This is a genomic window from Paraglaciecola aquimarina, from assembly GCF_032464635.1.
Taxonomy (GTDB): Bacteria; Pseudomonadota; Gammaproteobacteria; order Enterobacterales; family Alteromonadaceae; genus Paraglaciecola; species Paraglaciecola aquimarina.
Genome location: NZ_JAWDIO010000002.1, coordinates 2,768,230 through 2,825,900 on the forward strand (window position 1 = coordinate 2,768,230; position 57,671 = coordinate 2,825,900).

Consider the following 57,671-nt stretch of genomic DNA (forward strand, 5'->3'; position numbering starts at 1 on the left):
ATTGATGTGGCTGATGAAATTATAGTTGAACGAATGAGTGGCCGTCGTGTGCATTCAGGTTCGGGGCGTGTTTATCATTTACAATACAACCCACCAAAAGTGGAAGGTAAAGATGATGTCACTGGCGAAGCGTTATCGATTCGTCCAGACGATCAAGAAGAAACGGTACGTAAACGTTTAGGTATTTACCACGAACAGACTAAACCGCTTGTTGATTATTATAACGCTGCTGCTAATGCTGGTGATTGTGCTTATCATAAATTGGATGGTACGCAACCAGTAGAAAGTGTCAGTGCTAAATTGGCTAAGCTGTTAGGTTAATAACCTAGTTGGTTAAAACTTTTAAAAAACCCACAACTTTGTGGGTTTTTTATTTTGTATAGAGGACAACGAGATGCACACACCCATTACCGCTTTTTATGCGGGCTTACTTGCTATTTTGTTTTTGTACTTATCGATTTTGGTCATTAGTGGCAGACGGTCAAAAAAATTGCCTTAGGGGATGGTGGGGATAAACACTTTGAGCAAGTGATTAGGGCTCATGGTAATTTTGGTGAGTATACACCTATTATATTAATTTTATTATTTGTTGCAGAAGTGAATGGCAGTCATTCGATCCTATTGCATTGTTCTGGTTCGGCTTTGTTATTTGGGCGGTTTATTCATGCATTTGGTTTGCGTCGGCATACTGGAATAAGCTGGCAACGTATAGTGGGCATGGTAGCTACGTTCGCTGCAATGTTGTGCTTAGCGGTGCTAAATATTCTGATTTTGTATTAAACCAAATCCAATAATTAAATAACCTCAGCTAAATGTTACTCGGTAACGAAATTTTTCGTGTATCGCAAGACGGATTATTGTACGTCATAACGCGTTATTGCTAAACAATCCAACGCTGCTAGACACAAAAAGAGCGTTATCGAGAGGTTCGGCTTATCAGGGTTCAGGTTAAATATACACTCAGCGAGAAGTTAAAAGCACATATTCAAGGTGCTAAAATAAAGAAATAGTCGTGCATGTGGCTTAATTCCCACAAAAAACGGCGCTCGTTTTAATAAAAACAAGCGCCGTTGCTAGAAACCAAAAAGGAGGTTATACGTTAAGCAAAAACTTATTCATTGTTTTCGATAAGTTTACTACCAATCTCTATTTTTCGTGGTTTCTTAGACTCAGGGACAACCCGTTCTAAGTCTACGTGCAATAAGCCATTTTCTAAGTCAGCAGATAATACTTTAACGTGGTCGCCCAATTGAAACTTACGTTCGAAGTTTCGTTCTGAAATGCCTTTATGTAAAAACTTACGTTCTTCATCTTTGCCAGGCTTGGTGCCAATCACAACTAGCGTATTTTCTTCAACTTGAATGTCTACTTCTTCTTTTGAAAAGCCTGCAACAGCCATAGTGATCCGATATTTATCTTCGGCAAGTAACTCTATGTTGTATGGAGGGTAAGAAGATTGTTTTTCATTTCTTGAAGCCGTGTCGATCATTGAAGCTAAGTGATCAAAACCAATGAAAGAACGGTAAAGTGGAGATAGATCGATGTTACGCATTTTGAATATCCTCATATATTAAGCAATATAAATGTAAAGTTGCCCCGACAATTCGGCGGCAGTTTGAGTTAAGCTATCCATGTCACTCCCCATTATTGGGATAACATGTTTAATCTATTAGTAGACTACAACATGTAGCAAAACCACATCCTGTGTTTTTGTATCAACCCTTTCGGCGTCGACCATAAAGATATGTAGATGACCTGAAATTTTTCAATATATTTATTTGAAATAATGTCAAAATAAATTATAACTCTATGTTTTTAATAAAAATTAATTTTATTATTTATTTAATGACCAATTAACCGCCGCCGCCGCATGCAGCGCTGTGGTGTCAAATAATGGTGTATTTGTGTGTGTACTGTTGATTAAGGTACCAATCTCAGTGCAGCCTAAAATAATACCCTCAGCACCTATAACGGTTAAGCTTTGGATGATATCTAAATATTGCTGTCGGGATTCAGGGGAGACTTTACCTAAACATAATTCTTGAAAGATGATGTGGTGAATGATGTCCATGGTCAGCAGCATAGGGAGTTATCACTTGCAGCTCAAAATTATCGACTAATTTATCTTTATAAAACGTCTGCTGCATAGTGAACTTAGTACCTAGTAAACCTACTTTGGTAATGTTTTCGCCAACTAATGCTTGGCCGGTGGCATCCGCTATGTGTAACAAGGGAATATCAACGGCGCGTTCCACTAGCTCGGCAACTTTATGCATAGTGTTAGTACAAATTAAAAAGAAATCGGCGCCTGCTACTTGTAGTGATTTAGCTGCTTGGCTCAATATATTTGCCATCTTCGGCCAATCGCCCGCTCTTTGGAGTTGTTCTATTTCAGCAAAATCGACAGTCACCATGATTATTTTGGCCGAGTGAAAGCCCCTAACTGTTGCTTGATTTGTTGGTTGATAAGTTGGTAATAAGTGGCTGTCGACTCCCAGCTCATCCCGCCGATTAATCCAATTATTTTCATACTCTTTACCTTTGATTACGCTCTCTTGAGTATACCCTGTGTTACTACCGTTGGAATTCGCTTGTAAAAGGTTTTTTCTTGTGTGAAAAAGTGGCTTTTTACTAGTGTGTTTACTCTATATAGATTCAAGCGCATTGGCTAATCCATTAAACGGTGAAATTAATCAATTAAGTCATAGTGAGCAAGCTTAACAGGCTGGCCAAACCAACTTAGAACCAGTGTGTGCTGCTTGTCGTAGTAAAGACTTGTGCGGCGTAACTGGATTTTACTTAACCAGAGTTCTGGATAAGAAGTATTGTTTCAGCCAAACACGAGCTTAAGCTAAGCAATATCAATATAATTCAATAACTTAATATGTTTTTATCTAAATAACCTTTTAAAATGAAAAGCAACCAGTAATAGGTAGCTTATTGAGCGCATTTTAGGTTTGTATCATAGAGCTTATCAGTCGAGAACTGTATAAGCTCTTTTATCCATTTTCAAGGGGATGATGGACTAATGGGATGTGCGACTACTTGGACTTTTTGCTAGTTTTGTGTAGATTTATTTTAGTGGCGGTTGCTTTATTGCTACGTCCATTTCTGGCGTTTCTTGCTACACTTTTTAACAGGCTGACACGATTGCTGACTTCAAAGCCAGGTTTAACGATACGCTGTATTTTGCCGTTAATTAAACGTTCAATTTTAGCTACTGTATTTTCTTCTTCTCGGCTGACAAACGAAATGGCATAGCCTTCTTTTTTAGCGCGACCTGTGCGGCCTATACGATGCACATAATCTTCTGGTAAATAAGGCAAGTTGAAGTTTACAACGTAATCCAACCCTTGAATGTCTAACCCTCTGGCAGCTACGTCGGTAGAAATAAGTATTTGCAATTCGCCTGATTTAAAGTCGGCTATGGCACGTCTTCGCGCGCCTTGGCTTTTATCTCCATGACACACAGCAGCATTCATTTTACTCTTTTTTAAGGCTGCCATTAGCATATCGGCTTGTTGTTTGGTGCTGGTAAAAACCAACACTTGATACCAATTTTGTTCTTTTAACAGTGTTTTGAACAGGTCTATCTTACGGGCTTCTTCCACAGGATACATAACATGAGACACTGTTTCCGCGGTGGTATTGATTTTAGTGACTCGAATAACTGCATGATTACGTAATACTTTATGAGAAAGTTCATTTAGCGCCGGAGACGATGTGGCTGAAAACAACAATGTTTGATGTTGTTTCGTGGCATGCTGTAAGATATTTTGTACATCTGCAATAAAGCCCATGTCTAACATACGGTCAGCTTCATCTAGCACGACAAATTCAACCTTAGCTAAATTTATGTTACTTAAGGTCATATGTTCTAATAAACGTCCAGGCGTAGAAATAACGATATCTACGCCACTTTTTAATTTGGCCGACTGGCCCCCCATTTTTACGCCACCAAATAAAGCCGTAACCGTTAGGTTGGTAAATTGCGCATAAGCGCTAATTGTATTAGCTAATTGCTCCGCTAACTCTCTGGTCGGAGTGAGGATCAATGCTCTAGGGCTTCCGCTCACTGTTGCTTGTGGGGTATCTAGCAACTTTTGTAGAATAGGTAGAGCAAAAGCCGCCGTTTTACCGGTACCCGTTTGGGCGTTAACTAATAGGTCTTTACCACGTCGAGCTGGTACTATTGCTTGCTCTTGAACCGGTGTTAAGTCTGCATATCCACAAACCTCGATAGCTTGTTGGAGTTCTTTGGCTAAACCTAAATTGGCGAATTTCATATCGAGGATCCTGTATTTGTGCTAAAACGAGGGCGGAATATACAGTATTTTGTTGAATAAAGTCAGCTAGATTGGCTTTTTTATGTACTAAATTGAGGATTAAAGATACCGCTCACCTAAGTAAGCGGTCCAGGGAATATGGCAGGTCACTACGCTGCCATACTATATAGTCGCTATTTAGCGGCAAAAAGTTCAATCTAGATCTTAAAAAAGAGAAAATAAATGAAAAAATCTATAATTTGTGCGGTTTTTATATTGTTAACCGCCTGTGACAAAAACGAAGTGGGCGATATCTCCTTAGGCGCATTTACCACCAAAGATATTAAGTTGAATACACTCGTTGATCCTATTGTTACAGGGGTAACTTGTCATGTTGCCAGTATTGAAGCTGATCTCAGTTTTTCGGATCCTTCTGATAGTTCAATTGCGTGTCGACAGACTGGCGAGATTACAGCACAAATGATCGCGCAAATTGATAAGAGTAAATCTGGTGAAATTGTGTTTAAAAAATCAAAGAGTGTATTTTTTAAGACAATGAAAATTCGCCGTATTTATGATCCTAAAAATCAAACCTTGATGTATGTGTCGTATTCTACCAAAGAGACCTCTGGTAGTTTCAAACACAGTTTGTCTACCGTGCCCTTATGGGGAACCAAAGCGTACGTGCCCCAAGTGCAAGCGAACTAGGAGATTAAATTGACCGGTGCATATTGTTGGTGCATTAACTGGTGCTATTGCACCATTTTGGGTTTTAATTACCTCTTCGCTATTGATGTTTATTGATAAGAAGCTAGTTTTGACTGCCAAATATTTTGGCTTATAGATTGCATTACCCTCGTTACTAGTCGATACATATTCGTTCGGATAATCAATTGCAAGACAAAGCTCCAGCTAATGGGCGAAAAAGTGCACGGACAAAAGGGCAGGGAAGTGCACACCAAAAAACGACCCCAAACGTATCAAAAGAACTGCGTATTCTGTTAATTGACGACAATAGTGAACGTGTCGCTTCGTTAACCGCGGCCTTGAATAACTCTCGCTATATTGTTAGTCATTTAGCTAGCCCCGAATCACATTTGCTAAAGCATGTTGATCAGATTAAGCCCGATATTATTGTGATCGACATAGAGTCTCCAAATCGAGACATTCTAGAAAGCTTGAGTACTATATCTCAATACGATCCAAAGCCTGTGGTTATGTTTGCTGAAGAAGAAGGCACAGATGCGATTAACCAGTCAATTGAGTCTGGCGTGAGTGCATATGTCGTAGGTGACTTAGACTTAAAAAGAGTAAAGCCTATTCTAGATGCCGCCGTGGCGAGGTTTACAGAATTTCAAAAACTAAAAAATGAACTGACAGAAACCAAACAAGCGCTTGCATCAAGAGATCTAGTTGATCAAGCAAAAAGATTACTAATGAAGAAAAAGAATCTCGCAGAGGATGAGGCTTATCGAGCCATGCGAAAGACAGCAATGGACACCGGACAAAAACTAGATGATGTGGCCAGAACGCTTATTTCTTTGTTAAATACCATATAAATGACAGGTTAAGAGATGATAAAACCGGAACAAACAGAATTGACACTTGGCTTTATCCCGTTAACTGATTCTGCTCCCGTTGTGGCGGCCTACGAATTGGGTTTTTTGAACAATGGGGACTAAATGTTACATTAGAAAAGCAAAATTCATGGGCAACATTACGCGATAAACTACACGCCGGTGTGCTCGACGCTGCGCAAATGTTGGCCCCTATGCCGTTGGCCAGCTCCTTAGGAATAGGGTGCAGTAAAACAGAAGTTATCACCCCATTTGTATTAAGTTTAAATGGTAATGCTATTACCTTATCGCAAAAAATGCATGAGGAAATACTGAGTGAAAATACCTTAACTCATCTTACTTTGCCACTCGCCGCATACTTGTTGCGTAGTGTGATTAGAAAGCGCAAGTTAGAAAATAAGCCTAAATTGAAATTTGCAACGGTATTTCCTTATAGTTGCCATTTTTATCAACTTCGAGATTGGTTGATGTCAGCGAAAATCGCCGCAGATGATGTAGATATTGTAGTCGTACCGCCGGTAAATATGGTTGAGCATATGGCGGCAGGACATATTGACGGGTTTTGTGTTGGCGGCCCTTGGAATGCGCAAGCCGTGCGTGCGGGCATTGGTTTAACGGGCTTAACTTCGTATGATATTTGGCAAGACTCGCCCGAGAAGGTGCTCGGTATATTAGGCTCTTTCTATGCTCAAAAACCTAATACCGTGTTGGCCTTGACTGCGGCACTACAACAAGCTTGCATATGGTTAGAAAGTACACCGAATCGATTTGAAGCCGCGATAATGCTAACGCAACCTAAGTACTTACATGCACCACTAGATATTATTGCGCCATCTTTGCTAGGCATTTGTTTAACGGGTAAATCTAGCCCATCACGATCAGTACCGTCATACAATCAGTTTTATCGTTCAGATGATGTATCTATTAACCTACCAGAGCACGTGAGAGGGGAGTGGTTGATTTCAAAAATGCGCGATGCGGGACAATTAAAAAATGTTTACGTACCCAATGACATTGCAAAAAAAGTATTTCGTTCAGACATTTATCGTCAAATGAAGTCTACTTTTGACGTTAAGCGCTAAGTTATTTCATGGATCGCTGAGGATGTGGCGTTTTCACAGTTTTGCTAAAATCATCGACAATAAAGATACGCGAGCCTATCCATAAGTGAGTGAAAAATTGACCAAGACGAGGTTTAAGCTTTGACTTATACCTCTGACACGACGTTAAAGCCACCGTAAATTAATCGTTTGCCATCGAACGGCATTGGAGATTGGTCAGGATGCATTTTGGGATCACCCATTGCTAGCTTCCATCCTGAATCACGTATTTCCTTTGATGGCCAAATTACCCATGAGAATACTACCGTTTCATCGTCTTTTTTTGCACCGCCATAGGCAATGATGTCTGTTCTCCATCAGGTACATCATCACCCCACGTATCGACTACCTTTAACGCACCATACTGCTTTAAAACAGCGGCCATTATCTTAGCGTGTTGAATAAAAAGCGTTTTATTTTCATTCGGTACAGCTGCTACAAACCCATCTATATATGACATTTTCTATCCTTAAATCAGAGTAAGTTGTTCTGGGGGGCGTACAAATGTTGCTCAAAAATTATACGCCTGCACTTACCCATTTTTCAATACCAAGCGCTTCCATTATAAATTCCACCGACAATGCAGCCAAAATCATGCCCATAATTCTGGTCAGAAGGGACGCTCCTCCCATGCCAATTAGTCTAATAATGGCACCAGAAAACAGCAGTAAAATAAGTGTGATAAGGAGAACTGCCAGTACCGTAGCAGATGTGTAAATTTGTTCTTCTATGGTATACACATGATTATCAGTTATTAGAATGACGGCCAGTATTGCACCTATAGTGAAGCCGTGGCTGGGATCGCCAAGGGAAATACTGAAATATCATGTTTGGCTTCAATCTTGTTGTCAGGTGCTCCATTTGAAAAAACCATTTGTAAGCCAAATAGGAAAAGAATAATCCCTCCAGCCACTTGAAATGAAAGCAAACTAATCCCCATAGCACCGAGTAGCAGTTGTCCAACCAGTATTGCTCCAAGCAAAATTAGCGTAGCGTACAGAACTGTTTTATATGCGGTTTTTCGTCGTTCCTTGGCTGAATAGGTGGCAGTGAGACCAGCAAAAAGCGCCATAGTGCCGATTGGATCAATAGTGGCCCATACGATTAAAAAATCATGTAATACTTTATCTATCATTAGGCGATCCTATTTGATTTGCTTAAGGTCAATGAATCATTTCGCCACTCTATTTCATCACTCTATTGAGTTGTTGAATTGAACCATAGCGACGAGTTTTTTGTTTATTGTAGGTGAAAGTAATTAGGCCATACTAACAACCCAAATGATATAGGCTTCGTTGTTATGAAACGTTAATAAGTGTGTACTAATAGATAATTTAGCTTGAAATTTAACGGCTTATCCATTGCAACAAAGAGCGCACGAATGCTGGTTTGCCGAGCATCTGTCGACTGGCAAAATAGTGTGCTGGAAAGGAACGAGCAGGCAAACAAAGTGTGCGTAATTTTTAGGATAAATTTAGTTGTCAATGTGTTTGTGCTACGACCCTATTAGGGAGCTAATTAGCACTGCATCAGTGCGTTGCTGCACTCTTATGGTGGTGAAAATGACAATGTTGATATTTGCTAACTGTCTAAGTGATTGATATTAAGTGTAAAAACGTAGTGGCATTATTTGTGCTTTATTTTGTGCAGTTCAACTCGATGTACACTGGCATTTAATTACAAACAGTTGCAAAACTCGTTCTAACATTTTTATTGAAAAAATTGGTCATAGTTAACACAACGTTGTGTTTAGTATGGACTGGCAATGTAGCCCACAAACCTTTACTTATAGGTAAATGTTTGTGGGTTTTTTTTGGCAAATATATAGGTAGGAATGGCTAGTCAGTTTAGCTTGCGCATTCTAAAAACATAAAAGGCTCTAAATATAATGAGTGTTGAAAAATTTAATTTACTCTCTTTCACTGGCAAGATGAAAACCCTGCATCTTTCTTGGATGGCATTTTTTATTACGTTTGTTGTGTGGTTCAATATGGCCCCGCTAAAAGGGGCAATTGTTGATGGTGTCGGCTTGACCTTAAGTGAATGGAAAACGCTGTTGATTATTAATGTGGCGTTAACCATCCCCGCGCGGGTCATTATTGGCGCATTGACCGATAAGTTTGGACCTAGGTTAGTGTATTCCAGCTTACTGGCTATTTGTTCTATTCCCTGTTTCGCCTTCGCGTTAGCCGACAGTTTTGGCCAATTATTGATCGCCCGTTTTGCGTTAGGGTGTATTGGAGCAGGTTTTGTTGTGGGTATCCGTATGGTAAGTGAGTGGTTTCCTCCAAAGGAACTCGGCACTGCTGAAGGTGTATACGGTGGCTGGGGTAACTTTGGCTCGGCTGCCGCCGCTTTTACTTTACCAACCATAGCATTGATGTTTGGTGGTGAAGATGGGTGGCGTTATGCTGTCGGCATTACAGGCGTAATGAGTTTAGTCTTTAGTTTTGTGTATTATAAAAATACTACCGATACGCCAAAAGGTTCGACGTATTTTCGCCCTAAGAATCTGGGCGGCATGGAAGTGACGAGTGTTGGCGATTTCTACTTATTGTTGATAATGAAAACACCCATGTATTTAGCGTTAGCATTGTTAAACTGGAAACTATCTCCGCAAGGAGTATCGCTGTTAAGTGAAACCGTGGTTCTAGGCGTGTATCTTGGTTTAGCAGCACTTTATATTTACGATTGCTACGCTACCTATAAAGTGAATAAAGACATATTTGTCACGCCGGTGGCAGAAGTACATCGATACTCGTTTAAACAAGTTGCGGTATTAAATATTTTGTATTTTGCGACATTTGGCTCAGAGCTAGCAGTTATTTCAATGTTACCTGCCTTTTTTGCAGAAACATTTGAACTAAGTATGGCAACAGCCGGTTTGTTAGCCGGCATGTACGCATTTATGAATTTAATGTCGCGCCCTGACGGTGGTTTAATATCAGACAAGTTTGGCCGTAAGAAGACCTTACTCATTTTAACGGCGGGTTTGGCAGTAGGGTATTTTTGTTTGAGTCTAATTGATTCAAGTTGGCCAATCTGGTTGGCAGTGCTAGCGGTCATGGCTTGTTCGTTCTTTGTGCAGTCAGGCGAGGGGGCTGTATTTGCGGCAGTACCTCTAATTAAACGTAGGTTGACAGGGCAAATTGCCGGAATGACCGGAGCATATGGTAACGTTGGCGCAGTTGTTTACTTAACTGTTTATTCTCTCGTTGATACCTCTACTTTTTTCTTAGTGATTGCAGGCACCGCGATTTTAGGGTTTATTGCCTTGTTATTTATGAAAGAGCCAAGTGGTACTATGACTGAAGTACGTGAAGATGGTAGTGTAGAACTCATTAACGTTACCTAGTTCTAAGCTAGTTCGGTATCAATAAGATTATGAGAAGTGAGCATTGGAAAAACTAAAGTTAGAATTCGGCGGTTTTTCCAGTCAAGGGCCGAAAGCTGAAAATCAAGACGCCTTCGCCGCTTTTTTGCCCAAAGATCATGACCTTGAATCAAAAGGCGCAGTAGCCACTATTGCCGACGGAGTCAGTGTGGCGACTCGCGCCCGAGAGGCCGCTAATACCTGCGTTACTAATTTCATTCAAGATTACTATCAAACCCCACAAACGTGGACGGTGAAACGCTCAGTAAGTCAAGTGTTACAGGGGTTAAATCGCTGGTGCCATGGTCAACATGATTACGAGCATGGCGGGCATAGCCAAATGATCACCACCTTTAGCGGTATGGTGTTTAAGTCTACCTCAGGTTTCATTGTTCATTCTGGGGATACTCGCATTAGCCGCCTGCAAGGGCACAACTTCGAGCAACTGACCATCGACCATGTTTCTCGTCAAGGAAGCAAAAATGTACTGACCCGAGCTGTGGGAATTGATTCACATTTAGACGTAGATTATCGAACTCTGGAGCTAGAGCGAGGTGATATTTATGTCTTTACGTCAGATGGTGTACATGAGTTTTTGGCGGTAAAACAATTATCGGCTTTTATTAATGAACACAATGTTAGTCTCGAGCAACGTGCTAAAAATATTGTGGATGCAGCAGTGCAAGCGGGTAGTGACGACAATGTCACTTGTTTGTTGGTAAAGGTAGTAGAGTTACCCGATGCTAGTTTAGACGAGCACTATCGTCAACTTAGTCGTTTAGCGATGCCGCCAGCCTTAGAAGTAGGCATGAAGTTAGAAGGCTATCGTGTTGTCAAAACGGTATTTAACGGAACACGTAGTAGCCTGTTTAAAGTACTAAATGAAGCCGACGGTAAAATATACGGCCTTAAGACTCCCTCTCAATATTTTGCCGATGACCCTACTTATTTGAGTGGTTTTTTGCGAGAAGAGTGGATAGGTCAGCATATTAAACATCCCAATGTCATGGCGATATACAAACGCCCCGCGGATGCTAAATTTATGTATCACATTTGCGAATACATAGAAGGGCAAACATTGCGCCAATGGATGGTTGATAATCCACATCCATCTTTGCAACAAGTGCGCAGCATTATAGGCCATTTGGTGAATGCCCTTAGAGTGTTGCAACGTAAAGATATGGTGCATCGGGATGTTAAGCCAGAAAATGTGATGATCAATGAGCACGGCGAAGTAAAGTTAATTGATTTTGGAACAGTATTAGCGAACGCCTTAGCCGAAACTAACTCGTTACCAGACGAAAACATGGCTGTGGGATCTGTACATTATATTGCACCAGAGTATCTATTGACCCATAAGAGTGATCATCAAAGTGACTTGTTTTCGGTGGCTGCGGTGATTTATGAAATGTTAGCTGGGCAACGTCCATTTAAAGCGTTTAAATATCAAGATTACATCCCAAGTTCCTATGATGAGTGGCAATACCAGAGTATTAACCGTTTTCGACCTGATTTGCCTAAGTGGTTGGATATGACACTACAAAAGGCACTGCAAGCAAACCCGAAGTTGCGGCATGAAGCATTTTCCGAATTGTTAATGGACTTATCAAAACCCAACCAGCAAATGTTAACGGCTAAAGCCAAAGAGCCCTTGATCAAACGAAACCCGTTGTTGGTTTACCAAGGGTTATGCGTGATCCAATTTTTGGTGATCGCTTTTTTACTTGCTAAGTAATCTAAACTCGGCATAGTCAATGTCGTTTCAAATTGAATTTTATAAACAATTCAAACACTTAAGAATATTCCTCCGTCCACACTCATCCAAGCCGAATCAGGTTTTTTGTACACTTACTTTGAGCTTATTCCATACATTGTCGTTGCACCAATAGCACTGAGGTAGTGCGCCTTTGCACAGATTTGGTTTTCTACTGAACTTGATTTAGCATTTCTATTTATTTAAGTGACTGATAAATAACACTTTTAAAAGTTGGCATTGATGATGCTATAACTAATTTGAGTGTTGTGTATCTATTGTTTTAATAGGTGCTTTTTAAGAACAATTTTGTTCATACTGCTTAAATTTATATTCGTAACAATCACATAGTTGTGTTGTTGCGATTAGGCAATGTAGCCCACAAAGATTTTTATCTAAAAATCTTTGTGGGTTTTTTTGGAAAAAATCGGAGTAGATGATGACTAATAATCGATTAATGAGATCTCTAAAGCATGCTGTTAAATCACTTCGTTTTGGGATGGTTTCAGTGGCAATGACCAGTTCAGTTTTTGCTGTAAATGTTAATGCTGACGAATTAGGTTGGCCTGAAAAAGAAGAATTGAAATTTGGCTTCATAAAATTAACTGATATGGCGCCTTTAGCGGTTGCCTATGAAAAAGGATACTTCGAAGAAGAAGGTTTATATGTCACATTAGAAGCGCAGGCCAATTGGAAAGTACTATTGGATCGGGTTATAGATGGACAACTTGACGGCGCGCATATGTTAGCTGGACAGCCTCTAGGAGCAACCATTGGATATGGTACCAAAGCGGACATTATCACCGCGTTTAGCATGGATTTAAATGGTAACGCCATCACTGTTTCAAACGATATTTGGAAACAAATGAAGAAGCATGTACCACATGTTGATGGTAAGCCTGTTCATCCAATTAAAGCTGATTCTCTGAAGCCAGTGGTGGATGATTTTAAGAGTAAAGGTAAACCATTCAAAATGGGAATGGTGTTTCCAGTTTCGACCCATAACTATGAGTTACGTTATTGGTTAGCAGCTGGAGGTATTCATCCAGGATATTATTCTCCTGATACAGGTGATACCAGTGGTCAAATTAGTGCAGATGCTCTGCTGTCTGTGACGCCCCCTCCACAAATGCCTGCCACTATGGAAGCTGGCACTATCTACGGATATTGCGTTGGCGAACCATGGAATCAACAAGCCGTATTTAAAGGCATTGGTGTACCTGTTGTAACCGACTATGAAATTTGGAAAGACAATCCTGAAAAAGTATTTGGGGTGAGTAAGTCATGGGCTGAAAAAAATCCGAATACGCATATTCGTGTCGTGAAAGCGATGATCCGTGCTGCAATGTGGCTAGATGCTAACGACAACGCAAACCGACCTGAAGCCGTTAAAATTTTGGCAAAAAGTCAGTACGTTGGGGCAGATTATGAAGTCATCGCTAACAGCATGACTGGCACCTTCGAATATGAAAAAGGTGATAAAAGGGACGTACCTGACTTCAATGTGTTTTTCCGCCACTACGCAACATATCCCTTTTACAGTGATGCTATTTGGTATCTAACGCAAATGCGTCGATGGGGACAAATTTCACAGCCCAAACCTGATAGTTGGTACAAAGATATCGCTAAACAAGTTTATCGCCCAGATATTTATGCGGCAGCTGCACAATCTTTGATTGCAGAAGGCAAAGCTAAGGCCGCAGATTTCCCCGAGTTCACAACAGAGACTGGCTTTAAATCGCCGCAAAAACACTTTATTGACAATATTGTTTACGACGGTAGTCAGCCTAATGCTTATTTAGAGAAATTTGCAATTGGTTTAAAAAGCGACAGCAAACTTTAACTAAAAGTACCGTGAGGCGAACGCCTCACTTTCTTTGGAGTGATTAAAAATGACTAAGCAATTAGCTGTGCCGACAATTTTACATCAAGTAAAAGGTTTAGATTTGCCAAATATTGGAAAAGTACTTGGCAATCTAGCTTTACCAATCATTGGGATAGTGCTGTTTTTAGGGTTGTGGAGCGCAATGGCTAAAAATATTGATACTTCTTTAGGTCAGTTTCCTGGTCCACTGGCTGTGTGGCAACAAACAGTCGGATTGATTAATGAGCATAACGTGCAGATGGATAAAGCTGAGAAGTTTTATGCTCGTCAAGAGGAACGAAATGCGGCCCGTGTCGCCAAGGATCCAAGCTATAGCCCTAAAATTAGAGCGTTCACAGGAGCGCCTACCTTTTTTCAGCAGATCTGGACCAGCCTTTATACGGTGATGGTAGGCTTTACCGTCGCGTCTCTACTAGCCATTCCTATTGGTATTATTTGTGGTTTGAGCAAGCAAGCGTATTCGGCTATCAACCCATTAATCCAACTGTTTAAACCTGTCTCGCCTTTAGCATGGCTTCCTTTAGTGACTATGGTAGTGAGTGCCGTTTATGTCAGTACCGATCCGATGTTCTCAAAGTCCTTTGTTACCTCAGCGGTCACTGTCGCTTTATGCTGTTTGTGGCCGACTTTAATTAATACCGCTGTTGGCGTATCAGCTATTGATAAGGATCTATTAAATGTGAGTAAAGTGCTACGCCTGAATGCCTTTGACCACGTCATAAAGATTGTTTTGCCTTCTTCGGTGCCAGCTATTTTTACAGGGTTAAGGCTATCTCTAGGGATAGGTTGGATGGTGTTGATTGCGGCAGAAATGTTGGCGCAAAATCCCGGTTTAGGCAAGTTTGTATGGGATGAGTTTCAAAATGGTAGTTCAGAGTCTTTAGCGCGCATTATGGTAGCAGTGCTAACAATTGGTGTGATTGGGTTTGTACTGGATAGATTGATGTTGTCTCTGCAGCGAAAAGTCAGTTGGGATAAGCACGCAGTACTGAGATAAACAACGGCAAATATTACACAATCCTAGGGGAATTATTATGAGTGGCACACATCACTTAGAACTAACACAAGTTGGTATTGACTTTCCAACACCTAAAGGTCCGTTTACGGCTTTACAAGGTGTTGATCTTAAAATTGAAAAAGGCGAATTTATTTCACTTATTGGCCATTCTGGTTGTGGTAAATCTACGGTACTAAATATTGTTGCCGGATTATATCAGGCAACCAAAGGCGGGGTTATTCTTGATCAAAAAGAAGTAAACGAACCAAGGCCCTGAGCGAGCCGTTGTTTTTCAGAATCATTCCTTACTGCCTTGGTTAAGTGCCTACAAAAACGTTGAACTTGCGGTCAAGCAAACGCAAAAAGGTCGCTCAAAGCAAGAGATAAAAGAATGGGTAGAGCACAATCTTGAACTAGTACACATGACCCATGCAGCGGATAAGTTACCAGCTGAAATTTCCGGCGGTATGAAGCAACGAGTCGGCATCGCACGTGCACTGGCAATGGAGCCCAAGGTGTTATTGATGGACGAACCGTTTGGTGCGCTAGACGCGTTAACACGTGCTCACTTGCAGGACTCAGTGATGGAAATTCACGCTGAGTTAGGTAATACGGTCATCATGATTACTCATGATGTCGATGAAGCGGTGTTACTTTCCGATCGAATTGTCATGATGACTAACGGTCCAGCAGCGACTATCGGTGAGATTTTGCCTATTGAATTGGCAAGGCCAAGAAACCGCATAGCTTTAGCTGATGATCCTAAATATAACCACTATCGTTCGGAAGTGTTGAAATTCTTGTATGAAAAGCAGCGCAAGGTGGAGTCGGTTTCTGAACACAAAGCCAAAAAGTATCAGCCAATAGCCAGTCTAAAAGCGACGTGGCATAAGCGTCATTTTTACACTGTAAATAGACATATCAATCAAATACTGAATATCATTAAACGTAAGAGAAAATCATGAAAATATTTAAAAAAACGCCTTTAACCCTAGCTCTGTCTGTTGCTATTGTAGGTTTGTCAGTTAGCAATGTGACTCAAGCTGAGTCAATTACTGAAGCATTGACTTCAGGAAAGGCCAGCGTCAATAATCTTCTTCGCTATGAATCTGTTGAGCAAGATAACGCTGCGAAAGATGCTAGTGCCTTAACCTTGCGTACGCTTTTAGCCTATAAAACAGGTACGATTAAAGGATTTTCTGCCACAGTAGAAATGGAAGATAGCAGAATCGTCATGGGGCAGGGTGACTACACTGTAGGTCCTACTGGTTATAATGTAGGGGAGTATTCAGTGATTGCCGATCCGGAACACACTGAATTGGACCAAGGCTTTATTCAATACACTGGCTCGGGGCTAACGGCAAAGTTGGGTCGCCAAGTGATCACTATGGACGGGCATCGCTTTATTGGTCATGTGGGATGGCGTCAAGACAGACAGACATTTGATGGTTTGAGTGTGAGATATGCTCCAAGCGAAGCATTAACCTTGAATTATGCTTATATTGACCAACGTAATCGTATTTTTGCCGAGAGTGCAGACTTAGATGCGAAAGATCATCTACTAAACGCCTCCTATATGACCCCAGTCGGAAAAATAACAGCTTATGGCTACTTGCTAGAAGTAGATAACGGTACCGAAAATAGTTTGGATACCTACGGCGTGAGCTTCACTGGTAGCACTGCTGCTGGTGATGCTAAAATTCTATACGCTGCGGAATATGCTTCGCAAAGCAATGAAACCTCAACGACTGATTTTAGCACCGACTATATGAACCTTAGCGTTGGTGTAGTAGTAAGTGGTATTACTGCAAAATTAGGTTATGAGTCATTGGGCTCAGATGAAGGGGGCGTGGGGTTTGCTACGCCTTTAGCCACGTTACATAAATTTAATGGTTGGGCTGATATGTTCTTAGGCACGCCAAATGAAGGCTTGGTAGATACTTCAGTGACCTTGGCGGGTAAAGTGCTGGGTGGCAGCTGGACCGTTATGTATCATGACTTTGAAGCCGATGAAGCCACGGCTACTGTAGATGATTTAGGCAGTGAATTGGATTTGTCGTACGTTAAAAGTTACGGCAAGCATTATTCTGCTGGAATTAAGTACGCTGCCTATTCAGGTGAGGGAACTAGAGTCGATACCGATAAACTATGGGTTTGGGTAGGCGCTAAATTCTAGGTGTTGTTTTAATCCCTCTAGTCCAGCCAAAATCATGTTAAAATGCCTGCCGAAAAGTAGGCATTTTTTATTGTATTAACCGATATTTGTTTTCTATAATTTTTAGTATAAATAACCAGTTAACCATTTTTAGGTGAGTGATATGAGCCAACATCATAAAATTAATTATATTGAGATACCTGTTAAAGCTATGGCGTCTAGCAAGGCCTTTTTTAGAAAAGCGTTTGGCTGGGATTTTGTCGATTATGGCGATGACTATGCTGCGATAAAAGGTGCAGGAATCGAAGGCGGATTGTTTGTATCAGAATACGTCGTAGACGCTGATAAAGGCAGTGTGCTGGTTGTGTTATACAGTGACGACTTAGTAAAAAGCCAAGCCGATATTGAAGGGGCTGGTGGCAAAATAAAAACTCCAACTTTTGAGTTTCCAGGAGGCCACCGATTCCATTTTTGTGACAGAAATGGCAATGAATACGCTATCTGGAGTGATAAGTAATTAGATTCTGTAGAGACTAGTCTCTACAGCGCAGATTAAGCACTAAACCCAGTATCTTCTAATTGATTTTTGCTTTCAGCTGCTTGTCTGGCTAATTGGTCGCAAGCTTCGTTTTCTGGATGACCAGAATGCCCTTTCACCCAAAACCACTGTACGTTATGACGATTGACTTGTTCGTCCAATCGTTTCCATAGATCAACGTTTTTGACCGGTTTTTTGGCTGACGTTTTCCAGCCATTTTTTTCCAACCTTTAATCCACTGATTGATACCATTTTTGACGTATTGACTATCGGTGGTGAGTTTAACTTCGCATTCTTCGTTCAAACACGCCAACGCTTCGATGGTGGCCAATAATTCCATTCGATTGTTAGTGGTGTGTTTAAAACCTTGGCTCAGCTCTTTACGATGCTTGTCAAAAATCAATACGGCACCATAGCCATCAGATCTAGGATTGCCCAAACAGGATCCATCAGTATAAATATCTATTTTTTTCATGTAATTATTTTCATATAAATGCAAATTTTTAAAATTAACGGCAGTATAATGATGTTTATACCCAAAGACACCCATTCTATCCAAATGAGTAACCAATGAGACAAATTGTATTAGATACTGAAACTACCGGCATCGACCCTAAACAGGGTCATAGAATAATTGAAATTGGTTGCGTGGAATTAATTAATCGTCGATTGACCGGCAACACTTTCCATGTGTATATCAACCCTGAACGCCTAGTTGAGCAAGAAGCCATTGATGTGCATGGTATAACCAATGAATACCTAATGGATAAACCCGTTTTCAGAAATGTTGCCCATGAGTTTATTGATTTTATCAAAGGCGGACAATTAGTTATTCACAATGCACCATTCGACGTGGGCTTTATGGATCATGAGTTTGCAAAGTTAACAGGACTTGCCCAAAACAAAACAGAAAACATGTGTACTGTGCTGGATACTCTTGACCTAGCAAGGAAAATGCACCCAGGTCAAAAGAACAACCTAGATGCATTGTGTCGACGATATGGCATAGATAATTCTCACCGAGAGAAGCACGGCGCATTATTAGATGCAGAAATTTTAGCCGATGTTTATCTGATGATGACTGGCGGCCAAACAGATTTAAATTTGAGTGGTAAAGCCAGTGGCGAAGGAGGCGTACAAACAGAAGTGATAAGAAGATTGCCCTCAGATAGAAAACCATTAAAGGTTGTGTTCGCAACAGCCGATGAATTAGAACAACATGAGTCTAGACTCGATTTAGTGGTTGAAGAAGGTGGTAGCTGTTTGTGGCGCCAATAGTTATTTTAAGGTAGGTGAGTAAGCATGATTGACAGGTTAGTATTTATAACAATAGTTATCGTGCTGATAACTTTTAGTCATTCGAATCATGCCAACAGTCTTGTTCCCCTTGTTTTGCAATCTACAGCGGCCGTTGCGAACGGCTCTGAGATTATGCCTGTTAACAAAAATGAATCACCACTTACCACTTTAGGTAGCGAATTCCATAACAGTATCGAATTATTGCAAAATCGTTTCAGGATCGATTACGAAGTAGAAGAAATCACGATGGTTTTTTTTCGTAAATATGGATCGAGTCCCATTGTTTTAGTACGACCAGATGGTTCCAAAATATTTCAGTCAACCGCTGATGGTGAGAGTATTTTTTGGTTTGACAGTACCACATACGACATGGTCAGCATCAAAAATCCGATGCTGGGTCCTTGGCAGGCTGTGGGGAATATTTCACCCGATAGCCGAGTTATGGTCATTAGTGAATTGGCGTTACACGCTGATAAGTTACCTGACGTGATATTTTCTGGAGAGATCCTGAAGCAAACGGCCTACTTGACTAATAATGGAAAGCCTATTAACTATGCTGCGTTTAGAGATGTGGTAGAGCTAACAATCTCCTTAGCGAGTACCAACAACCCCGATTACAATAATTTTGGTGCAGGCTCGCAAATTGTGGCGACTTTTCAAGACAACGGTAAGGGCACCGATGAAATTCCTCTTGATGGGGTATTTACTGGCCAGTTTAATTTATCTATTGCTGACGGTGAATGGAAGCCAACCTTTAAAGTGTCAACCCCCATGTATTCTCGAGAGCAGGTTGACCCTAATATCATGTTGTATCCTAATCCAATTAAAATTGATGTCGCTATTGACCATGGAAAAGCAGGTTACCATTATCTAGAGATAGATGCGGACCGAGAATTTATTGATATTTCAAGTTTACTGATTGATGGCAAAGTACGCTTCCCCAATGGTGATATACAAAATTTTTCAATTACAGAAATGACTGACGAGGTAAAGAAACATGACATAGTTAATTTTGGCTATGGTACGTATAGTGTGAAGTTAACCGTGTTTGGAAATACCCATAGTGGGCGGGAGTTTATTTTAGATGTACCGGAATACACTTTTTTGGTTGAAGAGCCAGTACCTGACGTTGTAGAAATTGCGCTTGATAATACTAGTAGTGAAGGTAACGCGGCTTCTACTTTGGATGGGAAAAGTACAACAGAGCACACACCGCCTCATGAGTCTAACATGTCAACTAGTGCACTGATCTCATGGATTGTGGGGCTCAATTTATTGTTAATCATTATTGGTGGCGTCGTCATTTGGTTAATAACAAGTAATCAAAAATTAAGTCTACCTTTTTTCAATCAAACAAAAGCTGCGAAAGATATTAATGATAAGGTTGAAAAGCAGCATGGTATGCTCGCTAAATTATTCAGACGGAAAGTAAAAGAACCCGCTCCAGTTGAAAAAGACAAAAAATCAAAAGCGAGCACTGCTGATACTACCGATACCGGCTTTATGGACTTATCTATGCCTAAGGAATAGCCTAATTGGTTAATACGCGAGCAATCAAACACTATTACTGACTTTTCGTGAAAAAACCTGTTGACTCAATCCTAGGTTAGCCGTATTATCTGCGCCGCGGTTGGGGAGGGGTATCAAGTTATTCCTACTTAACTGTTTGATATTATTAAAGATTGTGGAGTGGTAGTTCAGTTGGTTAGAATACCGGCCTGTCACGCCGGGGGTCGCGAGTTCGAGTCTCGTCCACTCCGCCAACTTTAATAGCGTCAATTATTCGGTTTTTATTGTTTATTTAGTAAGAACAGAATAAAAGTTTTGATTACGGCTGGAGTGGTAGTTCAGTTGGTTAGAATACCGGCCTGTCACGCCGGGGGTCGCGAGTTCGAGTCTCGTCCACTCCGCCAGCATCAAAACAAACAATATGATTTAAATGCGGGGAGTGGTAGTTCAGTTGGTTAGAATACCGGCCTGTCACGCCGGGGGTCGCGAGTTCGAGTCTCGTCCACTCCGCCATTAAATTCATATTGTGTTATCTGTGATAATCCTCATTGTTCCATCTTGCTTATCTAAAATTATTTGAGTAGCTAACCATAACCTTCGTATAGTTATCGATAATTCTATCGTTTTACTTATACACTGCCGTGTGTAATTTATCTGTTTGCTATTTCTTTGTGTTAACTGTTGCATTCTTGCTGCTTGGCAATGTATCAATTTGGATTGACATTGTGTTATGGCTGTTGGCTTCGGTGATCGTAGCGAAATAAAATCTATGCTTTTTAGTGCTACGTTATCTAGTTTGTTTTTGATATGCTTGCCAGCTACTTCAAACACTTTGTTTTGGTCAATACTGAGATAACATCTACATGTTTCTGTTATTACTTTATATCTTCATAGCCTTAGGCTTTTCTTTTATTTGTTCTATCGCCGAAGCCGTTATTTTAAGTGTATCTCCCGCTTACATATCTGTTTTGAAGAAAAATAAGCATCCGTCTGGAAAGTTATTGTCTCGTCAAGTAAAAGACATTAACCAACCTTTGTCGGCTATTTTGAGTTTGAATACTATTGCCCATACTATGGGCGCTGCAGGGGCTGGCGCACAAGCTGCGGTTGTATTTGGAGATGCTTATTTAGGCCTAGCATCAGCTATTTTGACTTTACTTATTTTGGTGTTTTCTGAAATTATCCCTAAGACATTGGGGGCCAGTTATTGGCGACAGTTAGCGCCATATACGGCTTATTTTTTGAAGTATTTGATATTAGCCTTGTATCCCTTGGTTAAACTGGCCAACAAACTCACGTCTAAGCTTCACGACGAAACACCCTTGAAAGGATTAAATAGAGAAGAGTTAGCTGCAATGGCGGCGTTGTCTTTAGAAGAAGGGCAGTTAGCTGCCCGAGAAGCAACCGTGATGCAAAATCTCCTTAATTTAAATCGTATTAAAGTTAAAGAAAGCATGACCCACAGAACGGTGGTGTTCTCGGTTTCTGAAGACATGATGTTATCTGAATTTATCCAAAAGCATATAGACGTGCCATTTTCACGTATCCCTGTGTATGAAGGTAACGAAATTGAAAACGTCAGTGGTTATGTCTTAAAAACTGATTTGTTATTGGCCTATGCGAAAAACTCACTAGACAAGCCGCTGTCGGCTTTCAGAAAAGACATGGTGACTATTTTGAGTAGCATGTCATTAACTAAAGCGTTTGAACCTTTACACTCAAAACGTGGCAATATGTTATTGATTGTCGATGAATACGGTGGTTTGGAGGGAATTTTAACTTTAGAAGATTTAGTAGAGAGTTTGTTTGGCATAGACATTATTGATGAAAGTGATCAAATCATGAGTATGCGCAAGTTAGCTAAAATATTATCAAAACGCAGAGACAAAAAGCGCTTAAGAAAATTAACTCGGTCAACAGACTTTAAACAAGACTAGGAATAGATGTTAACTATGAGTGAATTACTCAAATGCAGTGACTTGAGCAAGGAATATCACGAAGGTGAAAACTGCGTAAAGGTTTTAAAAAGTGTAAATTTTACCATTCGTCGGGCGGAACAAGTGGCGATTGTGGGGAGTTCAGGATCAGGTAAGAGTACACTACTGCATTTACTTGGAGCTTTAGATAAGCCTTCTAGTGGTGAAGTGATATTTGAGCAACAAAATATTTTTCAATATAACGAAAACCAACAGGCACAATTTCGAAATCAATCGTTAGGGTTTGTTTATCAGTTTCATCATTTATTGCCAGAATTTAGCGCATTAGAAAATGTTGCTATGCCCCTGTTTATTGCAAAAAGACCCATCAAGCAGGCTAACGCTGCAGCATTGGCCATGTTAGCAAAGGTAGGCTTGAGTCATAGAGCCAAACATAAACCGAGTGAGTTGTCTGGTGGTGAGAGGCAAAGGGTAGCCATAGCTCGCGCCCTGGTTTCTCAGCCCAAACTCATTTTAGCCGATGAGCCTACGGGTAATTTAGATCAAAAAACAGGTGAAAACATCTATCAATTATTAAATGATCTTCGCGAGCAAACTGAAACGAGTTTTGTAGTTGTCACCCATGATATTCAGTTGGCAAATCGTTTAGACCGCAGTTTACAATTAGTCGACGGTGAACTAACCGAAACGAATCTAGGTTGAATTAAATGCATTTAGTTTGGTTACTCGCTTGGCGTTTTCGTTCTGACAAACGACAGAATGGTTTTATTTCGTTTATATCAGCATCGTCAACTTTTGGCATTGGCCTAGGCTGTTTTGTGTTAATTGTTTTGCTGTCGGTGATGAACGGCTTTGAAAGAGAGTTGAAAGATAAGCTATTGTCTGTGATCCCTCATGCAGAATTTAAATCTGTTTATCCTGAAGGGATTGAAAACTGGCAGCAAGAAGTCAATTTGTTGCGAAAGCATCCCGAAGTTACATTTGTAGAACCTTACATTAAAGCCACGGGAATGTTGCAAAAAGGCAATAAAATGAAAGCGGTTGAAGTGACCGGCCTCAATATGGAATTCGCAGAATTAGGAATTCTCCCTTCTTTAGTGGAAGAAGAACAATGGCAACAATTTAAAGCCGACCACAATGCGGTATTGTTGGGCGCGGGTGTCATAGAAAAATTAGGTTTAAGGGTTGGTGATAGAGTACAAATACTCTTACCCCAGTTATCTTCTGATTTAAGCTTGAGTGCGCCCAAAACTCTAAATTTACATGTTATAGGCAGCATTGATTTGCGCGGAGAACTTAGTAACCATATTGGCTTTATTCATATGTCATTGGCGGCAGAAGCACAAAATATCGAGAATGGTGCACAAGGTATTCGGTTACGTTATCGGGATCCATTTACAGCGCCTAAATTGACCAGAGAGATTGGTTTTGAATTGCGGCCAGAAGTGTATATGTCTAATTGGACTATTAGTGATGGAAATTTATATCAAGATATTCAATTGGTTAGGGCAGTGGTTTATTTAGCATTAACCTTAGTTATTGCTGTAGCTTGTTTTAATATTGTGTCGACTTTAGTGATGGCGGTTAATGAAAAGAAAAGTGAAATTGCGATGCTAAAAAGCATGGGAGCTAAAAATGGCTTAATTGTTTTTGTCTTTATGTTGCAGGGCACATTTAATGGTTTAATTGGCACCGCTTTTGGGGTGTTACTTGGCGTGTTCATGGCTTTAAACCTAGCAAATATCGCCAGCATAATAGAACATCTACTGGGCGTACAGTTTTTATCTGGTGATATCTATTTTATAGACTTTTTGCCCTCAGAACTACGTTGGCACGAAGTATATATGACAGCGAGTATTGCTGTATTGCTCAGTATACTTGCTACTCTATATCCCGCATTTAAAGCGGCGAGAATAAACCCTGCAAAGGTACTGGGGCATTAGAAGCCGAGAAAATCATCCTCCACGAAGGTACCCGGCAATAAATAGAAGTTGGTATTATAATGCCCCTCAATTAAGATGCCCCTCAATTAAGACACCCATAATGCCCCTCAATTAAGACACCCATAAATAGCAATGGCGCTTAAGCTCTCTCAGTTACCGTTCTTCTAATCCATTCGGTTTAAATTATGCTCAAGACAACTAGATTGACGATGTTTACGGGTATGATGACGTGATTTTGTGGTGTGTAGTGAATATCAGGCGTGTCTGGCTTCAACAGTGATGTTGATGAGGTTTGTTACTTTGGAAAAAAGGCTAAGCGTGTTTAAGTAGGGTTTTGGCTTTACCTATGCCTCGTATTTTTTGATGTTGGGTGTGTAGGCTGAAGTTTCGCATTAAATGTTCACTGCCTACAGCATAACAAAAGTGCTTTTCGAATTCGGTGGTTAAGGTCAACCATTGTTCGTTGTTTAGGCCTAGCCTTTGTAGAATGGGCTGTTGCTGTGTATCGATTAATCCTGACTTATCATCTCTGATAACACGACCTGTGGTGTCGATGAGGTCGCAATAATCTTTTAGTGAAAAAGCGATGCCTCTCGGCATGTTTTGCCTGGGGTTGCCAACAAATGGCATTAAACCTTTGGGTTGCTGGTGGTGTCTCAAAGCTTGTATCCGAGTTTGAATACTGGTGTGGTCAGAGCCCTCAGGTGTGTTGGCCATATTGGCGCGAATGGGGTTTAAGTCCACGTAAGCCATGCAGGCCAGTAGGGCTGATTTATCGAGTAGTGCTTGAGACTTAAACCGTCCTTCCCAGAATCTGCCAGTGCAGGCATCTTCTTTGTTGGCTTCTCGGGCTATGTACTCATTGAGATTACGCATCAACCAACTGATGTCATACAAACGCATCCGGTAAATTTCAACGGTTTCTAGAAGGGTATGCCGCTCACTCTTGCTCAACGTGTCATCTCGCATAAACCGCTGCGACAACAAGGTGCCTTTATGCAGTTGATGCCAGCGAACGAGCACTTGTTTCACCGTCCAGCGCTCAGCCAAGGGTTTGTTCACGCACAGCACCACATGAGTGTGATTGCTCATCACCGCATAGGCGCAAATGTCGATAGCAAAGATACGGCTTAAATGAAGCAAGCGTGTTTCAACCCAAGCCCGCCTATGTTCAAAGCTCTGGCCTGTCAACGTATCTTCGCCACACAAAAATGAACGGCGAACACAGCGTGAAACACAATGATAATAAGGGGTGTCGACTAAACTGATTTGGCATTTACGAGACTGGGGCATCATGGCCATCCTTGGTTGAATCACTACCCATTAGTCTAGTTCAAATTGCGGATTCGTCGAATTTAATTATGGGTGTCTTGATTGGGGGGAGGCTGGTTTCTGTTAGTGTAACGTTGAGTTCAGATTAGTTCAGTACGGTGCAACACTATCACCACTTGATGTCTTAAGAGTCAAAGGCTCTGAGTCATCAAGTGATAATGTTCTGACTGTGAGTAAATATAACTGTTGAATTAATCTAACCTAACCAACTGGTAGCGAGTTGAGGGTTGTTGATATTCAAATAAATAGTGTCGTGCTGTGTTGGTTTTGCCTCAAATGAGAGCTTTTTGAGTTTTTTATCTCTAAGTACAATGAGTTCACTAGTTTGTCCTAATGTTAAGTTATTAATGATGTGCTTAATGCTGGCTTTGCTAACTTGCCAATTATTCATAGCGATAAGAACGTCTCCAACTTGTAAACCTGCTTCGTAGGCACTGGTAAACTCTGATACCTGTGTAATGGCAACGCCTATTTCTTTGTCTGCACAAAGTGCTCCGAAATCATATAGTAGAGGCTCTTTATTAATGTTCCCGCCTTTGTCATCGATGTTATCTTTAACTTGGTTTATGACGTCTACGCCAAATTGGGATAGTAAGTTTTCAAAATGTAACTCCTCTGTTGAATACAACGCAGCATCTAAAAAATCACTTAAATCAAGCCCTAGGCTTTCTCTTACTATGTCATGAATAACAGTGGGGTGGGTGGCCACATTGACTTTGCCGTGGTTAAACCATAAATGTCGCATAACGTCATCTAAACTATATTGCTTGTTGCTGGCTAAACGTATACTCAAATCAAGGCACATGGCGACAACGGCTCCTTTATTGTAGTAACTCACAATATTGTTAACCGCTCCTTCATCTTGTTTATAGAATTTAGTCCAAGCATCAAAGCTTGACTCAGTAATCGTTTGTTTAAACCTTCCTTTGTTGCAAAGTAACCGCGTAAGGTTTTTAGACATAATTTTAAGGTATTCATCTTGTGTGATTCGGCCGCAACGTAATAACGATAAATCATCGTAATAGCTGGTAAAACCTTCGTATATCCATAATTGCTCGGTGTACTTTTCACTATCTAAACTGGCCTCAAATAGCTCTTCTGGCTTGATGCGTTTTACATGCCAAGTATGAAAAAATTCATGACTACATAAACTTAAAAACACTTGGTAACCGTCTGTCATTTTGCCTTGTTGATAGGGGCTGGGTAAATCTTTACGACTATACATAAGTGCCGTAGAACTGATATGTTCTAGCCCTCCAAAAGCGTTATCCGTGAGTAGAGTAATAAATTGATAATGCTTAACAGGCGGTTGGTCAGAGAAAAAGTCAATTTGATGTTGGCATATGATACTTAGGTCTTGTTGAATTCTGGCCATGTCTGCTTGATGTCCTCCAGCCAGGATCAATTCAAATTGCACGCCTGAAGTGCTGAATGGAATAATATCAAATTCTCCCATTAATACTGGATGGTCAATTAATTCGTCATAGTTATTGGCCCAATATTCACCAAATTGGTGAGATAAAGGATGATGTGAAGGCATAGTCGTGGCGACTTGCCAATGAGCTAACTTTGCAGAGTCGGGCTTCACTAAACGTAATGAAGAGGGCTGCTGTGTTTGCCCTTCAACCGCTAGAAACATATTTGTGCCATTAAAAAATGCGTATTCATCATTAATGTATGCGCCTCGAACCGACAAGTCGTACGCATATATTTGGTAAGTCACATGTGCTTTTTTTGCAGTTGGCGGCAGTTTCCAGCTTTGTTTGTCGAGTTTCTCAATAGTTAGTGTGTTGCCTGCATCATCTTTAGCCGCGATGCTAATTATATTTTTGGCAAAATCTCTAATCATGTAACTACCGGGGATCCAAGCGGGAAGGGATAATACTTGACCTGAAATATTTGGTTTATCTATAGTCAACTTAACGTCGAAAGTGTGACCGGCAATAGATGATAATGTGACTTGGTAGTGGATATTGGGTTTTGCTGCTTGCATTGAATTCTCTCTACTTGGTATAACAAGTATATTAGCTGTTATTTAAGACTCTTGTGGTCTTGACGTAAATCTTAGGTTATTGTTTTTAGAATCTTTATTACCCTTAACAGGTAAATGTATTAGGAATATTGCACCCATGGCGATTTTGCAGGAAAAGTCGGAATAACCAATGAAGAACTTAAAAAAATAAGATCTATGCGCCCTGGTCGTTCTATGGATTTACAAATTACAACATTGACTGGGGTCAAAAGGGTCAGAACCGAATTTGTTGGAATGGATAATAAGCGTTGTTTAATCATTAAGTTTCCAGATGAGTCTAAATGGGGCAGATTAAAAGACGCAATATTTAAAGATAATACTATGGTTGTAAGGTATATTCTTGAAGATGATATTGGTGAAATTATTGCTTTTAAAGTGAAGGTCCTATTAGTCACCACAGCGCCTACTGATTTGATTTTCACTTCTTTCCCTACCGCTATTCAAAGCCACGACTTACGAGCAGAGCCAAGAGCACAGACAAGTATCGCAGTGAAGTTGACCGACGCTCAGACGAATGAACCACTATGTCATTGCGTTATTATTGATATTTCTAGTAATGGTTGTCGCGTATCGATTGATAAAAAGGTATTGGTAGGAACTCCAGCAATGAGGCAAGTTATTAAAATGCATTTATCCGCAGCGTCAGATAAGAGTATTGAGCTAGAAGGTACAATTATGAGCACTAAAGTAGATGAAGTGTTTCGTTACTTTGGAATTAAATTTGATACGCCGAAAAGTGAGGTCAAACAATTACTGAAGGATATGATGGTTGTTACAGCGTAACCGCTTATTTGCCCTTGTTATTTTTGGAATTTTTAATTGAAGCGCTGGCACTGAATTGTTAGATTAAAGTTAATTAAAATATCAGAGAAAGTTATGCGACAAATTGATGCGTTACTTAGAGACTATAATGAAAGTCACCAAAATAAAGCTAACAAATATTTACACGCTATTTCGGTCTCCAACCATTTATTTTGTTAGCTTGGCGTTAGTTTGGTCCATTCCTACGCCTGAGTTTTTGGATTACTTTGGTGTCACTTGGGCCCATGTCATTGTTATTCCAGCCCTTTACTATTATTTTAAGTTGTCAGGCCCTGTTGGAGCCGCTATGACTTTTTTGAGTATTTTAAGTTTTTTCTTCATTAAACTATTGGTTACGATGGAAGTATCAGTATGGCAATTTAGCCTTGGCTTATTTGTTAGTATGTGGATATTACAATTTTACGGACACCACATTGAAGGTAAAAAAATAGGTCTTTTTAAAGACATCCAATTTCTTTATATTGGCCCTGCATGGTGGTCGGTACATTGGCTAAAACGACTGAACATAAATTACTAGGTATTTAATGACCTATAGTCCGGCTGAGACCAACTACCCGTTAGTTAAGACCAAGATCACACGCCTACGTTGTTTTTTTAGTACACTTCATCTTTCACTTTTTGTATCTTTGGAAATTACGTGCCTTATTGGGGAAAATTGGTAGATAGTCGTGAACGACTATTTTGGACGTTGCATACCGCTGGCTGGGCAGGGTTTGCAATCATTTATTACATTGGCTCGTTTTTACACGATATGCGCAGTGTTTGGTTGGTAGTTATTGTATTAAATGCCTTTGCTGGTTGGCTGTTAACTATTCCCCTTCGTTATATTTATCGCAAAGCACGTACCTTGAGTCCGATCAAAATGTTGGTTTTAGTGGTTGTCAGTTTATATTTGACGGCATTATTTTGGGCCATGATAAAAACCTCCATTATTGGGAAATCTATAAAAGAGGCTACCGTCCTGAGGTGTGGTATATGTATTTTACCAACACCGTTAACTCAATCATTATGATTGGTTGTTGGACCGGTGCGTATTTTGGTATCAAAAATTACCAAATGTTACTTAAAGAAAAGCAAAACGTATTAAAAGCCTCTTCTATGGCTCATCAAGCGCATGTGAAAATGTTGCGTTATCAACTTAATCCCCATTTTTTGTTCAATACCTTAAACGCTATTTCTACCCTCATTTTAATAAAAGACAATAAAACCGCTGAAGCAATGGTTAACAGGTTAAGTGACTTTTTACGTTACTCCCTCGAGAAAGATCCCATTCATAAAGTCCCTCTCATTCAAGAAATACAGGCATTGGAGCTGTATTTACAAATTGAAAAGGTGCGTTTTGAAGAAAGGTTAACAGTAAATTGGGACATAGATGAGAGTGCCACAAAAGCCTCTGGTGCCGAGTTTGATTTTGCAGCCTCTAATAGAAAATGCAATAAAGTACGCCATATCAAAAATGGAAGGTGGGGGGATTATTAGTATTTCGGCAAAGTCGTTGGCAGGAGAACTCATTTTAGATGTGAGTGACAATGGTCCTGGCGCAAGAATGGTTAACGGCCAATTGCCAAGTAGCCAAGGTGGGGAGTTGGGTTAGCGAATATAAAAGAGCGCCTGCAAGCGCTATATATTAATAAATACACTTTCCAGATTGATAATAACCAGCCAACAGGATTGAATGTAAATATTAGAATACCGTTTGAATTGGGCGAGACGATACATGCAGATTAAAACACTCATAGTGGACGATGAGCCTTTAGCTCGCAAAGGTTTGGCCATACGTTTAGCTGAGTACAGTAATATCGAGATTATTGGTGAATGCAAAAATGGCCTTGAAGCCTTAGACAACATACCGACACTAAACCCAGACTTGGTCTTTTTAGATATTCAAATGCCAGGTTTAAATGGTTTTCAAGTGTTGAGTAAGTTAAGGGAGCAGGCGCATTCGCTGCCATTAATTGTGTTTGTCACGGCGTTTGATTCTTACGCTATTAAAGCCTTTGAGATACATGCTATCGATTACATACTCAAGCCAGTTGAAGATGAAAGGTTAAAAGCAGCCATAAATAAGGTGAGTCACTATTTAGCCGCAAAAGAACAAAATGGAAACCATGCAAAATTAGCTCAGTTAGTCGCAGATTTTACCGGAAGTGATTCGACAGATATTCTACATAAATTGGCCAGCGGTGAAACTATTGGTCCTCGAACCTTTGCGAATGTCTTGGCGATAAAAGACGGTGCTGAAATTACCCGTGTCCCCATTCAAGACGTGCAATGGATTGATGCGGCTGGCGATTATATGTGCGTACACACAACGGCTCGTACACATATTATGCGCCGTACAATGAAAGAGTTAGAAAACAATCTTGACCCTAAAGTGTTTGTTCGTGTCCATAGGTCAGTCATTGTTAATATTCAATACGTAGAAAAACTCGTTAGTCATATCAGTGGTGAGTATCATTTGATTTTATCTAATAAGGAAGAACTTAAAGTGAGTAGGAGTTATAGAGATAGAGTCAAACAAATGATAAAATCGTGAATGTCGATTAAAAGATGCTATGTCGATTTGCCTCCACCTTATCGATCGTTTGAATGATACAAAGTCTAAGTACTAGGTTCCTCGTAGTACTCATCAACTGCCATTTTTGAAGGTAACGTGAATAACACTAGTTTGTCCCCAAATGACCATTGGTATGGTTTCTTTTTGTCTTTGCTAACCGCATTTTTGTGGGGCATTCTGCCGGTATTTTTAAAGTTAAGTCTGGAAATGATGGATCCCGTTACTATTACATTGTATCGGTTCTTGGTGGCCGGCATATTTGTATTTTTAATGTTGTTCCAATCCCGTGCGCTACCCCAATTAAGAGTATTTAAAAGCCGTAAAGGGTTTAGTTTGGTTTTAGTCTCGGTACTTCTTGTGGTTAACTATGTGGCGAATGTGAAAGGGTTAGAATATATCAATCCAGAGTCGTCACAAGTGCTGATGCAATTGGCCCCTTTTCTATTAATGTTAGGGGGAATAGTGTTTTTTCTGAACGCTTTAGTCGGTTAGAATGTGTGGGGGCTATTTTATTGTTACTGGGCTTAGCTTTATTTTTTAACGACAAACTTAGCTTGTTATTTTCTTCACTAAATGAATATACCCTAGGCGTGTTGATTATTATGTTTGCTGCCGTTGCTTGGGCAGCATATGCGCTCGTACAGAAGTCATTACTAGCCTATTTTTCGGCGAAGCAAATTACCTTGTTGATTTATTCAATGGGGGTCATTATGTTGTTACCCTTTGCTGAGCCAGCACTGTTATTAACCTTAGATGTCACGCACTTGTGGGTACTCGCCTTTTGTTGTGTAAATACGATAGTAGGTTATGGAGCTTTTACCGAAGCCTTAAGTGTTTGGCAAGCGTCTAAAGTGAGCGCAGTCATTACTTTAGCACCAGTTTTTACCTTTGTTAGTATGTATTTGGCCGTCGAACTTATGCCTGACCACTTCGTAGCCAGTGAATTGGATATATGGGCCTATATTGGTGCTGGGATAGTGGTGGTAGGATCGGCAATTACCTCATTGGGTAAAGCTAGCCGCTAATTGCTGATTCGATTAGCGGGGAGTTATATATAAATAAGGAAAATACGTTGTTTGATTTTTGTGTGATTGGTGGTGGTATGGTGGGCGCTACTTTAGCCATAGGCTTGAGTGATCTCGGTTATACCGTTGCCTTAGTCGAAAGCAATAAACCTACCGACTTTGACAAAAGACAACCGCCCGATTTGCGAGTGTCCGCAATTAGTCTCACTTCAGAAAAACTGCTCACTCATCTCGGCGCTTGGCGTTTCATTCAGCGTATGCGTTTATGCCAATATAAACGTTTATCTGTGTGGGATGAGCCGCGGGCTCGAACTGATTTTGAGAGTGCCGCTATAGGTGCTAGTCACTTAGGGCACATAGTCGAAAACCGTATTGTTCAATTGGGATTACATCAGGTTATCGCCAATAAACCCGGTATTACCTGTTATTGGAATGATGCGGTTCAAGCTATCCAGAACAACGGCCAATCTGCAGTGACATTGGCCAGTGGTAATATCATCGAAAGTCGAATTTTGGTTGGGGCGGATGGGGGAACTCAATGGTTCGGCAAGTGTCGAATATTGGAGTGATAGGCTGGCAATATGCCCAACAAGCCTTGGGTATTAGTATTAAAACCAACACCGATACACAAGACATCACATGGCAACAATTTACCACTGATGGACCATTGGCTTTTTTACCTCTTTATGATGGGTTTGGCTCTTTGGTTTGGTATAACACAGCGGAGAATATTAGGTGGTTGAAAAGTCTGTCTAATGAAAAACTAAAACAAGAAATAGTACAAACTTTTCCCGCAGAATTAGTAGATTTCGAGGTGTTGGCTACGGCCAGTTTCAGATTGACGAGGATGCATGCCAATCGATATTTTAAAGGTCATGTTGTATTGGTGGGGGATGCTGCTCATACCATTAATCCTCTGGCGGGGCAGGGCGTTAATTTAGGTTTTAAAGACGTGACGGCATTGCTGCAATCACTTGATAAAAGTACGGCAAAGTTTGGTCATCAACAGGCGTTAAACGCTGTTAACCGCCAACAATGGTTAACGGCTTATCAATCAGCTCGCCGGTTAGATAATGGACTAATGATGAGCGCGATGGATAGTCTGTATGGTGTGTTTAGTAACGACTTTCCCCCTTTCTCTATCATTCGAAATCTAGGTCTTAAACTGGCTAATCGTTCAGGACCTTTGAAAAAACAAGCGTTAAAGTATGCAATGGGGATAACACAATGACGGTGCTCATTATTCTGGGAGTTTTATTTGTTGCTTTGGTGGTACTGGTGCCGCTGATCGAAAAGTCGAATTTTAATCTGAGCAATGAACAAATGAGCAAATTTAGTCGCTGGATCCTACCATTACTGGTAATTTCAGTGGTTATTCAACTGATCATGCATTACACCGGCTAAACACACAGGTATACTCTTCTGATTCAATCCTGCCATTACCCTCAACCCATTTAAAAATGACGGATTTAATATGCTTGGGGCATATAATAGTGGCAGTAATCGTACACAACTAAAGGCGAAAAAATGGCAGTTCATTGGTATCCGGGGCATATGCACAAAGCCCAAAAAGAAATAAAACAAGTATTGCCTCAAGTCGATTTATTGATTGAAGTGTTAGATGCTCGGATCCCGTACTCCAGTGAAAACCCTGCTATTGCGCAACTAAGAGGCGATAAGCCTTGTATAAAAGTGTTAAGTAAAACGGATTTAGCTGATCCGGTGGTGACCGCCACTTGGCAAGAATATTTAGAGCGTGAAAGATCGGTAAAAACGTTTGCAGCGACGACTGAGCAACCGGCACAGATGAAGAAAATTATAGAGTTGTGCCGCAAAATGTTGCCCGAAAAAGAGGCAAGTGTAAAAACTATCAATACCATGATAGTCGGTATTCCTAATGTGGGTAAATCAACACTTATTAATATTTTGGCTGACAGAATTATTGCTAAAACCGGTAACGAGGCGGCTGTAACCAAACATCAGCAACGTATTAATTTAGGCAATGGAATAACCTTGTTCGATACCCCTGGTATTTTGTGGCCAAAAGTTGAAAACCCAAATAGTGGTTATCGATTAGCTGCCACTGGCGCGATTAAAGATACGGCTATGGAATATGATGATGTGGGTTTCTACGCAGCGGATTATTTAATTAAGGCTTACCCAGAGTGTTTAAAAGAACGTTTTAAGTTAACGAGTATTGGCGCTACTGAAATAGAGTTTTTGGAAGCAGCTGCTGGCAGTCGTGGTGCATTAATGGCCGGAGGTAGAGTTAATTTACACAAAATTTGTGAAGTATTAATTAACGAACTTCGTTCAGGAAAGTTAGGGCGAATAAGCTTAGAAACACCAGAAATGGTAGAGCACGAAGAAGCCGAAATGGCTAGCGTCGCGGCTAAGAAAGCGGCGGATAAAATTAAGCGTAAACAAAGTTTTAAAACAGGCTCACTCACGCCAGATAAAAAAGATCGCAAAGAAAAAAGAGAGTCAGATCGCGCGGCACAATCAGCACGTATGAAAAAACAACACCGTGCTCGTTCAAAATAGAATGCCAACGACAAACAAAATAAAAGCATGAAGGACTGTACACAGTGCGGAAAATGCTGCATTAAATACAGTGATGGTGACCTATCCGCTTCTGACGGTGACATAGAGATGTGGCGCTTGTTTAATCCCGATATCGCAGAGTATGTTAAGGGAGGGTTGATTTGGTTTTCACCGAATAGCGGTAAACGCTTAGCTCTATGTCCTTTTTTGCGTGGCGTTACAAGTTCAGATACGGGTAAAACACTATACAGTTGTGACATATATCACGACCGTCCAGAAGACTGTCGGTTCTACCCCGTCACAGTAAAGCAAATGATGAGTGATGACTGTGAAATGCTAGAGCCGCAAGATCTGCATGAGCCTATTAAAGCTCAAGCAGATCTAGATACGTTATTAAGATATAGCCGCCCCAGTTTTGACTAGCGACATTTTCTGGTTTTACCGGTTGGCTAGGCTAACATGGCTTATCAGTTAACGCCGTAAACAAACAGCGTTTAGTGTGAACAAAACTGATAAGGCATAATATAAGCCTTTGAGAACATTATTACCTTTGTTCTATTCTTTATTGTCCCAAATGCCCGTTTCTGATTGGCCTTGTATATCGCAATCACCAGTCTGGTAAGTGATGTTTTTACCTGCTTGGCGTTTATCGAAATAATCTTTACTGATAGATACAATGGTTGGCGTCATCCAAGCCAAGGCAATAATATTAATCACAGTCATCAAACCTAACGCCATATCGGCAGCGGCCCATACTTCTGGTAATGCTGCCATTGAGCCCCACAATATCATCAGCAAATAACCCGTTGTATAACATGCTCGGCCAATTTTATTATCTAATTTGAACATATGTAGATTACTCTCTCCATAGGCGTAATTTGCCACGACAGAGGTAAAGGCAAACAAACTGATTGCCGCAGCTACAAAGTCGGCTCCGCCTGAGCCTAGGTGTGAGCCCATTGCATCTTGAGTTAATCGTATTCCTTCCATTTGATCACTATTAGAGCCGCCGGCTAACAAAATAACAACTGCAGTACAGGTACAGAGGATCATGGTGTCGATAAACACTCCCAGCATTTGCACATAACCCTGAGACACAGGATGGTTAGGATTTGGAGTGGCACTCGCTGCTGCATGAGGCACGCTGCCCGAGCCCGCTTCATTAGAATACAACCCCCGTTGCACACCATGCTTAAAGGCCGCACCTATTGCTCCGGCCCCAGCTTCTTGTAGACCAAAAGCGGAAGAAATAATATCCCATAACATAGCAGGCACTAAATTCGCGTTAAGTACGGTGATAATGACGGTAATGAGCACGTAAGACAATGCCATAAAAGGGACAACCCATTCGGCAAATTTTGCGATAGCACGCAAGCCACCAATAACAATTAAGCCCGCTAGCAGAATAATGACTAAGCCCGAATAGAGAGTAGGGATATCGTAGGCATGATTTAACGCATCGGTAATAGTATTGGCTTGCACGGCACTAAAAATAAAGCCGTAGCCTAAAAATAAAAACAGTGAAAATATTATGGCTAACCAACGCTTGTTTAAGCCTTGTTGAATATAATATGCTGGCCCGCCTCGGTATTCACCATTGGTGTCTTTTACTTTATATAACTGACCTAACACACTTTCTGCAAAACCTGTCGCCATGCCCAAAATGGCGATAACCCACATCCAAAAAATAGCGCCTGAGCCACCTAGTGATATAGCGACCGCTACACCTGCTAAGTTACCTGTGCCTACTCTAGCCGAAAGACTGGTACATAATGCTTGAAAGGAACTGATGCCCGCTTTATCGCTTTTAGTGCTCCCTTTCATTACAGAAAACATATGCTTAAAGTGGCGTAGCTGAATAAAACCTAACTTAACAGTAAACCATACACCGGCAGCCAACAGCATATAGATCAAAACTTGATAGTCACCCCATAAGATATTGTTAATGTCTTTAACTAATTGATTGAGCAAAATTTTTCCTTTTAAATTATGTGGGTGTGAGGAAATACTGCCGTCTTCGGCCATTTATGTCTAGTGCTTTGCAGCTTGATGGCGACTAATTTGCAAAAAACGTTAAGCAAGGCTTTGTCTTTATTTGGCCAGATAGTTGAACTGGCACTAATACACAGACACCAAGGATCAAAAAGCCTGCTATAAAAGCAGGCTTTTTGGTGTTTGGCTGGGGTAGCTGGACTTGAACCAACGAATGGCGGGATCAAAACCCGCTGCCTTACCACTTGGCTATACCCCAATAAAACAGGTGTACTATAAAAAAACAGCCGTTTATTTATAGTAAACTGCTAGTACAAACATTCTTATTCTAACCTCAAGAATGTCAAACTCAGCAATTTATAAAATAATGGCTGGGGTAGCTGGACTTGAACCAACGAATGGCGGGATCAAAACCCGCTGCCTTACCACTTGGCTATACCCCAACAATGGTGCGGAAGGAGAGACTCGAACTCTCACGCCGTGAAGCACTGGAACCTAAATCCAGCGTGTCTACCAATTCCACCACTCCCGCGTACTTCTTCTAACTAGATGACAAAAATGGTGGCTACACCGGGATTTGAACCTGGGACCCCATCATTATGAGTGATGTGCTCTAACCAGCTGAGCTATGTAGCCATTTCTGTCACTCCGTTACCGAAGTGGCGCGTATTATGCTGATCTAGTATTTGGTCGTCAACCGTTTTTTTAATTAAAAAATTCGTTTGCTCAGTATCTAAACAGACTTACGCTTATTTGTTCAAAAAAATAGCAAATACTGAGGGAAATAGCCCGTATTATTTTTAAATCAGTGCCACTACATCCAAGATTTTTCACTAGACTCAACTGTAAATAAGCTCTCATTGATTAATTTATAAGCGAGTGCTTGGGAAATTAACGGAATTTTTAACGAACCAGAGGCTAACACAAACTGAACCGAGGCTAGTTTGCTATTTTTTTGCAGAATGCTTTGCTTAAATGTTGTTTGCTGAATTTTAAAAATAGGAAAACAATAATAATCAACGCCAAATAATCCTTTGCGTATGTAGATATATTGTTCGTCGCAGGCAATTCCCCAGCGTGTCCAGCGAATATAAATTAGAGCGCAGAGTATGATAAATATTCCTGTACTCGTAGCCGCACCAGTCAAGTTGCCGTTAAGTAGTGAGAACCCTAATAGCAATATACATATAGGAAATATGACGAATACTATATGTTTAAACAGAAAATGGCGGCTGATTGAAGTGAAATGGTTATTTTGTATATATGCCGCCAAATTGTTTCAGGGTAGGCATCATTGGTTAACTGATGGCACTCTTCAATTTTTATAGATGGCACGATAATCTTATTATTGGTCGCTAAGTGCTGATTGTTAGCTTCAATAGAGCTGTTTTGTTCAAAGGTTAAATTGATTCTTTTTAGCAAAAGGTCGAGCCAATCTTGTTTTCGAATAATCATTTGTAGACGACTCAGGCGCATACTGACTTCGTGTTTGGTGAGTAAACCACTGCGTCTAATGTATCGGTCATCTATTTTATTTAAGGTGTAGCCATGAAAACTAATAATAGAGCCCAATACAGAGAAGCCCACCAGTAGCAACATAATTAGTATTGTCAGGCTGACAGCATATAAGGCTATCTCTACTATTGAGTTAGCTTGTAGAGTAAATAGGGCCTTGAAGTCTATGCCTAGACGGACGAGAAATTGATTGATAAATCCCGCTATATTGTCATAAAAGGGCGCTAGACCGCCAAGAAAAATCCAAATTCTATTACTGGTAATACCGTGAATAATTAGGTCGTTCAAAGAGCGCGTGTTGAGGCATGTTTCATTTTGTGTGGTTGCGCTAACACTGTGTAAATTATCATTAGGACTAGCAGATTGTCCTTGTGCTTGGCCTCCAGCTTCATTGGTACTTTGTGCATAGTTGAGTATGTGGGTTTTTAAATGTTCTGCGAATTCAGAGCGTAAGGCAATGATCTTTGCTTCGCTTTTTGCCGATCCTGCACTGTCTAGCTGAATACAAACATGGCCGGTAAAACGGTAATAAATGGGCTGTTCGAGCTTAACGTTTTGAACCCGCTCAAAAGGTAAATTAAGATACTTTTTATTGAAAAGTCCAGATCTGATCTCGATGTTGTCGTCTGATAGTTTAAAGCGGTAAACCTTATAGTTAACAATGGCTAGCAATACAAACACCGTCAAAAGGGCAGCGATGCTAGGTAACCAAACAGTAGGGTGTTGTAATATGCTTTTGTAGTTGATGGCTAAAACAGGAATGAGAAAAAGCGCATTGCCAAACAAATGTTTAACGCTACTGGCGGCAAAGTACACAATGGCTATGGGTGATAACATTTGCCATTGGTTTAAGGAACGATAGGCGTTGACTTGCTCACTCTTATCTGACGCTGTCGTATCCGATGTTAGCCCCTTCTTGGCTGCGTTGCTATCCATGCGTAAGTACTGACTTGTGTTTTAGAATGATTTGCCTTAACTGTTGGGCATTGGCAAATGGCAGTCCGGGAATTTCAAAGGTATGCATGGCACCCCCAGCGCTAAATACTTGCAAACTGGCTAATCCCGCTTTTCGTTCTATTGGCCCTCTTTTAAGTTCAATATGTTGAATTCGAGAAATAGGCTGACTCACCATTTTCTTAAAAAATAAACCACTGCTAAAATGTACATCCAATTCCCTCAGTGCATAGTACTTTTGCTTATCTGCTTGAAAGGTAACCCAGCACAAAGGGCCCGCCAATATTACTACAGCGAGCATAATTGCTGGCAATATTGAAATAAATTCTCCTGAGCAATTTAAATATTGTTTGGTAGTAAAGAAAGGTGCCAATGCTTAAAACTGAGCACAAAACCGCTATCAATATTAGCAAGTTTATCCGCGCATAGCTTGGAGCCAATGGTTGTGGGGTTAATGTTTCTATCTGGGGCAGATAAGTTAAATCTACACTGTTATTACTAAAGGTCTGTTGCATGAAGGGAGCACTAGCCACTATTGTCTATGTCGTGCCGACAGTCTAGCGTAAACGTTGTTCCATATGCAGTGGATTATTGACTGGGCTTACAACAATAACGTTTCAAATTATGTCGTCAAACCGTGCTAGTCAATTGAATAGATGGTGGAGCTGATGAATATTCAGAAAAGTACACTGAAAGTAATGGGGCTTATTCCGAGTTAAGGTTATATATAACCATAGCTGTGCTGCATCTCGTTAATATTTGAGGCACAATTACTGTAAACAACATCACGATTTAAAGTAACGATTAGATATGAGCAATATTGCAATTTTTGGTGCCAATGGGCGCATGGGTAGAGTCTTGATTGACGCGATTGAACAAAGTGCTGAGAATAAACTCGTTGCCGCTTCTGTTAGAGCATCTTCTACATTGGTGGGAGCCGATGTTGGTGAAGTAGCGGGTATTGGTAAAAAAGGGATCTCAATTTGCAGCGATCTGTCAGAACATATGGTGAATACTGATGTGTTAATTGATTTTACCTTGCCAGCTGCGCTGGCTGATAATTTAGCTTTATGTAGAGCCCATAACAAACCCGTGGTAATAGGTACTACCGGTTTATCTGATGAACAAAAGAGTATTTTGCATGAAGCAGCTAAGCATATACCTATAGTGTTCGCCGCCAATTATAGTGTAGGTGTGAATTTGCTGCTGAATTTGGTTCGTCAAGCTGCCGCTGTCATGGCTGATACCGCAGACATAGAAATTTTAGAAGCTCACCATCGATTTAAAAAAGATGCGCCATCGGGTACTGCTGTAGCCATTGGAGAAGCCATTGCAACTGAGATCGGCCGTGACTTATCTAGTTGTGCTGTATATGGTCGACAAGGAGATACGGGGGAGCGGGACCACAACACTATTGGTTTTGCCACCGTTAGAGCTGGAGATGTAGTGGGTGAGCATACTGCGTTATTTGCAGACATAGGCGAACGATTAGAAATTACCCATAAAGCTTCAAGCCGATTAACCTTTGCCAAAGGGGCGGTAAAAGCAGCGCAATGGTTAATTGATAAACCCGCTGGCTTGTATGACATGGAAGATGTTTTAGGTTTTAAATAGACATTTTTAGCGCTTATGAGTAAAAAGTCGCATTAAGCGCTTATTTATGCATTTTTTGTAATTGGGGTTGGACGGCTTTGCCCCTTATATGTATAATATTGCGAATTTGCCAAATTTCAGTGGGATAGTCCTTATTTCGCTACGTTTCAAAAGCAAATTGACTAAATACTTATGGAAAACAATATGTTGCATAAGTATTCTTTAGAGTTATATTTTTTATTAAATAGGCTCTTTAGGTTAAACTTTTTTATTTAACTAACCTGGAGGTTGATTTGGCTAATACTGCCCTTTTAGTACTTGAAGATGGTTCTATCTTTAGAGGTACTGCGATTGGTGCTTCTGGTAAATCTGTTGGTGAGGTTGTATTTAACACCTCGATGACCGGTTATCAGGAAATATTGACTGACCCATCTTATGCACAACAAATAGTTACCTTAACGTATCCTCATATTGGCAACACGGGTGTTAACCAAGAAGATTGCGAGTCCGATAAAATTTGGGCTAAAGGTCTAATTATTCGAGACTTGCCATTAATAGTGAGTAACTTTCGTAGTGAAAAAAGTCTTTCGGAATATTTACAAGACAATAATATTCTAGCGATAGCTGATATCGACACCCGCCGGCTAACTCGTATTTTACGTGATAAAGGTGCACAAAGTGGCTGTATCATTACTTGTGATTCAGCAAGTGACATTGAATCAGCTCAAGCATCGGCATTGGCAGAAGCGCAAGCATTCGGCGGCCTAAAAGGAATGGACTTAGCCAAAGAAGTGACTTGCGAACAGACATATCAATGGACCGAGGGAAGTTGGCAGTTGGGTAGTGGATACCAAACTGAAGCCGAAAACCAACCATTTCATGTTGTGGCCTATGATTTTGGTGCCAAGCATAATATTTTGAGAATGTTGGTTGACCGTGGTTGTCGATTAACTGTAGTGCCTGCTAAAACAGCAGCTGCTGAAGTCTTAGCATTGAAACCTGATGGTGTTTTCTTATCGAATGGCCACAGGCGATCCTGAACCATGTGATTATGCCATTACTGCGATTCAACAAATTTTAGAAACTGAAATACCTATTTTCGGCATTTGTTTGGGTCATCAACTTTTAGCATTAGCCAGTGGTGCGAATACTATTAAAATGAAGTTTGGCCATCATGGGGCAAATCACCCAGTTAAAGACATTAAAGGTAATCGCGTAATGATAACCAGTCAAAACCATGGGTTTGCAGTAGACGAAAATGCCTTGCCTGATAATCTAGAAGTGACGCATATTTCATTGTTCGATAAGTCGTTACAGGGTATTCATCGCACAGATAAACCAGCATTTAGCTTTCAAGGACACCCTGAAGCTAGCCCTGGTCCTCATGATGCAGCGCCACTGTTTGACCATTTTATTGATTTAATAAAAGCGGCTAAGTAACCACTACTGTATTTGATGTAAGCAAATAGATATTAAAAAAGTTTAGAGTAAGCAAAACTATGCCAAAACGTACCGACATAAAAAGCATCTTGATTTTAGGCGCAGGCCCAATCGTAATAGGTCAAGCTTGTGAATTCGATTATTCAGGCGCACAAGCCTGTAAAGCACTTCGGGAAGAAGGCTATCGCGTGATTCTGGTTAACTCGAATCCAGCGACAATAATGACCGATCCAGAAATGGCAGACGCAACCTATATTGAGCCCATTCATTGGGAAGTGGTTAAAAAAATAATTGAGAAAGAACGCCCAGATGCGGTATTACCAACTATGGGTGGGCAAACTGCACTGAATTGTGCCCTAGATTTAGAAAAGCATGGCGTACTGAAAGAATTCGGTGTTGAAATGATAGGCGCGACGGCTGATGCTATCGATAAAGCTGAAGATCGTGAACGTTTTGACAAAGCCATGAAAGCAATCGGTTTAGAATGCCCAAATGCAGAAATTGCTCATTCTATGGAAGAAGCTTACGATGTGAATTCGCGTATTGGCTTTCCTTGTATTATTCGTCCATCGTTTACCATGGGCGGATCTGGCGGTGGTATTGCGTACAACAAGCAAGAGTTTGAAGAAATTTGTCGTCGTGGCTTAGATTTGTCACCTACCAGTGAATTGTTGATTGACGAATCTTTGATTGGTTGGAAAGAGTACGAAATGGAAGTGGTCAGGGATAAAGCTGATAACTGTATTATTGTTTGTACCATAGAAAATTTTGATCCTATGGGGGTCCACACAGGTGATTCAATCACGGTTGCTCCCGCGCAAACATTAACCGACAAAGAATTTCAAATTATGCGTAACGCTGCGATTGCAGTCTTACGAGAAATTGGCGTTGAAACCGGTGGTTCTAATGTACAGTTCGGGGTTGATCCTAAAACTGGCCGTTTAGTGATTATCGAAATGAATCCTAGGGTGTCCCGTTCATCTGCCTTAGCGTCTAAAGCGACAGGTTTCCCAATTGCTAAAGTGGCGGCGAAATTAGCGGTAGGTTACACCTTAGATGAGTTGGCGAATGACATTACTGGTGGCTTAACACCTGCTTCATTCGAGCCTACTATTGATTATGTTGTCACTAAAATCCCTCGTTTTAACTTCGAAAAATTTGCGGGTGCAAATGACCGACTCACGACCCAAATGAAGTCTGTTGGGGAAGTCATGGCGATTGGTCGTAATCAGCAAGAATCTTTGCAAAAAGCCCTACGTGGCCTTGAAGTAGGGGTAAACGGTCTTGATCCAATAATTGATATCAATGATCCTGAAGCCAAAAATACTATTATCCGCGAGTTGCGGGAGCCAGGCGCAGAACGTATTTGGTATATTGCAGATGCGATGCGTATGGGCATGTCGGTTGAAAAAATATTTAAACTGACCAACATTGACCGCTGGTATTTAGTGCAGATTGAAGAGCTTATCCAATTAGAAAACCAAATTGCTGAATCAGGTTTATCGTCTATCGATCACACATTGATGAATACCTTAAAACGCAAAGGCTTTGCAGATTCACGTATTGCGGAATTAACCGGTGTGGATGTCGCTGATGTAAGAGAACTTCGCCGTGGATTTGATATTCACCCCGTTTACAAACGAGTGGATACTTGTGCCGCCGAGTTTTCGTCTGACACAGCTTATATGTATTCTACTTATGATGAAGAGTGCGAAGCGAATCCAACTGACAAAGATAAAATCATGATTTTGGGCGGCGGACCAAACCGAATAGGCCAAGGTATCGAGTTTGATTATTGTTGTGTCCACGCGGCGTTAGCGATGCGTGAAGACGGTTATGAAACGATCATGGTTAACTGTAATCCAGAAACAGTATCAACAGATTACGATACCTCTGACCGTTTATATTTTGAGTCGGTGACACTGGAAGATGTTCTTGAAATTGTACGTATTGAGCAGCCTAAAGGTGTGATAGTGCAATATGGTGGGCAAACACCACTTAAATTAGCACGTGCCCTAGAAGCTGAAGGCGTACCAATTATTGGCACCTCTCCAGATGCTATAGATAAAGCGGAAGACCGCGAACGTTTCCAGAAAATGGTGAATAAGTTAAACCTTAAACAGCCGGCGAATGCCACAGTTAGCAATATGGAAGAAGCGCTTGAAGCGGCTGTTGGGATTGGTTTCCCATTGGTGGTTCGTCCATCTTATGTACTAGGCGGTCGTGCTATGGAAATAGTCTACGACATGAAAGATCTTAAGCGCTATTTAACCAATGCGGTTAAGGTTTCAAATGATTCGCCAGTGTTGTTAGACCGTTTCTTAGACGACGCGATTGAAGTGGACGTGGATGCTATTTGTGATGGTGAAGAAGTGGTTATCGGCGGTATTATGGAGCATATCGAACAAGCAGGGGTTCACTCTGGGGATTCAGCCTGTTCATTACCTCCATACTCGTTGAGTAACGATATTCAAGATGTCATGCGTGAGCAGGTAAAAGCTATGGCTTTAGAGCTTGGCGTAATTGGACTGATGAATACTCAGTTTGCGGTAAAAGATGGTGAAGTTTACTTAATTGAAGTTAACCCTCGTGCTGCGCGTACTGTACCTTTTGTTTCTAAAGCGACAGGCATTCCTATTGCCAAAATTGGTGCCAGAGCAATGGCCGGTCAGTCTTTGGCTTCACAGGGGATCACAAAAGAAATTATCCCACCTTTTTATTCGGTTAAAGAAGTGGTGCTACCTTTTGCTAAATTCCAAGGTGTTGACCCTTTACTTGGACCTGAAATGCGTTCAACAGGTGAAGTCATGGGGGTTGGCGATAGTTTTGAAGAAGCTTATGCCAAAGCCAATTTAGGAGCTAGTCAACCCATTCCGGTTGGTGGTAAAGCTTTACTGTCGGTTCGACTGAATGACAAAAATCGTGTGATCGAATTAGGGCAAGCTATGGTCGCCAAAGGGTTTGCTTTAGAAGCAACCAGTGGGACCGCAACGGTTTTAAATGATGCGGGAGTGCCATGCAGCGTAGTGAATAAGCTTAGTGAAGGTCGTCCAAATATTGTTGATGCGATTAAAAACGGTGAGTACAACTACATTGTCAACACCACTGAAGGTCGCCAAGCAATCGATGATTCTGTATACATTCGTAAAGAGGCATTGTTAAATAAAGTGGCATACACCACCACAATGAACTCGGCTTTTGCCACGGTGAATGCTAATGAAGCAGATGATCGAGCAAGAGTGACCTCGGTACAAGATCTACATAAACGTATTCACTAAAATAGCGACTAACGAGCAATCTCAGGTTAGTTGCCAGTTGAAAAAAGTTATTTAGCACCTATTTAGTTATGTTAGGTGCTAAGTAAGCAAAACAAAAAATAAGAGAGTGTTACTAGATGACTCAATATCCAATGACAGCAAAGGGAGCAGAAATGCTACGTGCTGAACTGAATCATTTAAAATCAGTAAAAAGACCAGAGATTGTTAACTCAATTGCTGAAGCTCGTGAACATGGCGATCTAAAAGAGAATGCTGAATATCATGCTGCTCGAGAGCAACAAAGTTTCTGTGAAGGGCGAATTCAAGATATCGAAGGCAAACTGTCAAACGTACAAATTATTGACGTAACAAAAATGACTAATAATGGAAAAGTAATTTTTGGTACCACTGTTACTATTTTAAATTTAGATACTGATGAAGAAACGACTTATCGTATTGTAGGTGAAGACGAAGCAGATATTAAAAACAATTTAATTTCTGTGGTATCGCCTATTGCTCGTGGCTTAATTGGCAAACAATTAGATGATGTGGTCACTATTCAAACACCTAAAGGTGCCATTGAATATGAAATTTCAGCAGTAGAATATATCTAGCACCCACATACAGGGTTAGCAAATAATGCCCATAACGGTTCACGTTTTTGGGATTGAGCTAGGTATTCAAAAACAAATTTACGTCAAACGCCGCTCACTTAAGGTGAGCGGCATTTTTATACGCCACGAATAGTGGTACTCTATCTTCCCCAAAAAACTCCCCCAAGAAACGCTAATATCAGGCTCTGAAAGCTAGTGCAAAATTCGCTGGGACACTATCGCTGAGTGTACATTTGTTGGCGTTGGTATTAGACCTCGGCTACTTTTTTATTGTCTGCAGTCGATACTTTCACGGCATATATAAATAACAATAAACTGAAAAGCCACGCAGGCCAATTTCCCAATTGTCTATAAGGCGTCGTGCCTGCTACTAATTGGATACTGTCACTCAGTACGGCTGCTTCAAATTGAGGTAAGCGGCTTTGTATATTGCCATGATGATCGATGAACGCGGTAATGCCATTGTTAGTAGAGCGCAAAACGGGTAACCCCATTTCTTTTGCACGCACTTGGGCTATTTCTAAATGCTGTGCTGGGCCGTGTGAAGCACCGAACCAAGCATCATTGCTCACTGTAATTATAAAGTCTGTATTAAAATACAGATTGGCGCGTATTTGATCGGGAAAAGCAATTTCAAAGCAAATTGCTGGCGCAAATGCATAGCCGTTGGCTTTGATGTTAGCTTGCTGATAGTCACCACGACTGAAAGAGGACATGGGTAAATCAAATATAGGGGCTACGCTTCTTAGCCAGTCTTCAAAGGGAATGAACTCGCCAAAAGGCAGTAAATGATGTTTAGCAAAGCGGTTGCTGTGGTGGTAATGGTATTGACTACAGGAAAGGACGAGAATCTTCATGCTCGGTAATAGAATCTTTTAGGCCTAAGCCTATCAAGTTATTGTAAGCCTCTTGGCTCCTGTAATTGTAATTGACAATGCCTGCAATCAAACCTGTTTTAGTGGTGGCTGCCACAGTATCTAACTCTGCTAAATAGTCGTGTGCCACTGATTCTAACTGAGGAATAGCGGCTTCTGGCCAAATGATGACATCATTTTTTAACCAGTGCGCAGCGGTCATATTACGATATTTTTCCATTGTGGGTTGGTCGTGTTCAGGCACCCACCTAATTTCTTGTTGGATATTACCTTGAACCATAGCAATTTGAGTTGTTTTGCCTGTTGGGCTGGTCCACTTATATTGCTCAAGACAGTAACCGCTGATGAATATTAGCAGTGATAATAAGGTACAGTGTTGCCAGCTTCTATTGACTAAACCTAGGGCTAAGGATGTACAAAGCAGCATAACTAAGGCTGTTACACCAAACTCTCCAATCACAGGGAGCCAGCCACCCAAAGGACTGTTGAGCTGCGAGTAACCGATAGATAACCATGGAAATCCAGTAAACAGAGTACCTCGTAACCATTCAGCAACGAGCCAAACGAAGGGGAAAATCAAAGGCCATTGATTGACTGAAAAATAGCGGCGTATTAGATAAAAAGCTATGGCTGGGTACAACGCTAAATAGCCACACAGCAGCACCATTAGCCCAAGGGAGGCAACGAGTGGGATCCCACCGAAATCGGCAATGCTGACATGTACCCAACTGATCCCTACGCCAAACCAACCGGCACCAAAGGACAAGCCTAATTTGAATCCTTGCTTTGTTTTAACGGTGGTTAACAAATAGATAGAGGCGGGTAGAGCGACAAATACCAGCGGCCAAAAAGAAAATGGAGCATAGGCCAAGGTGAGTAAACCACCCAAAATACACGCCAGTAGCAGTTTTAAGGCAAACGGTAAATTTTTCATTTAACGTGGTTACTCAGTCGTGATTGACGTAAACAACTAGATTATTCATCTACGTCTGGTAGCGTGATTTTTAACTGTAATAAGCGACGTTTGTCTGAATTCGTCACTTTGAAGTTGATGCCATTAATGTCAATGGCTTCGTCACGTTCTGGCATATGTCCAAAGGCCTTTAATACAATTCCACCTATAGTGTCGGCCTCTTCAATGTCAAAACTAGTTTCGAAAAACTTATTAAAATCTTCTAGAGAGGTAAGTGCTTTGACTGAATAGGTATGTTTATTCAATGGACGAATACCATCGTTTTCATCATCGTCAACATCATGTTCGTCTTCAATTTCCCCAACAATCAATTCTAAGATATCTTCAATTGTCACCAGACCAGATACGCCACCATACTCATCGACAACTATCGCCATGTGATAACGTTTTTGACGAAATTCTTTGAGTAGCACATCAACTCTTTTACTTTCAGGTACGATCACGGCTTGACGTAAAATATTGCGCAATTCAAATTCATTACTATGGGATAAAGGCATATTCAAGTAAGTCTTTTGCTAGCAACACGCCTTCAATATGATCTTTGTCTTCATTAATAACTGGAAAGCGGGAGTGGGCTGATTCGAGTATAGTGGGCAGAAATTCTTCTACACTTTGGTCTATTTCAATGGTTCTCATTTGCGCTCTAGGGATCATTATATCCCTAACACGCATTTCGCTAACTTCCATCACACCTTCAATCATTTCACGTGTTTCAGTGTTGATGACCTCTCGCTCTTGAGCGTCGGTGATGACTTCTACTAACTCTTCTTTGCTATTCGGTTCTCCCGAAAGAGTTTGGACTATTTTTCCAATCCAACCTTTGTTGGCAGAACCGCTTGTAGACGGGGGATTATCTTCGCTCATGATCTCGTTTTATAAGTTAATTTAATTAGAATATTAATTGATTCTGTGCAGCCATCATTAATGATCTTGATAGGGATCGTCAATGGCTAATTTATGTAAAAGTGTTATTTCTAGGCTTTCCATTATATCGGCTTCGTCATCTTCAATATGGTCGTAACCTAATAAATGCAAGGTGCCATGAATAATCATGTGGGCCCAATGGTGTGAGATTATCTTGTTTTGTTGCTCTGCTTCCGTTGCTACTACTTGCGTACAGACAACTAAATCACCTAGCAAATTAGGCATTTCATCACTAATGCTAGCAGGATCAAGCGTTATTCCGGCAGGTAAAAATAGCGCGGGTTGCTCAAAAGGAAAAGACAACACGTTGGTGGTTTTGTCTTTGCCTCTATACTGATGATTGAGTTGCTGAATTTCATCTTCATCAACCACGCGAATGGTCATTTCACGTTCGGTTAGATTAAGGTGGGTTAACACTGTGTCTGTCCATAGCTGAAAATCTGCTTGGCTAGGGATATTGTCACCAGTTGAAGCAATTTGAAGGTCGAGTATGGCTGTCATGGTAATTTAACTAATTGTTCTCGGCGTTTTTTGCTAGGGCTTCTTGTTGGGCTTTTTTCTCTAGCCTTTCAATTTCACGTTGTTTTTCGTGAGCCTCATAAGCCAAAACAATACGCGCTACCACAGGATGGCGTACCACGTCGTTGGCACTAAAGAAATTAAAGGATATATCTTCTACGTCATTGAGTACATCTATTGCATGTCTTAAACCTGAACGCACGCCTCTTGGCAAGTCGACTTGGGTAATGTCACCTGTAATCACCGCTTGTGAGTTAAAACCAATACGCGTAAGGAACATTTTCATTTGCTCTACTGTGGTATTTTGGCTTTCATCTAAGATGATAAAGGCATCATTTAATGTACGGCCGCGCATGTAGGCTAATGGTGCGACTTCAATGACATTGCGCTCGATAAGTTTTTCAACTTTCTCAAAACCCAACATTTCAAACAAAGCGTCGTATAAAGGACGCAGATAAGGATCCACTTTCTGCGATAAGTCGCCAAGGTAAAAAACCGAGCTTTTCACCGGCCTCTACTGCAGGGCGAGTGAGTAAAATTCGTCTTACATCTTGACGCTCTAAGGCTTCAACTGCGCAAGCTACGGCTAGATATGTTTTGCCTGTACCCGCTGGGCCTACACCAAAGCTAATATCATGATTGAACACATTACTGACATAATCAGCTTGATTAGGGTTACGGGGCTTAATAACGCCACGTTTTGTCTTGATTTGAATTTCTTTACCGTATTGCTTGACTTGAGGCTGTTCTAGCCCCTTAGACTCTTGGATAGCTAAGTGCACTTTTTCAGAATCTAGCTCTGTCGATATCCCTTTGACTGGTTGAGTTTCAACGTATAAACGTTTGAGTAATTCTGTACCGCTGCTGACTTGAAGGCTAGGACCAACAATTTTAAATTCATTGTTTAAATAGGTGATTTCAATCCCTAAACGACGTTCAATTTGTTTGATGTTGTCGTCTAATGGACCACACAAACTGGCTAGGCGTTTATGGTCCGATGGCTCTAGTGTTAATTCGTTACTAACAAGTTTACTCAATTAAATTTCTCTTATCGCAATTAAATGTGAATTATTGTACTGGCGAAAAAGTGCCTACGCCTAAGTCATCGACCTGTGTATTGCTTTTGGTAAGGATAGCTTGTGGGGCTAAATCGTTTCGTAAATCCATTTGTGCCTCTGTGCGTACTACATTACCTCGTAAAGAGTTCGCGAAAACATCGGTAATCTTAATATCAACAAAGTGCCCAATCATATCGGGAGTACCTTCAAAATTGACCACTCGGTTATTTTCGGTACGCCCAGACAATTCCATAGGATTCTTCTTAGAAGGGCCTTCTACCAATATGCGTTGCTCAGTATCTAACATATTGCGAGCAATACGTAAGGCCTGTTGATTAATGCGTTGTTGTAGCAAGCTTAAGCGTAGTTTTTTGGTTTCTTCGCTCACATCATCTGGTAAATCGGCGGCTGGTGTGTCAGGTCGCGCACTGTAAATAAAACTAAAACTCAAATCAAAATCCATTGCTTGGATCAAATCCATGGTGGCTTCAAAATCAGCATCAGTTTCACCCGGAAAACCTATGATAAAGTCGGATGACATACTTAAATTGGGTCGTATTTTTCTCAGCTTACGAATTTTAGATTTGTATTCGATAGCCGTGTGGCCACGTTTCATTAAATTCAGCACACGGTCTGCACCAGATTGCACAGGCAAATGTAGATGATCGACCAATTCAGGGATCGTTGCGTAAGCATCAATAATGTCATCGGTAAATTCCACGGGATGAGATGTGGTGTAACGAATACGGTCGATACCGTTAATTGATGCTACCAGTTCTAATAACTCAGCAAAGGTACACACTGTGCCGTCAAAGTTGTTACCGCGAAAAGCATTGACGTTTTGACCGAGTAGATTGACTTCCCGTACACCTTGCTCGGCTAGTTGGGCGATTTCAAGTAACACGTCGTCTACTGGACGACTCACTTCTTCACCGCGTGTATAAGGAACTACACAGAAAGTGCAATATTTTGAGCAACCTTCCATGATCGACACGAAAGCAGACGGACCTTCAGCTTTGGGTTCTGGTAAGCGGTCAAATTTCTCTATTTCTGGAAAGCTAATATCGATAACAGATTTACTGCCACCTTTAATTTGATTAATCATTTCGGGTAAACGATGCAAAGTTTGCGGACCAAATACCATATCGACAAATGGTGCACGTTTGCGAATAGTGTCACCTTCTTGGGATGCAACACAGCCACCTACACCAATGATTAACTCCGGCTTATCTTTTTTTAGGTTTTTCCAACGGCCTAATTGATGGAATACTTTTTCTTGAGCCTTTTCACGAATTGAGCAAGTGTTAAGTAAGATGACATCCGCTTCTTCGGCCGTATCTGTGGCTTCGTAACCGTGGGTTGAATCGAGTAGGTCAGCCATTTTTTCCGAGTCATACTCGTTCATTTGGCAACCCCAAGTTTTAATAAATAGCTTTTTTGTCATGTGGATCGTACTAACCTTCTCAATCATTTTCAGCACCCGTATAAATTAACTTTCTATACGGCAAAATCGAACCGCGTATTTTACGGGTTATTTAGTTGATACGCTACTTTTATGCCTGATTATATTTCGATTAGCTAACCTTTACTTTAGCGAATACTTAGCCGCTGACCAACTTTTCAGATATGCACAAAGTGAAGGGCTTGATATGCTTACACAATTCGATAATTAAAGGTAGCAGAACAACCCTATGGAAAACTTACACAATATCACTATTCAAGGTATAGACGTCGCGAATGACAAACCTTTCGTTTTATTTGGCGGCATGAATGTTTTGGAATCTCGCGATTTGGCGATGACAATAGCCGAACATTATAAAGAAGTGACCACCAAACTTGGCATTCCTTATGTGTTTAAAGCCTCGTTTGATAAAGCTAACCGTTCTTCGGTTAGTTCTTATCGAGGACCTGGCATGGAAGAAGGTTTGAAAATATTTGAAGAGATTAAACACACATTTGATGTACCCGTGATCACTGATGTACATGAAACTTTTCAAGCCGCCCCTGTTGCTGAAGTGGCCGATGTCATTCAACTGCCAGCGTTTTTAGCCCGTCAAACTGATCTAGTGGTAGCCATGGCAAAAACGAACGCTGTCATCAATGTAAAAAAACCTCAGTTTTTAGCGGCTCACGAAATGCGTCATATCATTACTAAATTCGGCGAAGCGGGTAACGATAAAATTATTTTATGTGAACGGGGCTCTTGTTATGGCTACAACAACTTAGTGGTTGATATGTTGGCTATGGATGAAATGAAAGCATATGCGCCAGTTATTTTTGATGCGACCCATGCGTTGCAAAAACCTAGTGGCAGAACCGATTCGGCTGATGGCCGTCGCGCTCAAGCAGCACAGTTAGCCAGAAGTGGTATGGCATTAGGATTAGCAGGACTATTTATAGAAGCGCATCCAAATCCCAATCAGGCAAAGTGTGATGGACCATGTGCATTGGCGTTAGACAAACTAGAGCCTTATTTACAACAAATGAAAGCGTTGGATGAATTAGTTAAAGGCTTTGAACCGTTAGACACAAGTGCCGAATAAGTCACACAACTGTAAAACTGTGAGTATCAGATTGATGATGTCGACATTTACGTTGAAACAAGAGGTTTTCTAGTGCAGGGCTTGTAAGTTGTGCTGTGTGACGGGGGATATCATTTGAAATATCACGGTCACACAGCGTCTAACTTACTAAGAGATTGTTAACATGCAGACAAACAAAGCATTCAAATTAGTCTTTTATCACGACTTTAAATTTGAACTTCGGAAATGTTTTGTCCACTTCTTGCACCAATTCGTTAGCTTTAAGTTCTACCGTGTCAGTGGTTAATTGTTTAGCAATTGTTTTTTGAACTTTAGGTTGTTCTACATTACCTAAAATTCCATCGATTACGTTGTTGAATTCAGTTAATAGGTCTGCTGCGATGCTGTTCTCAACTGGCGCTTCAGCAGCCTTAGAAATTTTAGCATTGCTAGATTGAGAAAATAATGCAGCGACTAAAGTAATGGCTGCTATTGTACTTTTTGTAAATAATGTTTTCATGTTGTTAACCTTAAGTTTAGTAATGTTAAAAATGTAATGTTGTATTTGTTTGTTAATCTGCTTTGTGATGTTAATAGTTGTTTTAAAACAACTAATTTCTACCACGGATTGAATTTTATACAGCTGTAGGGTATTAATAAAATGACTTTTTTTATTGTTTTGCATTAGAAATTCTAATGCATTAAAATGCTTTAGTGTTTTCTTTTAAGCGACTACCAGATGAATCGCCGATTACCCCCTCTTAACGCCCTGAAAGCCTTTGAAGCTGCTGCGAGGCACTTGAGTTTTACCCGTGCAGCGGACGAGCTGTTTGTGACTCAAGCCGCCGTTAGCCATCAGATCAAAGGTCTTGAAGATTTTTTATCGATGAAACTTTTTGTGCGCAAGAAACGCGCTTTGTTTTTGACCGAAGAAGGGCAGACTTATTACTTAGATTTGAAGGATATTTTTCATTCGCTGAATGAAGCCACGGCAAGGTTATTGGCCAAAGGTGAAAAAGGTGCCATAACCGTGGCTTTACAAACGAGTTTTGCCATTCAGTGGTTAGTCCCGCGGATTAGTCAGTTTAGTCTATTAAACCCAGATATAGATGTACGTATTAAAGCGGTAGATGGCAATGAGGGGTTTTTAACCGATGATGTTGATGTGGCAATTTACTATGGTAGGGGAAAATGGTCTGGTCTAGCGGCAGATAAGCTACATACAGAGTACCTAACGCCAGTGTGTTCGCCGATGTTGTTCCAAGGTGATTTGCCACTAAAAACCTTAGATGATTTAGGTAAGCATACGTTGTTGCATGACATGACGCGTGATGCGTGGCAGGAGTGGATCAGGCACTTTAATGTGTTAGGGGTGAATGTTAATCATGGTCCAATTTTTAGTCACTCTATGATGGTGCAACAAGCCGCTGCTTTAGGCCAAGGTGTTGCACTAGGTTATAGTGTATTAGCCAGAGGAGAAATTGAAGCCGGTCGTTTGATTTGCCCTTTTGAAGAAAAACTCATTATGAAAGATGCCTATTATTTAGTGTGTCATCAATCTCAGTCTGAATTAGGTAAAATTACCGCATTTCGAGATTGGTTATTAAAAGAAGTAGAAGCAGAGCAAAATGATCAGAACTTTATTTAATCCTGCTCAGTCAACTGAAGGTGATGAGCCGCTAGCAACCTTTGTATTTGCGCATGGTGCAGGGGCAGGGCAAGACAGTGAATTTATGCAATACATGGCGCAGAGACTCTCTGCGCATAATATTAATGTGCTGCGTTTTAATTTTGCTTACATGCAGTTAGCCACCGAGTTGGGTAAACGCCGACCGCCAGACAGGGCGAATAAATTACTAGCACATTTTCAGCAGGTACTAGCGGAATTGGATACACACTTGCCGGTATTTATTGGTGGTAAATCGATGGGCGGTCGTATGGCCAGCATGTTGCTTGAGCAATCACAGGCCCGTGGCTGTATTTGTATGGGCTATCCTTTTCATCCACCGGGTAAGCCCGAGAAACTGCGTACAGAGCATCTAGTAACTATATCGAAACCCGTATTGATATTACAAGGTGAACGAGACACATTTGGGACGCGCCAAGAAGTTTCCCAGTACACATTATCTGAGCATGTATCGGTGAGTACCTTAGCCGATGGCGATCATAGTTTTAAACCGAGAAAAGCCTCCGGTTATACGTTAGAGCAAAACTTGCAATCAGCGGTGAAACAGAGTGTTAAATTTATTCAACTTGGCGCTACAACTAAAATAGCAGACTAGCCGTTGGCTAATTCTCTGATTTAAATGGTCATCTCCCTTTGATGTTTTGTTACAATCAATAGTTTCCCCTTAGCTGTATATAAAAGATCTGTAGATAGTCATGAAGTTAATATTAAGTTTTGCGGCATTGAGTGCCATGTTGTCGGTGGTACTAGGTGCTTTTGCGGCTCACGGTTTGAAAAATCAGTTATCTGAAACCTTATTAAGTGCTTTTCAAACAGGTGTACATTATCAAATGTTTCATAGTTTAGCGCTGATCTTAGTGGTCGTTTTATATCGGCAGATGCCTCATTCTCTGATGATATGGAGTGCCGGGTTTATGATTGCAGGTATCATACTGTTTAGTGGTAGCCTGTACTTATTGGCGCTTACCCAAGTTAAATGGTTTGGGCCAATTACCCCTTTAGGTGGCGTGTGTTTTATTGTTGGCTGGGCCTTGTTATTGGTCGCGGCATTAAAAGGAAATGGTTAATGGCTGGCTTATTATTGTATTGCCGTAGTGGTTTTGAAAGTGATGTTGCTAATGAAGTTCAAGACAAAGCCAGTGCTATTGAGGTATACGGTTATCCACAGACTAAACTACATTCCGGTTTCGTTTTGTTTAACTGTTATCAACCTGAACAAGCTGAATTACTAGCGAAAAAATTATCCTTTGAGCATTTGATTTTTGCCCGTCAAATGTTTGCATGCCAAGGGATTATTGAGAACATGGACGTGGCCGATCGGGTTACGCCAATTTTAGCAGCCTTTGAAAACTTTCCTCTATGTGGCGAGTTAAGAGTAGAATATGCAGATACCACCGATGGCAGAGAATTGTCTAAGTTTTGTCGAAAAATCAGTGTTCCCTTAAGACAGACGCTACGTAAAAGAAACAAGTTAACGAACAAAGAAAATGCCAGTAAACCAGTTGCCCATATATTTTTCACCACTAGTGATAAAGCTTATGTGGGTTACTCATTTAGCAATAATAACTCAGCATTACCTTTGGGGATCTTACGCTTAAAGTTTCCTCATGCAGCACCTAGTCGTTCTACCCTAAAATTAGATGAAGCGTTTCAAACTTTTATACCAAAAGAAGAACACGGGATACGTTTACAGGGGGGATTGCAAGCTGTTGATTTGGGAGCTTGTCCTGGTGGTTGGACATATCAACTAGTGCAAAGAGGCATGTTTGTGCAGGCGGTAGATAATGGTGCAATGGATCAAGCACTGATGGAAACCGGTCAAGTGACTTATTGCCCCGAAGATGGTTTTAAATTTCAACCTAAAAAAAATAATGTGTACTGGTTGGTATGTGACATGATTGAGCAACCACAACGAGTGGCTAAATTAATGGCAACGTGGGTAGCAGAAGAACGCTGCAAAGAAGCTATGTTTAATCTAAAGCTACCTATGAAAAAACGCTACGAATCAATGCAAGGTGCGTTACTCATCATTCAACAAGTCATGCATAGTGCTCAGGTCAAAAAATATCAATTGCAAGCTAAGCATTTATATCACAATAGAGAAGAAGTTACCGTTCACTTGAGGTTGATGTAATCTCTGGTAGCACATGTTAGGCATGTTTATGGCTAACATTCGCCTCCTTTAGATAGTTGACTGTATTGGGCGTATTTTACAATCTGAAATAATGGCTCAGACCATGATAGGCTTGTCGTATTTCCTCTATTAGCAGTTTTATTTTTAATGGTTGATGACGCGTATAAGGATATACCGCATATACACCTAACTCTCTTGGTGTAAAGTCGGGCAGTACTCGTTGTAACTTTCCTGACAGCAGCTCTTCATGTACCGAACATTTAGGCACATATATGATACCACTATTATTTAATGCCGCTTTTTTAAGACTCAACGCATTATTTGAAGACAAACTCCCCGACACCGCGACAGAAAAGGTGTTTTGCTGTTGTGTAAAGCGCCAATCACTGCTGCCCTCTGATTGCAGATCATAACGCAAACAATTGTGCCGTTTTAAGTCGTCTAATTTTGCTAATTCAGATGACTGGCATAGATACTCTGGTGAAGCACAAACGACCCATGACGAGTCAATAATTTTGGTCGCTATTAATGACGAATCCGCTAGTTTTGCAGTACGAATAGCTAAGTCAATGCCATTTTCTACCAAATCGATGAGGTCATTTTCAAGCCTAAGCTCAATGCTTATCTGAGGATAAGCTTGGCAAAATTTCGCGACTAAGTCGGCCAATAACAGCTCGCCGGATATAGTCGGTACAGACATACGTATGTGCCCAGATATGTTTTCACCAAATCCCGATAGTGCATCCAAGGCTTCCGTTGTCGCTTGTTGAACCATTTTGGCTCTGTGTAGCAGAATCGTACCTGCTTCAGTTAGTGTTAGCTTACGGGTCGTTCGATATAAAAGTTGTACCCCAAGATCTTGTTCTAAGCGGGCAATGCGTTTGCTCACCACTGAATTGGTTAAATTGTTGGCATCGGCCACTTTACTGAAGCTACCGAGTTCAATGACTTGAGAAAAGAGGATGAGATCG

Annotated in this window: 42 protein-coding genes, 7 tRNA genes and 14 pseudogenes (2 of these 63 only partly in view); 39 read left to right on the forward strand and 24 right to left on the reverse strand. The window is 40.8% G+C overall.

Annotation, left to right across the window (positions count from 1 at the left end):
• Both adk and RS130_RS13750 read left to right on the forward strand, forming a co-directional pair.
• Positions 1-321: pseudogene (gene adk, locus RS130_RS13745) on the forward strand (adenylate kinase) (it extends 326 nt beyond the left edge of the window).
• 73 nt (positions 322-394) lie between these two features.
• Positions 395-780 (forward strand): annotated as a pseudogene (locus RS130_RS13750) (MAPEG family protein).
• 331 nt (positions 781-1,111) lie between these two features.
• On the opposite strand, the gene RS130_RS13755 reads toward RS130_RS13750, so the two are convergent.
• The 3 genes and pseudogenes from RS130_RS13755 to RS130_RS13765 form a co-directional block, all read right to left on the reverse strand.
• Positions 1,112-1,552: an Hsp20 family protein gene (locus RS130_RS13755; protein ID WP_316026411.1), complete on the reverse strand. Its 441-nt coding sequence runs from the start codon at positions 1,550-1,552 to the stop codon at positions 1,112-1,114.
• A 282-nt stretch (positions 1,553-1,834) separates the two neighbouring features.
• A pseudogene (locus RS130_RS13760) lies at positions 1,835-2,530 on the reverse strand (aspartate/glutamate racemase family protein).
• Between the two features lie 511 nt (positions 2,531-3,041).
• Complete coding sequence (locus RS130_RS13765; protein ID WP_316026412.1) at positions 3,042-4,286, reverse strand: DEAD/DEAH box helicase; 1,245 nt, start codon at positions 4,284-4,286, stop codon at positions 3,042-3,044.
• A 222-nt stretch (positions 4,287-4,508) separates the two neighbouring features.
• On the opposite strand from RS130_RS13765, the gene RS130_RS13770 reads away from it, so the two are divergent.
• The 3 genes and pseudogenes from RS130_RS13770 to RS130_RS13780 all read left to right on the forward strand — a co-directional run bounded on the left by RS130_RS13770 (position 4,509) and on the right by RS130_RS13780 (position 6,924).
• A complete protein-coding gene (locus tag RS130_RS13770; RefSeq protein ID WP_316026413.1) occupies positions 4,509-4,973 on the forward strand; it encodes a CreA family protein in 465 nt (154 codons plus the stop codon).
• A gap of 281 nt (positions 4,974-5,254) precedes the next feature.
• Positions 5,255-5,824, forward strand: a complete 570-nt coding sequence (locus RS130_RS13775; RefSeq protein ID WP_316028061.1) for an ANTAR domain-containing response regulator — start codon at positions 5,255-5,257, stop codon at positions 5,822-5,824.
• A 15-nt stretch (positions 5,825-5,839) separates the two neighbouring features.
• Positions 5,840-6,924 (forward strand): annotated as a pseudogene (locus tag RS130_RS13780) (CmpA/NrtA family ABC transporter substrate-binding protein).
• Between the two features lie 125 nt (positions 6,925-7,049).
• Here RS130_RS13780 and RS130_RS13785 read toward each other — a convergent pair.
• The 3 genes and pseudogenes from RS130_RS13785 to RS130_RS13795 all read right to left on the reverse strand — a co-directional run bounded on the left by RS130_RS13785 (position 7,050) and on the right by RS130_RS13795 (position 8,077).
• Positions 7,050-7,402 (reverse strand): annotated as a pseudogene (locus RS130_RS13785) (DUF1428 domain-containing protein).
• A gap of 58 nt (positions 7,403-7,460) precedes the next feature.
• Positions 7,461-7,682: a MarC family protein gene (locus RS130_RS13790; protein ID WP_316026414.1), complete on the reverse strand. Its 222-nt coding sequence runs from the start codon at positions 7,680-7,682 to the stop codon at positions 7,461-7,463.
• Between the two features lie 38 nt (positions 7,683-7,720).
• Complete coding sequence (locus RS130_RS13795; protein WP_316026415.1) at positions 7,721-8,077, reverse strand: MarC family protein; 357 nt, start codon at positions 8,075-8,077, stop codon at positions 7,721-7,723.
• Between the two features lie 753 nt (positions 8,078-8,830).
• On the opposite strand from RS130_RS13795, the gene RS130_RS13800 reads away from it, so the two are divergent.
• From RS130_RS13800 to RS130_RS13830, 7 genes and pseudogenes are all read left to right on the forward strand, one after another.
• A complete protein-coding gene (locus RS130_RS13800; RefSeq protein WP_316026416.1) occupies positions 8,831-10,297 on the forward strand; it encodes a NarK family nitrate/nitrite MFS transporter in 1,467 nt (488 codons plus the stop codon).
• Positions 10,298-10,340: 43 nt separating this feature from the next.
• Positions 10,341-12,050 carry a bifunctional protein-serine/threonine kinase/phosphatase gene (locus RS130_RS13805; RefSeq protein ID WP_316026417.1) on the forward strand — a complete coding sequence of 570 codons (1,710 nt, stop codon included), beginning with the start codon at positions 10,341-10,343 and terminating at the stop codon, positions 12,048-12,050.
• 517 nt (positions 12,051-12,567) lie between these two features.
• Positions 12,568-13,911, forward strand: a complete 1,344-nt coding sequence (locus tag RS130_RS13810) for a CmpA/NrtA family ABC transporter substrate-binding protein (RefSeq protein ID WP_316028062.1) — start codon at positions 12,568-12,570, stop codon at positions 13,909-13,911.
• A gap of 49 nt (positions 13,912-13,960) precedes the next feature.
• A complete protein-coding gene (locus RS130_RS13815) occupies positions 13,961-14,950 on the forward strand; it encodes an ABC transporter permease (RefSeq protein ID WP_316026418.1) in 990 nt (329 codons plus the stop codon).
• A 37-nt stretch (positions 14,951-14,987) separates the two neighbouring features.
• Positions 14,988-15,915, forward strand: a pseudogene (locus tag RS130_RS13820) (ABC transporter ATP-binding protein).
• Complete coding sequence (locus RS130_RS13825; RefSeq protein WP_316026419.1) at positions 15,912-17,126, forward strand: alginate export family protein; 1,215 nt, start codon at positions 15,912-15,914, stop codon at positions 17,124-17,126. The pseudogene RS130_RS13820 and the gene RS130_RS13825 overlap by 4 nt, the downstream one beginning before the upstream one ends.
• A 142-nt stretch (positions 17,127-17,268) precedes the next feature.
• Complete coding sequence (locus tag RS130_RS13830; protein ID WP_316026420.1) at positions 17,269-17,622, forward strand: VOC family protein; 354 nt, start codon at positions 17,269-17,271, stop codon at positions 17,620-17,622.
• 35 nt (positions 17,623-17,657) lie between these two features.
• Here RS130_RS13830 and rnhA read toward each other — a convergent pair.
• Positions 17,658-18,193, reverse strand: a pseudogene (gene rnhA / locus RS130_RS13835) (ribonuclease HI).
• A gap of 20 nt (positions 18,194-18,213) precedes the next feature.
• On the opposite strand from rnhA, the gene dnaQ reads away from it, so the two are divergent.
• The 8 genes from dnaQ (at position 18,214) to lolE (ending at position 24,331) form a co-directional block, all read left to right on the forward strand.
• Positions 18,214-18,921 (forward strand): DNA polymerase III subunit epsilon, encoded by a 708-nt coding sequence (dnaQ, locus tag RS130_RS13840; protein ID WP_316026421.1) that lies wholly within the window; start codon positions 18,214-18,216, stop codon positions 18,919-18,921.
• 153 nt (positions 18,922-19,074) lie between these two features.
• A complete protein-coding gene (locus RS130_RS13845; protein WP_428982861.1) occupies positions 19,075-20,472 on the forward strand; it encodes a TIGR03503 family protein in 1,398 nt (465 codons plus the stop codon).
• A gap of 156 nt (positions 20,473-20,628) precedes the next feature.
• A tRNA-Asp gene (locus RS130_RS13850) sits at positions 20,629-20,705 on the forward strand.
• 73 nt (positions 20,706-20,778) lie between these two features.
• Positions 20,779-20,855 (forward strand) — tRNA-Asp (locus RS130_RS13855).
• 32 nt (positions 20,856-20,887) lie between these two features.
• Positions 20,888-20,964, forward strand: a tRNA-Asp gene (locus RS130_RS13860).
• Between the two features lie 350 nt (positions 20,965-21,314).
• Positions 21,315-22,388: a CNNM domain-containing protein gene (locus RS130_RS13865; protein WP_316026423.1), complete on the forward strand. Its 1,074-nt coding sequence runs from the start codon at positions 21,315-21,317 to the stop codon at positions 22,386-22,388.
• 15 nt (positions 22,389-22,403) lie between these two features.
• On the forward strand, positions 22,404-23,090 hold the full coding sequence (gene lolD, locus RS130_RS13870; protein ID WP_316026424.1) for a lipoprotein-releasing ABC transporter ATP-binding protein LolD: 687 nt from the start codon (positions 22,404-22,406) through the stop codon (positions 23,088-23,090).
• Between the two features lie 5 nt (positions 23,091-23,095).
• The gene (gene lolE / locus RS130_RS13875) at positions 23,096-24,331 is read left to right on the forward strand and encodes a lipoprotein-releasing ABC transporter permease subunit LolE (RefSeq protein ID WP_316026425.1); all 1,236 of its coding nucleotides are present in this window, start codon (positions 23,096-23,098) and stop codon (positions 24,329-24,331) included.
• Between the two features lie 312 nt (positions 24,332-24,643).
• On the opposite strand, the gene RS130_RS13880 is transcribed toward lolE, so the two are convergent.
• Both RS130_RS13880 and RS130_RS13885 read right to left on the reverse strand, forming a co-directional pair.
• Positions 24,644-25,624, reverse strand: a complete 981-nt coding sequence (locus tag RS130_RS13880) for a transposase (protein ID WP_316028063.1) — start codon at positions 25,622-25,624, stop codon at positions 24,644-24,646.
• Between the two features lie 235 nt (positions 25,625-25,859).
• On the reverse strand, positions 25,860-27,656 hold the full coding sequence (locus RS130_RS13885; protein WP_316026426.1) for a M61 family metallopeptidase: 1,797 nt from the start codon (positions 27,654-27,656) through the stop codon (positions 25,860-25,862).
• A gap of 213 nt (positions 27,657-27,869) precedes the next feature.
• Between RS130_RS13885 and RS130_RS13890 the strand changes: the two genes are divergently transcribed.
• From RS130_RS13890 to RS130_RS13940, 10 genes and pseudogenes are all read left to right on the forward strand, one after another.
• Positions 27,870-28,478, forward strand: a complete 609-nt coding sequence (locus RS130_RS13890) for a PilZ domain-containing protein (RefSeq protein ID WP_316026427.1) — start codon at positions 27,870-27,872, stop codon at positions 28,476-28,478.
• A 93-nt stretch (positions 28,479-28,571) separates the two neighbouring features.
• Positions 28,572-29,034, forward strand: a pseudogene (locus RS130_RS13895) (Mpo1 family 2-hydroxy fatty acid dioxygenase).
• Positions 29,035-29,154: 120 nt separating this feature from the next.
• Positions 29,155-30,245: pseudogene (locus RS130_RS13900) on the forward strand (sensor histidine kinase).
• Positions 30,235-31,053 (forward strand): LytR/AlgR family response regulator transcription factor, encoded by an 819-nt coding sequence (locus RS130_RS13905; RefSeq protein ID WP_316026428.1) that lies wholly within the window; start codon positions 30,235-30,237, stop codon positions 31,051-31,053. The pseudogene RS130_RS13900 and the gene RS130_RS13905 overlap by 11 nt, the downstream one beginning before the upstream one ends.
• Positions 31,054-31,170: 117 nt before the next feature.
• A complete protein-coding gene (locus RS130_RS13910; protein WP_316026429.1) occupies positions 31,171-31,566 on the forward strand; it encodes an EamA family transporter in 396 nt (131 codons plus the stop codon).
• A gap of 5 nt (positions 31,567-31,571) precedes the next feature.
• Positions 31,572-32,099: an EamA family transporter gene (locus RS130_RS13915; RefSeq protein WP_316026430.1), complete on the forward strand. Its 528-nt coding sequence runs from the start codon at positions 31,572-31,574 to the stop codon at positions 32,097-32,099.
• A gap of 47 nt (positions 32,100-32,146) precedes the next feature.
• Positions 32,147-33,330: pseudogene (locus RS130_RS23570) on the forward strand (FAD-dependent monooxygenase).
• Complete coding sequence (locus tag RS130_RS13930) at positions 33,327-33,503, forward strand: hypothetical protein (protein WP_316026433.1); 177 nt, start codon at positions 33,327-33,329, stop codon at positions 33,501-33,503. Before RS130_RS23570 ends, RS130_RS13930 begins: the two are co-directional and overlap by 4 nt.
• A 123-nt stretch (positions 33,504-33,626) precedes the next feature.
• A complete protein-coding gene (gene ylqF, locus RS130_RS13935; RefSeq protein WP_316026434.1) occupies positions 33,627-34,643 on the forward strand; it encodes a ribosome biogenesis GTPase YlqF in 1,017 nt (338 codons plus the stop codon).
• Positions 34,644-34,670: 27 nt separating this feature from the next.
• The gene (locus RS130_RS13940; RefSeq protein ID WP_316026435.1) at positions 34,671-35,066 is read left to right on the forward strand and encodes a YkgJ family cysteine cluster protein; all 396 of its coding nucleotides are present in this window, start codon (positions 34,671-34,673) and stop codon (positions 35,064-35,066) included.
• 132 nt (positions 35,067-35,198) lie between these two features.
• Here RS130_RS13940 and RS130_RS13945 read toward each other — a convergent pair whose 3' ends face one another.
• From RS130_RS13945 to RS130_RS13980, 8 genes are all read right to left on the reverse strand, one after another.
• Positions 35,199-36,614, reverse strand: coding sequence for an alanine/glycine:cation symporter family protein (locus tag RS130_RS13945; RefSeq protein WP_316026436.1), 1,416 nt, complete (start codon positions 36,612-36,614; stop codon positions 35,199-35,201).
• Between the two features lie 205 nt (positions 36,615-36,819).
• Positions 36,820-36,894 (reverse strand) — tRNA-Gln (locus RS130_RS13950).
• A gap of 109 nt (positions 36,895-37,003) precedes the next feature.
• Positions 37,004-37,078, reverse strand: a tRNA-Gln gene (locus RS130_RS13955).
• Positions 37,079-37,082: 4 nt separating this feature from the next.
• Positions 37,083-37,167: transfer RNA gene (locus tag RS130_RS13960), tRNA-Leu, on the reverse strand.
• Between the two features lie 27 nt (positions 37,168-37,194).
• Positions 37,195-37,271, reverse strand: a tRNA-Met gene (locus RS130_RS13965).
• A gap of 178 nt (positions 37,272-37,449) precedes the next feature.
• On the reverse strand, positions 37,450-37,782 hold the full coding sequence (locus RS130_RS13970) for a PH domain-containing protein (protein WP_316026437.1): 333 nt from the start codon (positions 37,780-37,782) through the stop codon (positions 37,450-37,452).
• A gap of 59 nt (positions 37,783-37,841) precedes the next feature.
• Complete coding sequence (locus tag RS130_RS13975; protein WP_316026438.1) at positions 37,842-39,086, reverse strand: PH domain-containing protein; 1,245 nt, start codon at positions 39,084-39,086, stop codon at positions 37,842-37,844.
• On the reverse strand, positions 39,079-39,417 hold the full coding sequence (locus tag RS130_RS13980; protein WP_316026439.1) for a PH domain-containing protein: 339 nt from the start codon (positions 39,415-39,417) through the stop codon (positions 39,079-39,081). The genes RS130_RS13975 and RS130_RS13980 overlap by 8 nt, the downstream gene beginning before the upstream one ends.
• 497 nt (positions 39,418-39,914) lie before the next feature.
• Between RS130_RS13980 and dapB the strand changes: the two genes are divergently transcribed.
• From dapB to greA, 4 genes and pseudogenes are all read left to right on the forward strand, one after another.
• Positions 39,915-40,718 carry a 4-hydroxy-tetrahydrodipicolinate reductase gene (dapB, locus tag RS130_RS13985; protein ID WP_316026440.1) on the forward strand — a complete coding sequence of 268 codons (804 nt, stop codon included), beginning with the start codon at positions 39,915-39,917 and terminating at the stop codon, positions 40,716-40,718.
• A gap of 272 nt (positions 40,719-40,990) precedes the next feature.
• Positions 40,991-42,137, forward strand: a pseudogene (carA, locus tag RS130_RS13990) (glutamine-hydrolyzing carbamoyl-phosphate synthase small subunit).
• A 59-nt stretch (positions 42,138-42,196) separates the two neighbouring features.
• Positions 42,197-45,415: a carbamoyl-phosphate synthase large subunit gene (carB, locus tag RS130_RS13995; protein ID WP_316026441.1), complete on the forward strand. Its 3,219-nt coding sequence runs from the start codon at positions 42,197-42,199 to the stop codon at positions 45,413-45,415.
• Between the two features lie 116 nt (positions 45,416-45,531).
• Entirely contained in the window at positions 45,532-46,008 is a 477-nt protein-coding gene (greA, locus tag RS130_RS14000) for a transcription elongation factor GreA (RefSeq protein ID WP_316026442.1), read from the forward strand.
• A 248-nt stretch (positions 46,009-46,256) separates the two neighbouring features.
• Here greA and lnt read toward each other — a convergent pair.
• From lnt to miaB, 5 genes and pseudogenes are all read right to left on the reverse strand, one after another.
• A pseudogene (gene lnt, locus RS130_RS14005) lies at positions 46,257-47,817 on the reverse strand (apolipoprotein N-acyltransferase).
• A 41-nt stretch (positions 47,818-47,858) separates the two neighbouring features.
• Positions 47,859-48,720, reverse strand: a pseudogene (corC, locus tag RS130_RS14010) (CNNM family magnesium/cobalt transport protein CorC).
• 57 nt (positions 48,721-48,777) lie between these two features.
• Positions 48,778-49,281, reverse strand: coding sequence for an rRNA maturation RNase YbeY (gene ybeY, locus RS130_RS14015; protein ID WP_316026443.1), 504 nt, complete (start codon positions 49,279-49,281; stop codon positions 48,778-48,780).
• A 10-nt stretch (positions 49,282-49,291) separates the two neighbouring features.
• A pseudogene (locus RS130_RS14020) lies at positions 49,292-50,336 on the reverse strand (PhoH family protein).
• Between the two features lie 31 nt (positions 50,337-50,367).
• Positions 50,368-51,801, reverse strand: a complete 1,434-nt coding sequence (miaB, locus tag RS130_RS14025; RefSeq protein ID WP_316026444.1) for a tRNA (N6-isopentenyl adenosine(37)-C2)-methylthiotransferase MiaB — start codon at positions 51,799-51,801, stop codon at positions 50,368-50,370.
• 247 nt (positions 51,802-52,048) lie between these two features.
• Between miaB and kdsA the strand changes: the two genes are divergently transcribed.
• Positions 52,049-52,900, forward strand: coding sequence for a 3-deoxy-8-phosphooctulonate synthase (gene kdsA / locus RS130_RS14030; protein ID WP_316026445.1), 852 nt, complete (start codon positions 52,049-52,051; stop codon positions 52,898-52,900).
• Between the two features lie 187 nt (positions 52,901-53,087).
• On the opposite strand, the gene RS130_RS14035 is transcribed toward kdsA, so the two are convergent.
• Positions 53,088-53,399 (reverse strand): hypothetical protein, encoded by a 312-nt coding sequence (locus tag RS130_RS14035; RefSeq protein WP_316026446.1) that lies wholly within the window; start codon positions 53,397-53,399, stop codon positions 53,088-53,090.
• 219 nt (positions 53,400-53,618) lie between these two features.
• On the opposite strand from RS130_RS14035, the gene RS130_RS14040 reads away from it, so the two are divergent.
• From RS130_RS14040 to rlmM, 4 genes are all read left to right on the forward strand, one after another.
• Complete coding sequence (locus RS130_RS14040) at positions 53,619-54,527, forward strand: transcriptional regulator GcvA (RefSeq protein ID WP_316026447.1); 909 nt, start codon at positions 53,619-53,621, stop codon at positions 54,525-54,527.
• Positions 54,508-55,161 (forward strand): alpha/beta family hydrolase, encoded by a 654-nt coding sequence (locus RS130_RS14045; protein WP_316026448.1) that lies wholly within the window; start codon positions 54,508-54,510, stop codon positions 55,159-55,161. Before RS130_RS14040 ends, RS130_RS14045 begins: the two co-directional genes overlap by 20 nt.
• A 100-nt stretch (positions 55,162-55,261) precedes the next feature.
• Positions 55,262-55,633, forward strand: a complete 372-nt coding sequence (locus RS130_RS14050) for a DUF423 domain-containing protein (RefSeq protein ID WP_316026449.1) — start codon at positions 55,262-55,264, stop codon at positions 55,631-55,633.
• Positions 55,633-56,700: a 23S rRNA (cytidine(2498)-2'-O)-methyltransferase RlmM gene (gene rlmM / locus RS130_RS14055; protein WP_316026450.1), complete on the forward strand. Its 1,068-nt coding sequence runs from the start codon at positions 55,633-55,635 to the stop codon at positions 56,698-56,700. Before RS130_RS14050 ends, rlmM begins: the two co-directional genes overlap by 1 nt.
• A 76-nt stretch (positions 56,701-56,776) precedes the next feature.
• On the opposite strand, the gene RS130_RS14060 is transcribed toward rlmM, so the two are convergent.
• A protein-coding gene (locus tag RS130_RS14060) for a LysR family transcriptional regulator (protein WP_316026451.1) crosses the window boundary here: on the reverse strand, positions 56,777-57,671 show its 3' portion. Its footprint extends 11 nt past the window's final position; the window shows 895 of its 906 coding nt (coding positions 12-906); its start codon lies off the right edge, out of view — the gene reads right to left on this strand; it ends in the stop codon at positions 56,777-56,779.

Excerpts from the sequence above, each read along its gene's own strand:
- lolD (WP_316026424.1), top strand. The coding sequence starts at position 22,404 with ATGAGTGAATTACTCAAATGCAGTGACTTGAGCAAGGAATATCACGAA.
- ybeY (WP_316026443.1), bottom strand. The coding sequence starts at position 49,281 with ATGACAGCCATACTCGACCTTCAAATTGCTTCAACTGGTGACAATATC.
- RS130_RS13975 (WP_316026438.1), bottom strand. The coding sequence starts at position 39,086 with ATGGATAGCAACGCAGCCAAGAAGGGGCTAACATCGGATACGACAGCG.
- miaB (WP_316026444.1), bottom strand. The coding sequence starts at position 51,801 with ATGACAAAAAAGCTATTTATTAAAACTTGGGGTTGCCAAATGAACGAG.
- RS130_RS13800 (WP_316026416.1), top strand. The coding sequence starts at position 8,831 with ATGAGTGTTGAAAAATTTAATTTACTCTCTTTCACTGGCAAGATGAAA.
- RS130_RS14045 (WP_316026448.1), top strand. The coding sequence starts at position 54,508 with ATGATCAGAACTTTATTTAATCCTGCTCAGTCAACTGAAGGTGATGAG.
- RS130_RS13765 (WP_316026412.1), bottom strand. The coding sequence starts at position 4,286 with ATGAAATTCGCCAATTTAGGTTTAGCCAAAGAACTCCAACAAGCTATC.
- RS130_RS13830 (WP_316026420.1), top strand. The coding sequence starts at position 17,269 with ATGAGCCAACATCATAAAATTAATTATATTGAGATACCTGTTAAAGCT.
- RS130_RS13770 (WP_316026413.1), top strand. The coding sequence starts at position 4,509 with ATGAAAAAATCTATAATTTGTGCGGTTTTTATATTGTTAACCGCCTGT.
- RS130_RS13815 (WP_316026418.1), top strand. The coding sequence starts at position 13,961 with ATGACTAAGCAATTAGCTGTGCCGACAATTTTACATCAAGTAAAAGGT.
- RS130_RS13885 (WP_316026426.1), bottom strand. The coding sequence starts at position 27,656 with ATGCAAGCAGCAAAACCCAATATCCACTACCAAGTCACATTATCATCT.
- RS130_RS14035 (WP_316026446.1), bottom strand. The coding sequence starts at position 53,399 with ATGAAAACATTATTTACAAAAAGTACAATAGCAGCCATTACTTTAGTC.
- RS130_RS13810 (WP_316028062.1), top strand. The coding sequence starts at position 12,568 with ATGGTTTCAGTGGCAATGACCAGTTCAGTTTTTGCTGTAAATGTTAAT.
- greA (WP_316026442.1), top strand. The coding sequence starts at position 45,532 with ATGACTCAATATCCAATGACAGCAAAGGGAGCAGAAATGCTACGTGCT.
- RS130_RS14040 (WP_316026447.1), top strand. The coding sequence starts at position 53,619 with ATGAATCGCCGATTACCCCCTCTTAACGCCCTGAAAGCCTTTGAAGCT.
- RS130_RS13755 (WP_316026411.1), bottom strand. The coding sequence starts at position 1,552 with ATGCGTAACATCGATCTATCTCCACTTTACCGTTCTTTCATTGGTTTT.
- kdsA (WP_316026445.1), top strand. The coding sequence starts at position 52,049 with ATGGAAAACTTACACAATATCACTATTCAAGGTATAGACGTCGCGAAT.
- RS130_RS13930 (WP_316026433.1), top strand. The coding sequence starts at position 33,327 with ATGACGGTGCTCATTATTCTGGGAGTTTTATTTGTTGCTTTGGTGGTA.
- carB (WP_316026441.1), top strand. The coding sequence starts at position 42,197 with ATGCCAAAACGTACCGACATAAAAAGCATCTTGATTTTAGGCGCAGGC.
- RS130_RS13845 (WP_428982861.1), top strand. The coding sequence starts at position 19,075 with ATGCCTGTTAACAAAAATGAATCACCACTTACCACTTTAGGTAGCGAA.
- dapB (WP_316026440.1), top strand. The coding sequence starts at position 39,915 with ATGAGCAATATTGCAATTTTTGGTGCCAATGGGCGCATGGGTAGAGTC.
- RS130_RS13890 (WP_316026427.1), top strand. The coding sequence starts at position 27,870 with ATGGATTTACAAATTACAACATTGACTGGGGTCAAAAGGGTCAGAACC.
- RS130_RS14050 (WP_316026449.1), top strand. The coding sequence starts at position 55,262 with ATGAAGTTAATATTAAGTTTTGCGGCATTGAGTGCCATGTTGTCGGTG.
- RS130_RS13905 (WP_316026428.1), top strand. The coding sequence starts at position 30,235 with ATGCAGATTAAAACACTCATAGTGGACGATGAGCCTTTAGCTCGCAAA.
- RS130_RS13795 (WP_316026415.1), bottom strand. The coding sequence starts at position 8,077 with ATGATAGATAAAGTATTACATGATTTTTTAATCGTATGGGCCACTATT.
- RS130_RS13940 (WP_316026435.1), top strand. The coding sequence starts at position 34,671 with ATGAAGGACTGTACACAGTGCGGAAAATGCTGCATTAAATACAGTGAT.
- RS130_RS13825 (WP_316026419.1), top strand. The coding sequence starts at position 15,912 with ATGAAAATATTTAAAAAAACGCCTTTAACCCTAGCTCTGTCTGTTGCT.
- ylqF (WP_316026434.1), top strand. The coding sequence starts at position 33,627 with ATGGCAGTTCATTGGTATCCGGGGCATATGCACAAAGCCCAAAAAGAA.
- dnaQ (WP_316026421.1), top strand. The coding sequence starts at position 18,214 with ATGAGACAAATTGTATTAGATACTGAAACTACCGGCATCGACCCTAAA.
- rlmM (WP_316026450.1), top strand. The coding sequence starts at position 55,633 with ATGGCTGGCTTATTATTGTATTGCCGTAGTGGTTTTGAAAGTGATGTT.
- RS130_RS13880 (WP_316028063.1), bottom strand. The coding sequence starts at position 25,624 with ATGCCCCAGTCTCGTAAATGCCAAATCAGTTTAGTCGACACCCCTTAT.
- RS130_RS13865 (WP_316026423.1), top strand. The coding sequence starts at position 21,315 with ATGTTTCTGTTATTACTTTATATCTTCATAGCCTTAGGCTTTTCTTTT.
- lolE (WP_316026425.1), top strand. The coding sequence starts at position 23,096 with ATGCATTTAGTTTGGTTACTCGCTTGGCGTTTTCGTTCTGACAAACGA.